Here is a 56,341-nt window from a genome sequence, read left to right as displayed (position 1 = left end):
GTCGTGGTGCAGCACAACGTCAGCGACGAGAACGCCGACCCGGCCGGCACGGCCCGCGCCCTCGCCGGCGCCGGGCCCGACCTCATCGCGCTCCAGGAACTGGTGCCCCCGGCACTCGACGCGTACGAGCGGACGCTCGCGCCCGACTACCCGTACCGGGCGGTCCGGGGCACGGTCGGGCTGTGGTCGAGGCATCCGCTCGCCGACGCCCGGACGCTGGACATCAGACCCCGGGGCATCACCGGGGAGTGGAGCCGCGGGCTGCGGGCCGAGGTACGCACCCCGCGCGGTGCGGTCGCCGTGTACGTCGCGCATCTGCCGTCGGTCCGCGTCGGGGCGAGCGGGTTCTCGTCGTCCCGGCGCGACGAGAGCGCCGCTCTGCTGGGGGACGCCGTCGCGGCCGAGCGGCTGAGCCGGGTGATCCTGCTGGGCGACCTCAACGGCACGGTCGACGACCGCGCGCTGGATCCGCTGACCAGCCGCCTGGACGTGGCCGAGCGGGGCGTCGCGCTGAGCTTCCCGGCGGGCTTCCCGCTGGCCCGGATCGACCAGGTCATGGCCCGCTCCGCGACCGTCCGGCACCTCCGCGTCCTGCCCGCCACCGGCAGCGACCACCTCCCGGTCGCCGCCCGGATCGGACTGGGATGAACGGGGCGTACGCCGCGCCGCCGGACGGACCCGGCTCGAGGGAGCCGGAGAGCAAGCCGCTTGCGGGGCTTGCGTTAGCCTTTCGTGTGTGACGCGACGACTTGCTCAGGTGGCGAAGAAGGTTGGGGTCAGCGAGGCCACGGTCAGCCGGGTCCTCAACGGCAAGCCGGGGGTTTCCGAGGCGACCCGCCAGTCCGTCCTGAGCGCGCTGGACGTCCTGGGATACGAGCGGCCGACGCAGTTGCGGGGCGAGCGGGCGCGGCTGGTGGGGCTGGTGCTGCCCGAGCTGCAGAACCCGATCTTCCCGGCGTTCGCCGAGGTCATCGGCGGCGCGCTGGCCCAGCAGGGGCTGACGCCGGTGCTGTGCACCCAGACCAAGGGCGGCGTCTCCGAGGCCGACTACGTCGAGTTGCTGCTCCAGCAGCAGGTGTCGGGGGTGGTGTTCGCCGGCGGGCTGTTCGCCCAGGCGGACGCCCCGCACGACCACTACCGGCTGCTGGCGGAGCGCAACATCCCGGTCGTGCTGATCAACGCGTCCATCGAGAACCTGGACTTCCCGTGCATCGCCTGCGACGACGCGGTGGCCGTCGAGCAGTCCTGGCGCCACCTGGTCTCCCTGGGGCACGAGCGGATCGGCCTGGTGCTCGGCCCCTCCGACCACATCCCCTCCCGCCGGAAGCTGGCCGCCGCCCGGGACGCGGCGAAGGCCATGGGCGTCGAGCTGTCCGGCGACTTCGTCGAGCGGTCGATGTTCTCCCTTGAGGGCGGCCAGGCGGCGGCGTCCCGTCTGCTGGAGCGCGGGGTCACCGGCATCATCTGCGCCAGCGACCCCCTCGCCCTCGGCGCCGTACGCGCCGCCCGCAGGCGAGGACTCGCCGTACCCCGGGACGTCTCCGTCGTCGGCTACGACGACTCCGCCTTCATGACCTGCACCGAACCCCCGCTCACCACCGTCCGCCAGCCCATCGAGGCCATGGGACGCGCCGCCGTCGACCTCCTCTGCGCCCAGATCCAGGGCACCGAAGTCCCCCACGGCGAGCTGCTCTTCGAACCGGAACTCGTCGTCCGCGGCTCCACCGCCCAGGCGTCCGCCGGCTGACAGGACGTGCGCGCCCGGGACGCCGGGCGCCCGGGGACCGCACATTTCTTGCGGGAAATGACCGCGTTTTGCGGCTCCCCGACACAGCTCATGAAAGCCCCTGGTCCGGGGCGCCCTTTAGGACTCCCCCCGTCCTCAGCGGCACCACCCGCGTCCGGCCGCGGGCATGCCGTGCTGCCTTCTCTGTGGACGACTGAACAATTCTCTGCAACTCTCTGATCGCTCAGCGTAAATGACGGAGAAATTCGAGCGTCCACCTGATGAGCACATCCGGATGAGCCGTGTCTCGTGGCCACGCGGCACGAGGCGGAGATCGGGGACAGATCAGATGAGAAACCGGAACTGGAGATCACGTGCCGTGTGCACCGTGGTCGCGACCAGTCTCCTGGCGTGGGGAGGACCGCTGCTGTCGGCCACGGCGGCCGGTGGTGCCAACCTCGCCGTCGGGGACCCCGCGGCGGCGAGCAGCTCGCACGGCGAGTACGGCGCCGCCCACATCACCGACGGCAACCAGGGTTCGTACTGGCAGAGCGGCGGTGGCAGCCTGCCCCAGTGGGTGCAGACCGACCTCGGTGCCACCGAACGGATCGACGAGGTGGTCCTGCGGCTGCCCGCCGGCTGGGAGAGCCGCGACCAGACCCTCTCCGTGCAGGGCAGCGCCGACGGCACGAGCTTCAGCACGCTGAAGAGTTCGGCCACGTACCGCTTCTCGCCGGGGTCGGGCAACACGGTCACCGTGGGCTTCCCCGCCACGCAGACGCGGTACGTGCGGGTGCACATCACCGCGAACACCGGCTGGCAGGCGGCCCAACTCTCGGAACTGGAGGTGCATGCGGCCGGGGAGTCGTCCACGAACCTCGCCGCCGGGCGCAGCCTGACCGCGAGCAGTTCCACGGGACCGTACACGCCCGCGAACGGCAACGACGGGAACAAGGCCACCTACTGGGAGAGCGCCGGCAACGCCCTGCCGCAGTGGCTCCAGGCCGACCTCGGCTCCTCGCGCCGCGTCGACCGCGTCGTGCTGCGGCTGCCGGACGGCTGGCCGTCCCGGAGCCAGACCCTGAAGGTGCAGGCCAGTGACAACGGCTCGGACTTCACCGACCTGACCGCCGCCAAGGCGTACACCTTCGGCGCAGCGGGCGGCCAGTCGGCCACGATCACCTTCGACGCGACCACCACCCGCCACGTGCGCGTCCTGGTGTCGGCGAACACCGGTCAGCCGGCCGCCCAGGTCTCCGAACTGGAGGTCTACGGCCCGGCGTCCGGCGACACGCAGGCGCCGACCGCGCCCGCGAACCTCGCCTACACCGAACCGGCGACCGGGCAGATCAGGCTGACCTGGAACGCGTCCACCGACGACACGGCCGTCACCGGTTACGACGTCTACGCCGACGGCAGCCTCCTGACGTCCGTGGCGGGTGACGTCACCACGTACACCGACACCCGGCCCGCCGACGCCACCGTCACCTATCACGTGCGGGCCAGGGACGCGGCCGGCAACCGGTCGGCCGACAGCAACCAGGTCACCCGCCGCGCCGGCACCGGTGACACCCAGGCGCCGACCGCGCCCGCGAACCTCGCCCTCACCGAACCGGCCGCCGGGCAGATCAAGCTGACCTGGAACGCCGCCACGGACGACAAGGGCGTCACCGGCTACGACATCTACGCCGACAACAAGCTCCGCCGGAGCGTCGCCGGCGACGTGACCACCTACACCGACACGCAGCCGGCGTCCGCGACCGTGACCTACTTCGTGCGGGCCAAGGACGCGGCCGGCAACGTGTCGGGCGAGAGCAACTCCGTGACCCGCACCGGCAGCGGGAGCGGCGGCTCGAACCTCGCCGTCGGGAAGCCGATCAGCGCCTCCTCCGTCATCCACACCTACGTCGCCGGGAACGCCAACGACAACAACACGGCGACGTACTGGGAAGGGGCGGCGGGCAGCTACCCGAACACCCTCACCCTCGAACTCGGCGCCGACGCGGACGTCGACCACCTCGTCCTCAAGCTCAACCCCGACCCCGGCTGGTCCAGGCGCACCCAGAACATCCAGGTGCTCGGACGCGGGCAGGACACGACGGAGTTCAGCAGCCTGGTGGCCGCGAAGGACTACGTCTTCGACCCGGCGAGCGGCGGCAACAGCGTGACCGTACCCGTGGGGAAGCGGGTCGCCGACGTCCAGCTCCGGTTCACCGCCAACAGCGGGGCGACGGCCGGGCAGCTCGCCGAGTTCCAGGTCGTCGGTACCCCCGCGCCCAACCCCGACCTGGAGGTGACGCGGCTGACCACCTCGCCCGCCTCGCCCGTCGAGTCGGACGAGATCACCGTGTCCGCCACCGTCCGCAACAGCGGCCCGGCCGCCGCCCCGGCCGGCGAGGTCGCCCTGCGCCTCGGTGGCACCAGGGTCGCCACCGCCGAGGTCGGCGCCCTGGCGGCGGGCGCGCAGAGCACCGTCAGCGCGTCGGTCGGGGCACGCGGCGCCGGTTCCTACGAGCTGAGCGCGGTCGCCGACGAGGGGAACGAGATCACCGAGCAGAACGAGACCAACAACACCTACACGCGGCCCGAGCCGCTGGTCGTCAAGCCGGTCCAGAGCTCCGACCTGGTCGCCGCGACGGTCACCACCTCGCCCTCCAGCCCGGCCGCCGGTGACGACGTGACCTTCAAGGTGGCGCTGAGGAACCAGGGCACCCAGGACTCCGCGGGCGGCGGTCACGGCGTGACGCTCGCCCTCGTCGATTCCAAGGGCGCCACCGTCAAGACCCTGACCGGCGCGCACTCCGGTGTCATCGCCGCCGGCACCACCGCCCCGGCCGTGAGCCTCGGCACCTGGCAGGCGGCCGACGGCTCGTACACCCTGCGGGTCACCGTCGCCGACGACGCCAACGAGCTGCCGGTCAAGCGGGAGAACAACACCTCCACGCAGCCGCTGTTCGTCGGGCGCGGTGCCAACATGCCGTACGACATGTACGAGGCGGAGGACGGCACGGCCGGCGGCGGGGCGAAGGTGGCCGGCCCCAACCGCACCATCGGCGACATCGCCGGCGAGGCGTCCGGCCGCAGGGCCGTGCACCTCGACGCGACCGGCGAGTACGTCGAGTTCACCACGCGGGCCGCCACCAACACCCTGGTCACCCGCTTCTCGATCCCAGACGCGCCGGGCGGCGGCGGCATCGACTCCACGCTGAACGTCTACGTGAACGGCGTCATGAAGAAGGCGCTGCCGCTCACCTCGAAGTACGCCTGGCTGTACGGCAACGAGGCCGCGCCCGGCAACTCCCCCGGCGCGGGCGCCCCACGCCACATCTACGACGAGGCGCACCTCATGCTGGGCGAGACCGTCCCGGCGGGCAGCAGGATCCGGCTCCAGAAGGACGCCGCGAACACCACCGACTACGCGATCGACTTCGTGAACCTGGAGCAGGTCGCCGCGGTGCCCAACCCCGACCCGGCGGCGTACGTGGTGCCGACCGGGTTCACGCACCAGGATGTGCAGAACGCGCTCGACCGAGTCCGCATGGACACCGGCGGCAAGCTGGTCGGGGTGTACCTGCCGCCCGGTGACTACCAGACGTCGAGCAAGTTCCAGGTGTACGGCAAGGCCGTGAAGGTGGTCGGCGCCGGCCCCTGGTTCACCAGGTTCCACGCGCCCACGGCCCAGGACAACACCGACATCGGCTTCCGGGCCGACGCCACTGCGAAGGGCTCGTCGTTCGCGAACTTCGCCTACTTCGGCAACTACACCAGCCGCATCGACGGGCCGGGCAAGGTGTTCGACTTCTCCAACGTGTCGGACATCGTGATCGACAACATCTGGAACGAGCACATGGTCTGCCTCTACTGGGGCGCCAACACCGACCGGATCACCGTCAAGAACTCCCGGATCCGCAACATGTTCGCCGACGGCGTCAACATGACCAACGGCTCGACCGACAACCTGGTGTCCAACAACGACGCCCGGGCGACCGGTGACGACAGCTTCGCGCTGTTCTCGGCGATCGACGCGGGCGGCGCCGACATGAAGAACAACCTCTACGAGAACCTGACGACGACGCTGACCTGGCGCGCCGCCGGCCTGGCCGTCTACGGCGGCTACCACAACACCTTCCGCAACATCCACATCGCGGACACCCTGGTCTACTCGGGCATCACCATCAGCTCGCTGGACTTCGGTTACCCGATGAACGGCTTCGGCACCGATCCGACGACCTTCGAGAACATCTCGATCGTCCGGGCCGGGGGGCACTTCTGGGGCGGCCAGACCTTCCCGGGCATCTGGGTGTTCTCGGCCTCGAAGGTGTTCCAGGGCATCCGGGTCACCGACGTCGACATCGTCGATCCGACCTACAGCGGCATCATGTTCCAGACGAACTACGTGGGAGGGCAGCCCCAGTACCCGATCAAGGACACGGTCTTCACGGACGTCTCGGTCTCGGGTGCGCGCAAGAGCGGTGACGCCTTCGACGCCAAGTCCGGCTTCGGCGTCTGGGCCAACGAGATGCCCGAGCCGGGACAGGGCCCGGCGGTCGGCGAGGTCACCTTCAACGGGCTGAGGCTGAACGACAACGCCGTGGACGTACGGAACACGACGTCCACCTTCAAGATCACCCGAAACCCGTAGGCCGCTCCGGCCCGCCGGACAGCTTGACGACTGGCGCAAGTCTCTTGCGGAGGCTTGCGCTAGTCTTGCGTGTGTGACGCGACGACTTGCTCAAGTAGCGAAGAAGGTTGGGGTCAGCGAGGCCACGGTCAGCCGGGTGCTCAACGACAAACCCGGAGTCTCGGAAGCGACCCGGCAGTCCGTGCTGAGCGCGCTGGACGTCCTCGGCTACGAGCGGCCGACGCAGCTGCGGGGCGAGCGGGCGCGGCTGGTGGGGCTGGTGCTGCCCGAGCTGCAGAACCCGATCTTCCCGGCGTTCGCCGAGGTCATCGGCGGGGCGCTGGCCCAGCAGGGGCTGACGCCGGTGCTGTGCACCCAGACCAAGGGCGGCGTCTCCGAGGCCGACTACGTCGAGCTGCTGCTCCAGCAGCAGGTCTCCGGTGTGGTGTTCGCCGGCGGTGGGCTGTTCGCCCAGGCGGACGCCCCGCACGACCACTACCGGCTGCTGGCGGAACGCAACATCCCGGTGGTCCTGATCAACGCCTCGATCGCGGACCTCGACTTCCCCTGCATCGCCTGCGACGACGCGGTGGCCGTCGAGCAGTCCTGGCGCCACCTGGTCTCGCTCGGCCACGAGCGGATCGGCCTGGTGCTCGGCCCCTCCGACCACATCCCCTCCCGCCGGAAGCTGGCCGCCGCCCGGGACGCGGCGAAGGCCATGGGCGTCGAGCTGTCCGGCGACTTCGTCGAGCGGTCGATGTTCTCCCTTGAGGGCGGCCAGGCGGCGGCGTCCCGTCTGCTGGAGCGCGGGGTCACCGGCATCATCTGCGCCAGCGACCCCCTCGCCCTCGGCGCCGTACGCGCCGCCCGGCGCCGCGGACTCCACGTACCCCGGGACGTCTCCGTCGTCGGCTACGACGACTCCGCCTTCATGACCTGCACCGAACCCCCGCTCACCACCGTCCGCCAGCCCATCGAGGCCATGGGACGCGCCGCCGTCGACCTCCTCTGCGCCCAGATCCAGGGCACCGAAGTCCCCCACAGGGAACTGCTCTTCGAACCGGAACTCGTCGTCCGCGGCTCCACCGCCCAGGCGTCCGCCACGTAATCGAACCTCGACTTCTTCGGTTGACTGTCGAGCAATTACGAAATCAGCGCGAGATATTGCGTTCACTTGTTCGCGGTGGTTGAGTGAGCGGCGCCCCACAACGCATCGGCGGTGGGGCGCCTTCCTCGTTCATGCCCGAAGGGGACCACCCATGAGAAGTGCTCGGTTCCGCCGTACCCGTCGCGCCGGCGCCATCACGCTCGTCTCCGCCCTCACCCTGACCGCTCTCGCCGCGTGCGGCACGAGCAGCAGCGACGACGGCGGCGGTTCCGAAGGCGGCACCGGGTCTTCCGACCCGGCCGCTCCGCTGGACCCGAAGACCAAGGTGACCATCACCATCGACTGCATGCCCCCGGCGGCGAAGGCCGCCGAGCTGAAGGAGTGGAAGGAGGACGTAAAGGAGTTCAACAAGACGTACCCCAACGTCACCATCGAGGGCCGCTCCACCCCGGGCCAGTGCCTGGAGCCGCCGCGCTTCACCGCGATGCTCAAGGCCAAGTCGCAGCCCGACGTCTTCTACACGTACTTCACCGACCTGCCCCAGGTGCTGGACAACGACGGCGCCGAGGACATCACCGCGTACGTCAACGACAGGACCGTGCCGGCCCTGAAGGACATCGACCCGAACGTCCTCGGCTCGCTCAAGCACGAGAACAAGCTCTACGGCCTGCCCACGAGCAACTACACGATGGGCCTGCTGATCAACCGGAAGCTCTTCGAGAAGGCCGGACTCGACCCGGACAGCCCGCCGCGCACCTGGGCCGAGGTCCGCACCGCCGCCAAGAAGATCGCCGCTCTGGGCGACGGCATCGCCGGCTTCGGCGAGTACAGCGCGGGCAACACCGGCGGCTGGCACTTCACCGCCCAGATGTACAGCCTCGGCGGCGAGGTCGTGGACGCGAGCGGCAAGAAGGCGGCGTTCAACGACGAGCTGGGCAAGCAGGTCGCCGAGAACCTCCACGCCATGCGGTGGGAGGACGAGAGCATGGGCAAGACCCAGCTGCTCAAGTGGGGCGACCTCCAGAAGCAGATCGCCACCGACAAGCTCGGCATGTTCCTCGCCGCGCCCGACGACATCACGTACATGGTCCAGCAACTCGGCGCGGACTACGAGAACTTCGGCATGGGCCCCATCCCGGGCGAGAAGAGCACCCTGGCCGGCGGCAACAATTACATGATCAAGAAGGGGATCTCCGCCGACAAGATCAAGGCCGGCATCGCCTGGCTGAACTTCCAGAACCTCACCGTCGGGGAAGGCCAGTTCAACTGGGCCCGCAAGAAGACCGACAAGCTGCCGGTCGGCCTCCCGCAGCCCAACTTCTGGCTGAACGAGTCGAAGGCGAAGGACGACGCGGCGCGCATCGAGCACGCGACCATGCCGGTCGAGAACTTCAAGACGTTCATGGACAACCCGGTCCCGGGCAAGGCCGAGCCGCCGAAGGCGCAGGAGGTCTACAAGGTCCTGGACAACGTGATGTCCGGCATCCTCACCAACGAGGACGCCGACATCGACAAGCTGCTCTCCACCGCCGAGCAGCAGGTCGACCAGGTTCTGGCCACGCAGTGACCGGCTCCCTCGGGGGGCGGGCCGCACCGCCCCCCGGGGCCCATGAGATCAGTTCCGAGGAGCGACGATGTCGGCCCCCAGCATGACCCCGAGCAAGGCGGCGAGAGCCCGCCACTCCCAGCCGCCGCCGGACGGCCCGCCCCCGCCCGGCGGATCGTTCGGCAGGAGCCTGAAGCGCCATCTCACCGCGCACGGCTTCCTGATCGGCGCGGTCCTCTGCTTCGCGTTCTTCTCCTGGTACCCGATGGTCCGGGAGTTCTTCCTCGCCTTCCAGAAGACGGACCAGGGCGAGGTCTCCTGGGTGGGCCTGGACAACCTGCGCACGGTCGTCGACGACCCGGCCTTCTGGCAGGCGTGGCGCAACACCCTGCTGTTCACCGTGCTGGCCCTGGTGTTCGGCTTCGCCGTGCCGTTCGTCGTCGCGCTCGTCATCAACGAACTGCGGCACGGCAAGGGCTACCTGCGGCTGCTGGTCTACCTGCCGGTGATGCTGCCCCCGGTCGCCGCCGTGCTGCTCTTCAAGTACCTGTACGACCCCGGCTACGGCCTGCTCAATGAGGTGTTCGGCGCCGTGGGGCTGCCCGAGCAGCAGTGGCTGCAGGACCCCGGCCTGTCCATGCTCTCCGTGGTCATCGCCTCGACCTGGATGAACATGGGCGGCGCGGCCCTCATCTACCTCGCCGCGCTCCAGGGCATCCCCGGGGAGCTGTACGAGGCGGCGGAGCTGGACGGCGCCGGGCTGCTGCGCAAGATCTGGCACGTGACGATCCCGCAGACCCGGCTCATCCTCTCGCTGATGCTGCTCATGCAGATCATCGCCACCATGCAGGTCTTCGTCGAACCCTTCCTGCTCACCGGAGGGGCCGGCCCCGAGGGCTCGACCACCACCGTCGTCTACCTGATCTACCAGTACGCCTTCAACTTCAACAACTACGGCGCCGCGGCGGCCCTCGGCCTGCTGCTCCTCGTACTGCTGGCCGGTTTCTCGGCGGCGTACGTGAAGCTCAGCCGCGCCGAGGACGAGTAGCCGGGGGAAGCCACAGATGTCCACACGCACGCTCATCTCGCCGGCCCAGCTCGCCCGGCCCCGCGGCAAGGTCCTCTACTGGGTGACGTTCGGCGGTGTCGTCACGCTGTTCACCGTGGTCTTCCTCGGCCCGATGTACTGGATGGTGTCCAGCGGCTTCAAGGACACCCAGGAAGTCGTCCGGACCCCGCCGACCCTGGTACCCGACTCCTTCGAACCCGGCAACTACACGCAGGCCTGGAACGTCATGGACCTGGCCGGCCTGCTCGGGAACACCCTGTACTACGCGTTCGGCGCGCTGGCCTTCCAGCTGGTCCTCGACGTGGCGGCGGCCTACTCCCTGTCCAAGCTCCGCCCGCTGTTCGGCAAGGCGATCCTCGGCATGATGCTGGCGACACTGATGATTCCGGCGACCGTGCTGGTCGTGCCGCAGTACCTGACGGTGCTGGACGTGCCGCTCTTCGAACGCAACCTGCTCAACACGCCGTGGGCGATCTGGCTGCCCTCGGTGACCAACGCCTTCAACATCTTCCTGCTCAAGCGGTTCTTCGACTCGATCCCGAGGGAGCTGCTGGACGCCGCGTCCATGGACGGCGCCTCGCCGACGCGCACCCTGTGGTCGATCGTCCTGCCCATCTCGCGGCCGATCCTCGGCGTGGTGTCGATCTTCGCGATCGTGGGCGTCTGGAAGGACTTCCTCTGGCCCATGCTGACCCTGCCCGACCCGGCCAAGCAGACGCTGAACGTCGGCATCTACTCGCTGTCCAACGGTGTGCCCGTCAACGTACTGATCGCCGCGCTCACCATGGCCTCGCTGCCGACGTTGATCATCTTCCTGGTCTTCCAGCGCAACATCATGAGCGGACTCACCGCCGGCGGACTCAAGGGCTGAGACCCGCCCCGACCGCCCCGCCCCGGCCCGTCCCGTCAGCCTTCGCCGTCGGCCCGTCCGACGCCCCGCCCTGTCCGGGCCGGCGGCGGAGATCCACCCTGCCCGAAAGGACCGTCAGTGGCAGCCCCCACCTCGCACCGCACCGAAGACTGGTGGCGCGACGCCGTCATCTACCAGGTGTACCCCCGCAGTTTCGCCGACGGCGACGGCGACGGCACCGGTGACCTCGCGGGCGTCCGGGCGCGACTGCCGTACCTGGCCGAACTCGGCGTCGACGCCGTCTGGTTCACCCCCTGGTACGTCTCGCCGCTCGTCGACGGCGGCTACGACGTCGCCGACTACCGCACCATCGACCCGGCGTTCGGGACCCTCGGCGAGGCCGAGAAGCTGATCGCCGAGGCGCGGGAGCTGGGCATCCGCACCCTCGTCGACATCGTCCCCAACCACGTCTCCGACCAGCACGCCTGGTTCCGGGCGGCGCTGGCCGCCGGGCCGGGCAGCGCGGAGCGGGAGCGCTTCCACTTCCGCCCCGGCCGGGGGGAGCACGGGGAACTGCCGCCCAACAACTGGCCCTCCCAGTTCTCCGGCCGCACCTGGACCCGCGTCCCCGACGGCGAGTGGTACCTGCACCTGTTCACCCCGGAACAGCCCGACCTCAACTGGGCCCACCCGGAGGTGCGCCGGGAGCACGAGGACGTGCTGCGCTTCTGGTTCGAGCGCGGGGTCGCGGGCGTGCGCATCGACTCCGCCGCCCTGCTCGCGAAGGATCCGGCGCTCGCCGACTTCGAGGAGGGCGTCGACCCGCACCCGTACATCGACCAGGACGAGCTGCACGACATCTACCGCTCCTGGCGGGCCATCGCCGACGAGTACGGGGCCGTCTTCGTGGGCGAGGTGTGGCTGCCGGACGCGGAGCGCTTCGCCCGCTACCTGCGGCCCGACGAACTGCACACCGCGTTCAACTTCAACTTCCTGGCCTGCCCCTGGGACGCGGACCGGCTGCGCCGCACCATCGACGACACCCTGGCCGAACACGCCCCGGTCGGCGCCCCCGCCACCTGGGTCCTCTGCAATCACGACGTGACCCGCACCGTCACCCGGTACGGCCGCGAGGACACCGGCTTCGACTTCGCGAAGAAGGCCTTCGGCACCCCCACCGACCTGGCCCTGGGCACCCGCCGCGCCCGGGCCGCCGCCCTGCTGACGCTGGCCCTGCCCGGGTCGGTCTACCTGTACCAGGGCGAGGAACTCGGGCTGCCCGAGGCCGAGGTCCCCCGCGAGCGGATCCAGGACCCGATGCACTTCCGCTCCGGCGGCACCGATCCAGGGCGGGACGGCTGCCGGGTGCCGCTGCCCTGGTCGGCCGACGCCCCGTACTGCGGATTCGGTTCCGAGACGGAGCCCTGGCTGCCGCAGCCGGACGGCTGGCCCGCGTACGCGGCGGACCGCCAGAGCGGTGACCCGGAGTCGATGCTCACCCTCTACCGCGAGGCACTGCTCCTGCGGCGCACCACCGGCGGTCTCGGTGACGGCACCCTGCGCTGGCTGTCCGCGCCGGACGGTGTCCTCGCGTTCCGGCGCGAGGACGGCACGACGTGTGTCGTCAACCTGTCCGACGGTCCGGTCGGGCTGCCCGCGCACAGCGCGCTGCTGCTGAGCAGCGGACCGCTCGACGCGGCCGGCCGGCTGCCGCGGGACACGGCCGTGTGGCTGCGCTCCTGAGGTGACACCGGCGGCGGTCCCGGCTGCCGGGGCCGCCGCCGTCGCCGGTCGCCCCGAGGCGAGGCAGAATCGGTGCAGGAGGCCCTGGGAGGAGGCGACGCGTGCGGGAACGACCGTGGCTGCGCGGGATCCGGCGGCCTCCCGAGCCCCTCCTCGGCGACCGTCGGCGGGCCCTCAAGGCCGCCCTGCACCCGGTGACCGACGCGGTGCGCGCCCGGCGCCGGCTGGCCTGGCTGAACGAGGCCGGCATGCGCATCGGGACCACGCTGGACCTGCGCCGCACGGCCGAGGAGCTGGCCGGTTTCACCGTGCCCGAGCTGGCCGACGGGTGCGCGGTGGACCTGCTGGAATCGGTCCTCAGGTTCCAGGAGGGCGTCCACGCGGACGACGGCACGGACACCCCCGAGCTGCGGGCCATGGCGGTGTCGGAGATCCCCGGTCTCGATCTCGCCCCGGACCCGGTGGGCGAGGTGTCCGTGTACACCGCCGACCGGCTGGTCCGCACCTGCCTGAGCACCCGCAGGCCCGTGCTGGTCTCCCGGATGGCCCGGTCCGACTTCGACGCCGTGGCGCCGACGCCCGAGGCGGCCGTGCTGATGCGCCGCGCCGGGGTGCACTCGTACCTGGCGGTGCCGCTGATCGCCCGGGGGGTGCTGCTGGGCCTGGCCGACTTCGTCCGGGCCGGCAGCCGCACGCCGTTCACCCGGGCCGACGTGGCGCTGGTCATGCAGCTGGCGTCCAGGGCGGCGGTGTACCTCGACAACGCCCGGCTCTACGGGCGCGAGCGCGAGCACGTGGTCACCCTCCAGCGGGCCCTGCTCCCCCGGTCCAGTCCGAGCACGCCGGGCCTCGACGTGTCCTCGCGCTACGACCCGGCCAGTGATCCCGCTGCCGTGGGCGGCGACTGGTTCGACGTCGTGGCGCTGCCCACGGGCCGCACCGCGCTGATGGTGGGCGACGTGATGGGGCGCGGTCTGGCCGCCGCCGCGACGATGGGCCGGCTGCGCACGGTGGCGCGGACGCTGATGGCGCTCGACATCGCGCCCGAGCGGCTGCTGGCCCGGCTGGACCTGGCCGCCCGCGACCTGGAGGAGGACCAGGTCGCCACCTGCCTGTGCGCGGTCTACGACCCGTACGGCGGCACCTTCCGCATCGCCAGCGCCGGTCACCCGCCGCCGCTGCTGACCGGGCCGGACGGCACCGCGTCGTTCCTGGACGTGCCCACCGGGGCGCCGCTGGGCGCCGGCGTGATCCCGTACGACCCGGTCGAGTACCCCGTGCCCGAGCGGGGCCGGCTGACGATGTACACGGACGGTCTGATCCGGTCGCGCACCGCGGGCCTCGCCGCCCGGATGGAGCGGCTGCGCGAGGCGGTCGGCTCCTGGGGGCCCGACGACGGCCCGGTGTGCCGGTCGGTCGGCGAGCGGGTCGGCGGTGACCGGTCCGACGACGCGATCGTGCTGGTCGCCGGCGCCCGGCCGCTCGGTCCGCGGGGCGAGGTGTACGTACGTCCGCTGCCACCGGACGGCAAGGCCGCCGGGCAGGCCCGGACCGCGGTGCGCGAGCAGTTGGTGAAGTGGGGCCTTCAGGATCTGGTCGACACGACGGAGCTGGTGGTCAGCGAGCTGGTCGGCAACGCCCTGCGGTACGGCGGCGCGCCCGGTGAGCTGCGGCTGCTGCGCGACGAGCGGCTGTCGGTGGAGGTGTCGGACTCCGGGCCGGACCTGCCGCAGATCCAGCACGCGGACGTGAGCGACGAGAGCGGACGCGGCCTTCAGCTGATCAACATGCTGTGCCGCCGCTGGGGCTCGTGCCGCACGCCCGAGGGGAAGGTCGTCTGGGCCGAACAGGACCTGCCGGCCCGCCCCGGGCCGGCGGGTCCCTAGAGACCTGCCGGTCCGGTACGGGCCGGATCGCCTACGCCGCCTGTTCGGCCCTCTCCGGGGTCCGGCGGCCGAAGCGGGTGCGGTCGAGCTGGGCGTAGCGTCCGCCGGCCGCGAGGAGTTCGTCGTGGGTGCCGCGTTCGACGATGCGGCCGGCCTCGACCACCAGGATCTGGTCGGCCGCCCGGATCGTGGAGAGCCGGTGCGCGATCACCACGGCGGTCCGGCCCGCCAGTGCCTCCGTGAGCGCCTCCTGGACGGCCGCCTCGGAGGTGTTGTCGAGGTGGGCGGTGGCCTCGTCGAGGATGACGACGCGCTGGCGGGCCAGCAGCAGCCGGGCGATGGTCATCCGCTGGCGTTCCCCGCCGGAGAGCCGGTAGCCGCGCTCGCCGACCACGGTGTCGAGGCCGTCGGGCAGGGACCGTACGAGGTCGGTGAGGCGGGCCCGGTCCAGCGCGTCCCACAGGTCGGCCTCGGGGGCTTCGGGCCGGGCCAGCAGCAGGTTGGCGCGGACCGTGTCGTGGAAGAGGTGGCCGTCCTGGGTGACCATGCCGACGGTGTCGCGCAGGGACCGCGCGCTGAGGTCGCGGACGTCGACGCCGCCGACGCGCACGGTGCCGCCGTCGGCGTCGTACAGGCGCGGCAGCAGCTGGGCGATGGTGGACTTGCCGGCGCCGGAGGAGCCGACGAGGGCGACGGTCTGGCCGGGTTCGGCGCGGAAGGAGAGGCCGTGCAGGACCTCCTCGCCGCCCCGGGTGTCCAGGGAGGCCACCTCTTCGAGGGAGGCCAGGGAGACCTTGTCGGCGGACGGGTAGCCGAAGCGGACGTCGTCGAACTCGACGGCGACCGGGCCGTCGGGGACCGGGCGGGCGTCGGGCTTCTCGTCGATGAGCGGGGTCAGGTCGAGCACCTCGAAGACCCGCTCGAAGCTGACGAGGGCGCTCATCACCTCCACGCGCGCCCCGGCCAGCGCCGTGAGCGGCGCGTACAGCCGGGTCAGCAGCAGCGCCAGCGCCACGACGGCGCCCGGGTCGAGGGAGCCGCGCAGGGCGAGGAAGCCGCCGAGTCCGTAGACCAGGGCGAGGGCCAGCGCGGAGACCAGGGTGAGCGCGGTGATGAAGGCGGCCTGGGCGGTGGCGGTGCGTACGCCGATGTCGGCGACGCGGCGGGCGCGGTCGGCGAACTCGGCGGACTCCTCCTCGGGGCGGCCGAACAGCTTGATCAGCGTGGCGCCGGGCGCCGAGAACCGCTCGGTCATCCGGGTGCCCATCGCGGCGTTCAGGGTGGCCGCCTCGCGCTGCATGACGGCCATGCGGCGGCCCATGCGCCGGGCCGGGAGCACGAACACGGGCAGCAGCACCAGCGCGAGCAGGGTGATCTGCCAGGACAGGGTGAGCATGACGGCGAGGGTGAGGACCAGGGTGACCAGGTTGCTCACCACGCCGGAGAGGGTGTTGCTGAAGGCGCGCTGGGCGCCGATGACGTCGTTGTTGAGACGGGAGACCAGCGCTCCCGTACGGGTACGTGTGAAGAACGCGACCGGCATGCGCTGCACATGATCGAACACAGCCGTGCGCAGATCGAGGATGAGTCCCTCCCCGAGCCTCGCCGACAGCCTCCGGGAGAGGATGCCGAGGCCCGCCTCCGCGACCGCGATCAGTGCGATCAGCAGGGCGAGCCGGACGACCGTGCCCTCGTCGTCCCCCGACACGATCGCGTTCACGACCCGTCCGGCCAGGACGGGGGTGGCGACGGCCAGCAGCGCGGTCGCCACCCCGAGCAGGACGAAACGGACGATGCGGCGGCGGTGCGGGCGGGCGAACGCGCCGATGCGGCGCAGCGTCGCGCGGGCCAGGGGCCGGCGCTCCCGCTCGGCGTTCATGACGCTGTGCAGCTGGGTCCAGGCTGTGGTCTCCATGCTCATGCGAGTGACGGTAGAACCTCAATCTTCCTTGAGGTCAAGCGTGCGGGTGCGGACGCGCGGCACCCGCCGCCCGCGGTCCGTAAGCCCTCGTCCGCGCGTCGGCCATCCGTAGTTGGCGCGGCTCGGGGAATCTCTTGTGGTGTGACAGCGGTAGAACTCCCCGAGCAGCCCGTGTCCGGCCGCTTGCGCGGCCCCCTCCCCGTCCGCCGCGACGGCCGTGCCCGGCTGGTCCGGCGGATCTTCTGCGTGCTCCCGCTGCTGCTGGTCACCGTGGTCGCGGTGCGGCACCGGTCCGTGCTGGCCGAGGGGTTCGGCCATCTCGCCACGGCCCGGTGGCCCTGGTTGCTGGCCGCCGCCTGCGCGACCTGTCTGACCTGGGTCGCCGCGGCCTGCACCCGGCAGGGCGCGGTGGTGGAGCGGCTGCCCCGGCGGCGGCTGCTCGCCACGCAGTTCGCGGCGGGCGCGGCCAACCACCTGCTGCCGACGGGGCTGGGCGCGAGCGCGGTCAACCTGCGGTTCATGGCGGTGTGCGGGCTGCCGCTGGCCCGTTCGTCGGCCGCGCTCGCCCTGTACCTGCTGGCGGAGAGCGTCGGCCGCCTCGCGCTCCTGGGTGCCCTGCTCGTGGCGTTCCCCGGCGCGCTGCGGCTGGGCACGCTGCTGCCCGACGGGGCCGTGGGACCGCTGCTGGCCGTCGCGGGGGCGGTGCCGGTGGTGGCGGCGGGCGTACTGGTGCTGGCGCCGCGGCTGCGCGGGGCGGTGGAGTCGTTCCTGCGGACGGCGCTCGGCGAGGCCCGCTCGGTGCACGCCCGTCCGGCGCGGGCGCTGGCACTGTGGGGCGGCGCGCTCGCCTTCCCCGCGCTCCAGACGGCGGCGCTGGTCCTGGTGGGACACGCGCTGGCGCTGCCGGTGCCGACCATGCACATGGCGGTGGCGTATCTGGCGGCGACCGTCGCGGTGGCGCTGGTGCCCACGCCGGGCGGTATCGGTTCGGTCGAGGCGGCCCTGGTGGTGGCGCTGGTGGCGGCGGGCGGCCCGGCGGCGGTCGCCACGGCGGTGGTCCTCGCGTTCCGGCTCCTCACGGTCTGGCTGCCGTTGCTGCCGGGTGCGCTGACGCTGGCGGCGCTGGTCCGGATGAAGGTGATCTGAGGGGACGGTGCGCGGGTTGGACGGCGGTGGCGCGGGTGGCGTTCGTCACCGTGCCGGGCCGCCTCCGCCGGCCGGCGCCGGCGGCGGTCGGCCCGGCGCGGCACGCGGCGGTCGCGCTGATCGTCGTACGGGCAGGGGGCACGGCGTGGTGGTTCCTCGCCCGCCGCCGGTACGGGACGCCCCCGGCCGGGGCGTACGGCGACGACCGCGAGTGGGCTCGGCCGGCCTGGCGCGGCGTCCGGGAGCCGGCCCGGTCCCCCGGCGCGGTACGGAACACCGCGCGGCATGCGGCAGGATGAACGCTCGCACCGGTCGAACTGCCTTGCGGGCCGGTGCGAGCGCGCATCCCGTAACCCCGCAGGTATCGAGCAGGTGACGACGTGACGAGACTTCACATCCGGCCGTCGGCGAGGGACTTCGCCGCGACCGCGCCCTCGGGAGGTGCCCGGTGACGGACGACCTGACCATGGACCACCTGGTGCCCGCCGGCATCGCACTGGCGGCGGGCCTCCTGGGAGCGTTCCTGCTGCGGGTGCTGCTGCGCTGGCTGGCGGGACACGCCGGCCGCACCCGCTGGAGCGGCGACGACGTGATCGTGGCCGCGCTGCGCACGGTGGCGCCCTGGGTGGCGGCCGCGGCCGGTGCGGCGGGCGCGGCGGCGGCGCTGCCGCTGACCCGGACCGTGCAGCACAACGTCAACCAGGGCCTGACGGTCCTGTTGATCTTCGTGGCGACGGTGTCCGCGGCGCGGGTGATCGCCGGGCTGGTGCGGACGGTGACCGTGTCCCGCTCCGGTGTCGCCGGGTCGGCCACGATCTTCGTGAACATCACCCGGGTCCTGGTGCTGGCCATCGGCTTCCTGGTGATGCTCCAGACGCTGGGCGTGTCCATAGCGCCGATGCTCACCGCCCTGGGCGTCGGCGGTCTGGCGGTCGCGCTGGCCCTCCAGGACACGCTGGCCAACCTCTTCGCGGGCATCCACATCCTGGCCTCGAAGACCGTGCAGCCGGGTGACTACATCCAGCTCAGCAGCGGCGAGGACGGCTATGTGGAGGACATCAACTGGCGGCAGACCACCGTCCGCGACCTGTCCAACAACCTGGTCGTGATCCCGAACGGCAAGCTCGCTCAGTCGAACATGACCAACTTCATGCGGCCCGAGCAGCAGCTGACCATCATGGTCCAGGCCGGCGTCTCCTACGACAGCGACCTGGAGCACGTGGAGCGGGTGACGACCGAGGTGGTCGCCGAGGTGATGACCGAGATCGCCGGCGCGGTGCCGGAGCACGAGCCGGCGGTGCGGTTCCACACCTTCGGCGACTCGCGGATCGGCTTCACGGTGATCCTGGGGGTCGGCGAGTTCAGCGACCAGTACCGGATCAAGCACGAGTTCATCAAGCGCCTGCACCGGCGCTACCGCGAGGAGGGCATCCGCATTCCGGCGCCCGCCCGGACGGTGGCGCTCCAGCAGGGGGCCGTGGTGTTCCCGCAGCAGCGCACGGGCGACGAGGACGCCGTCCCCCTGAGCTGATCGGCCATGTGTTCGACAGGGGTCGCGCGGCCGGTTGTCCGGAATCTCCGCGCGACCCCTGTCGAGTCCCGGTCGATCACGAGATATCTTGATGTCGAGCAATGTTGCAGACGTGGAGCGGAGCACCCGGTGACTGACTCGACCATCATCTATACGCACACTGACGAGGCCCCGGCCCTGGCGACGTATTCGTTCCTGCCGGTGATCCGGGCGTACGCCTCGCAGGCGGGTGTCGCCGTCGAGACCCGCGACATCTCGCTGGCCGGCCGCATCATCGCCCTGTTCCCGGAGTACCTGACCGAGGACCAGCGCATCCCGGACGCCCTCGCCGAGCTCGGCGAGCTGGCCAAGACGCCCGCCGCCAACATCATCAAGCTGCCGAACATCTCGGCCTCCATCCCGCAGCTCAAGGCCGCGATCGCCGAGCTGCAGGAGCAGGGCTACGCGCTGCCGGCCTACCCGGACGACCCGAAGACCGACGAGGAGCGCGACATCCGCGCCCGCTACGACAAGGTCAAGGGCTCCGCGGTCAACCCGGTCCTGCGCGAGGGCAACTCCGACCGTCGCGCCCCGGCCTCGGTGAAGAACTACGCCAAGAACCACCCGCACCGCATGGGCGCCTGGACCGGCGAGTCGAAGACGAACGTCGCGACCATGGGCGAGAACGACTTCCGCTCCACCGAGAAGTCCGTGGTGATCGCCGAGGACGGCGCGCTGCGGATCGAGCTGGTCGGCGACGACGGCACCACCACGGTGCTGCGCGAGTCGGTACCGGTGAAGAAGGACGAGGTCGTGGACGCCTCCGTGCTGCGCGTCGCCGCGCTGCGCGAGTTCCTCACGGCCCAGGTCGCCCGCGCCAAGGCCGAGGGCATCCTGTACTCGGTGCACCTGAAGGCCACGATGATGAAGGTCTCCGACCCGATCATCTTCGGCCACGTGGTCCGCGCCTTCTTCCCGAAGACCTTCGCGCGGTACGGCGAGGCGCTCGCCAAGGCCGGCCTCACCCCGAACGACGGCCTCGGCGGCATCTACAAGGGCCTGGAGTCCCTGCCCGAGGGCGCCGAGATCAAGGCGTCCTTCGACGCCGAGCTGGCCGAGGGCCCGGAGCTGGCCATGGTCGACTCCGACAAGGGCATCACCAACCTGCACGTGCCCTCGGACGTCATCATCGACGCCTCCATGCCGGCCATGATCCGCACCTCCGGCCACATGTGGGGCGCGGACGGCCAGGAGCACGACGCCCTCGCCGTGATCCCGGACTCCTCCTACGCCGGCGTGTACCAGGCCGTCATCGACGACTGCCGCGCCAACGGCGCCTACGACCCCTCCACCATGGGCTCGGTGCCGAACGTCGGCCTCATGGCGCAGAAGGCCGAGGAGTACGGCAGCCACGACAAGACCTTCGAGATCCCCACCACGGGCACGGTCCGCCTGGTCGACCAGAACGGCACCGCCCTCATCGAGCAGGCCGTGTCCGCCGGTGACATCTTCCGCGCCTGCCAGACCAAGGACGCCCCGATCCGCGACTGGGTGAAGCTGGCCGTCACCCGCGCCCGCGCCACCGGCGACCCGGCGGTCTTCTGGCTGGACGAGGGCCGCGCCCACGACGCCAACCTGATCGCCAAGGTCAAGGCGTACCTGCCGGAGCACGACACCGAGGGCCTGGACATCAAGATCCTTTCCCCGGTCGAGGCGACCAAGCTGTCGGTCGAGCGCATCCGCCGCGGCGAGAACACCATCTCCGTCACCGGCAACGTGCTGCGCGACTACCTGACCGACCTCTTCCCGATCCTGGAGCTGGGCACCAGCGCCAAGATGCTGTCGGTCGTCCCGCTGATGGCGGGCGGCGGCCTCTTCGAGACCGGCGCCGGCGGCTCCGCGCCCAAGCACGTGCAGCAGCTGGTCAAGGAGAACTACCTGCGCTGGGACTCCCTCGGCGAGTTCTTCGCCCTGGTGCCGTCCCTGGAGCAGTACGCCGAGGTCACCGGCAACGCCCGGGCCAAGGTCCTGGCCGACGCCCTCGACCGCGCCACGGCGACCTTCCTCAACGAGGACAAGTCCCCGACCCGGCGCGTCGGCGGCATCGACAACCGCGGCAGCCACTTCTACCTGTCCCTGTACTGGGCGCAGGAGCTGGCCGGGCAGACCGACGACGCGGACCTGGCCAAGGCCTTCGCCGCGTTCGCCGAGACGCTCGCGGCCGACGAGCAGAAGATCGTCGACGAGCTGAACGCCGTCCAGGGCAAGCCCGCCGAGATCGGCGGCTACTACCAGCCCGACCCGGCCAAGGCCGCCGAGGTCATGCGCCCGTCGGCCACGTGGAACGAGGCGCTGGCGTCCCTCGCCTGATCCTCACCCGGCCCCACGGCACACGGCACCCCGTCCCCGCCCCCGGCGGAGGCGGGGTGCCCGTCTGTCCCGGCTTCCGGCCACGGGGTCGGAGCCCTCCGAGCGCCCCGTCCTCGTCCCTCGTCCCCGCGGAGCAGCCCCATGCCCTCCTTCGAGCTCGTCCCCGGCGACCCCGCGTCGCCCGTGATCCTCCATGTGCCGCACTCCTCACGGCGCGTACCCGCCGACGTCCGTCCCGGCATCGTCCTGGACGACGCGGCGCTGGAACGCGAGCTGGACCACATCACCGACGCGTACACGGACGAGATCGCCGAGGCCGCGGCCGCGCTGGCCGGTCTGCTGCCCTGGCGGTTCGTCAACCGCGCCTCGCGACTGGTCGTCGACCCGGAGCGGTTCCCCGACGAGCGGGAGGAGATGACGGCCGTCGGCATGGGCGCCGTGTACACCCGGACCAGCCACCGTGAGGTGCTGCGGCCCGACGGCACCGACCCGGAACCGCTGATCGAGCGGTACTTCTGGCCGTACGCGCGGGCGATGACGCGGGCGGTCGCCGACCGGCTCGCGGCCACCGGGCGGGCCGTGGTCGTCGACGTGCACTCCTACCCGGCCGAGCCCCTGCCGTACGAGCTGCACGGCGAGGGCCCGCGCCCGCCGGTGTGCCTGGGGACCGACGCGTTCCACACGTCCGACGAGCTGCTGGCCGCCGCGCGGGAGGCGTTCGCCCCGTGCGGGGAGACGGGGCTGGACAGCCCGTTCAGCGGGACGTACGTACCGCTGGACTTCTACGGGAAGCGGCGTGAGGTCGGCGCGCTGATGGTGGAGATCCGCCGGGACACCTACATGACCGAGCCGGGCGGCCCGGCCGGCCCCGGACTGTCCCGCCTCGCGGCATCACTGGCGTCCCTCGTCGACGCCGTGTCCGGCTGACCCGCGGACCGGCCGGCCACGGCGATCCGGCGGACCCACCGCTCAGGCGCGCAGCCACTGGGTGACGACCACATCCCCGCCGGTCCGCAGCCGCAGCGCGAACGGGCCGGTGGGCGGGGCCTCGCCGGTGAACCGGCCCATGTCGTCCGCCGTCAGCCGGGCGTGGGCCAGCGGGCCGCTCAGCACCTCGATCCGGGCCGGCCCCGGCGGCAGCACCTGGCCGATCAGTCCGTCCGCCGTCACCTCGACGTCGAGGATGACGTCGTCCGCGCGGAAGGTCAGCATCCGCGGCGGGTCCGTCTCTCCTCTGACCGGGATGGCGTCGACCAGCGAGTCGAAGGTCAGCTCGGCGACGCGCGCGTCCAGGTCGTGCAGCGCGAAGGCGTCGACGGCGATCCGGCGCAGCTCGGCCGGGACCGGGTCCAGGATCGCCGCGGCCTGCCGCAGCTCCTCCTCCAGCAGACCGGTGTCGAGTTCGTCGTCCGCGAAGGCGTCCTCGGACCGTTCGTCCCCGAAGTCGTCGTGCAGGTCGCTCATGTCGTCGTCCCCCGTGCCTCCAGCCGGGCCCGCAGCCGGCGCAGACAGCGCTGGCGCATCGGCCCGATGCTGCCCACCGCGATTCCCAGCGCGGCGGACACCTCCTGATAACTGGGCGGTGGCGAGGAGATCAGCACCCGCAGCAACTGGCGGCACCGCTCGCCCAGTTCCTCGAACTCCTGCCACAGCCGCCGTACGCGCTCGGTCTGCGCGGCGGCTTCCTCGGAGTCGAGCACCGACTCCTCCGGCGTACGGTCCTCGCTCGGCCGGTCGAGCAGCTGCGGGTCGTCGGTCGGCGTCCACCGCTTCGACGCCCTCAGCAGCTTCAGGCACTCGTGCCGTGCCGTGCTCGCCAGCCAGGAACCGGTCTTCTCCGGCTCACGGATCCGGCCCAGGTTCTGGGCGAACCGGAACCAGGCGGTCTGGTACACCTCGTGCGCGTCGGCGTCGGACAGCCCGTGGGCCCGCACGACGGACCACACCAGCGGGCCGAGCCCGTCCACCAGCGACTTCCAGGCCGCCGCGTCCCCGTCGGCGGCCAACTGGACGAGCACCCCGACATCTGCACGGTCCACGGTCCCACCCCTCGTGTACGACACGCCATCGTACGCCGTGGAGCACGTCGTTCCGCCCGGCATCGCCCCCTCACGCCCCGTCCGCCGGCGGGTCGACGGAGACCGGGCGCCAGGTGGGCGGCAGCAGCGCCGGCACGTGCGCGCCGCGCACCTCCGCGAACTCGGTGTTGGCCGCGAGCAGTTGCTTGCGGGCCGCGCGCGGGTCCCGCTCCTTGTGCGCCGTCATGTAGGAGGCGACCAGACCCGCGACCACCGGGGTGGCGAAGGAGGTGCCGCTCCACTGCGCGTGCCCCTCGAACATCACCTGGTCCGGCTTGGCGGGCGCCTGCCCCGGCTCGCTCAGCACCCCGCTGTGCCGGGGGTACTGGCAGGTGCAGGCGTAGCCGAAGCCGTACCGGCAGGCGTCGTAGGTGGAGTGCTGGTAGACGTACGGCACCGGCGTCGCGAAGCCGGTGAGGGCGCTGGTGAGGCGCTCGCCGGGGGCGTAGACCTTGACCCAGCCGCCGTGGTTGCTGAAGCAGGCGCCGTACTCGCCGTCGCCGCGCAGCGCGCCGACCGACAGCACGGAGCGCTCCCAGCCAGGCAGGTCGGCGTAGGCGGCGGGCCAGAAGGGGGTGGCGCTGCCGTTGTTGCCGGCTGCGGCGACCAGCAGGGTGCGCTGGTCGCGCAGTTCCTCCATGAAGGCGTGGACGCCGAGCAGGCCGTCGGTGCGGCCGTTGGGGGTGCCGGCGGACAGGCTCAGCACCTCGGGCCAGCCGCTGCGGTCGACGGCCTCGAAGAGCTTCTCGCCCAGCTCGGACTCCAGGATGGCGCCGGCGTCGTTGAGGGTGCCCAGGACGGTCACGTCGGTGTTCGGGGCGACGGCGGCGACGAGTCCGGCGATGAAGGTGCCGTGGCCGACGTACTGCAGCAGGACGCCGGCGTCGTCGCACTCCCGGATCTGGGCGTCGCCCTCGGTGTGGGCCAGCAGCGGGCTGGAGCGGTAGTCGTGCATGAGGCCGGTGTCGATGACCAGGACGCCGACGGCGGTCCCCGCGTCGTACGGCGTGTCGGCGGGGAACGGGTTGGGCGGCTCGCTCACCGGGACGGGCACCGGCTCGTCGCCGGGGCAGGCGTTGACGGCGATGGAGACGACGTGGTTGCGGCTGATCAACCGGCGGCCCGCGCGTCCCTCCATCGTCCGCAGGGAGCGCAGGGCGTGGGCGACGGTGGGGTCGCCGCCGCCGTCGCCCTCGCCGGGGTCGGCGACCCGGATGCGGGTGATGCCGGTGCGGTTGGTCTCCGGGCTCGCCCGGCGCACGTGGTCCGGGGTGAGGCCGGCCATGGTGGTGAAGTGGTCGCGCACGGTGTCCTCGACGAGGCGGGCCTCCTCGCCGTCGCGGGCGAGGACGACGCCCTTCTCGTAGAGGAACTCGGCGGAGTCGTCCGGCCCCATGGCCAGCGGCACGTCCGGCATCGAGCGCTGGATCTGGTCGAACTGCTCGCGGAATCGCTGTGGTGCCATGGCATGTCCTCCACTGAGGCGGTGGTGGTGGCGACGGTCGTGACGGCGGTCGTGCCCGCGGTCGGGACGCCGGCCGGTACGACGGTCGTCAATCAGAGTCCCGGGGCGGCTGATTGATACAGACTCGAACCTGTGGGGCGTGGTTCCGGAGCACTACCATCCGTGGGGTGACGGCGGGAAACGACTCGGTCCTCGAACTGCTGCCGATGGTGTTCGCCGCCCCGGGCGAGGCACTCGAACGGGCCCAGGAGCTGCTCGGGGCCGATCCCTCACCGCTGCACGCCTCGGTCGCCCATCAGGTCATCGGCATCTGGCAGCGGGACTTCGGGGACACCAGGCGGGCGCTGGCGCATCTGCGGCGCGCCCGCGAGCTGGCGGCCCGCGCGGACTCGGCCGAGCGGGAGGCGGACGTGCTGGCCACGCTCGGGGTGGCGCTGGTGCACGCCGGCCGCACCCGGGAGGGGCTGGCCGCGTTCGAGCGGGGCGTGGCGCGCGGCACCGGGCACACCAGAGCGCGGGTGCTGTACCGCAGGGCGTACGTGTGGTGGGTGCTGGGCCGCCACGGGGAGGCGCTGGTGGACGTGCGCCGGGCCATTCCGGTGCTGCGGCAGGCGGACGACGTGATCTGGACGGCGCGGGCGCTGACCCTGCGGGCCACCGTGCACCTGGCGCTCGGCTCGGTGGAGCGGGCGGACGCCGACTTCACGGCGGCGGAGGCACTGTGGGACACCACCGGCCAGGAGCACGACAAGGCCGACGCGGTGGAGAGCCGGGGGCTCGCGGCGTTCCGCTCGGGCGACGTGCCGGCGGCGCTCAGGCTGCTGGACGAGGCGGAGGAGCGGTACGCGAAGCTCGGCACGCCGACGTTCATGCTCACCATCCGGCGCTGCGAGGTGCTCATGGCGGCGGGGCTCGCCACGGAGGCGCTGGCGGAGGCGGACGGGGCGATCGCGGCGCTGGACGGGATCGGCGGGCAGTCCACCCGCAAGGCGGAACTGCTGCTGGTCGCCGCGCGGGCGGCCCGGCTGGCCGGCGAGCCGCGGACCGCGCTGGCCCGCGCGGCCGTCGCGGTGCGGCTGTTCGCCGGGCAGCGGCGCACCTGGTACGAGACGCACGCCCGGCTGGTGCTGATCGAGGCGCGGGTCGCCACGGGCCGCGCCTCGGGACGGCTGGTCGCGGACGCGGCGGCGGTGGCGGAGCGGCTGGCCGCCTTCGGCGCCCCGGCCGCGCCCGAGGCGTCGCTGCTCGCGGGCCGGATCGCCCTCGGGCTGGGCTGGACGGCCGACGCGGAACGGCACCTGGCGGTGGCCGCGCGCAGCCGGCACATCGGGCCGCCGCTGGCGCGGATGACGGGCTGGGCGGCGCAGGCGCTGCGCGCGCGGGCGGCCGGTTCGACGCGGGGCGTGCTGGAGGCCTGCCGGCGCGGACTGGACGTCCTCGACGACCACCGGATGACGCTGGGCGCCTCGGAGCTGCGGGCCAGGGCCACCGCGCAGGGCACGGAGCTGGCGGCACTGGCGCAGCGGGCGAGCCTCGCCTCGGGCGGACCGCGGCGGCTGCTGGTGTGGAGCGAGCGGTGGCGGGCCACGGTGCTGTCCGCCCCGCCGACCCGGCCGCCGGCCGATCCGGTGCTGCTGAGCGCCATGACGGCGTTCCGGGAACTGGCCGCCCGCGCGGAGGAGGCCCGCACGGGCGGCGGCCGGCCCGTGGCCGCGCTGGAGCGCGAACAGCGCCGCCTGGAGCGGGAGATCCGTTCCCGCACCCTGCACATGAGGGGTGAGGCCCCGGACGACGACGCCCGCTTCGACGTGGGGCGGCTGCTGGACCGGCTCGGTGACGACGTGCGTCTGGTGGAGCTGGCCGTGCTCGACGGGCGCGTGCACGTGCTGCTGTGCGGGCAGGGCCGGGTGCGGCGGTTCGAGGCGGGGATGCTGGCCGAGGCGGAACGGGAGGCCGAGCACGTGCAGGCGGGGCTGCGGCGGCTGGCCCACCCGGGCGCGGAGGCCCGGCTGCCGCTGGTGGAGGCGGCGGGCGCCCGCCTCCAGGAGCTGCTGCTCGGCCCGGCCGCCGCCCACCTCGGCGCCGGTCCCGTGGTCGTGGTCCCGCCGGGCCGCCTGCACCGCGTGCCCTGGGCCCTGCTGCCCGCGCTGCGCGAACGGGTGCTGAGCGTCTCCCCGTCGGCGGGCAGCTGGCTGCGCGCGCGGGACACCGCTCCCCCGCCGGGCGGCGGCCAGGTGCTGGTGCGCGGTCCGGGGCTGGCGAGCGGCGGCGCGGAGGTACCGGTCCTCGCCGACCGCTACGGCGGACCGCCGGGCCGGGCCCACGAGCCGGGCGGCCCCGACCGGCGTGCGGCGCTCACCGTGCTGGGGGAGGACGAGGCGCGGGTGCCACGGGTGCTGCGGGAGCTGGACGGGGCGGCGCTGGCGCACATCGCTGCGCACGGCACCTTCCGCGCGGACAGCCCCCTGTTCTCGTCGCTGCGGATGGCGGACGGGCCACTCATCGTGCACGACTTCGAGCGGCTGGACCGCAGCCCGTACCGGATCATCCTGTCCTGCTGCGACACCGCCCGGTTCGCGTCGGTCGGCGCGGACGAACTGCTGGGGCTGGTCACCGCGCTGCTGCCGCTGGGCACCGCCGGCGTGGTGGCGTGCAGCGCGCCGGTCAACGACGCCGCGGTGGTGCCGCTGATGCTCGCGCTGCACAAGGGGCTGGACGCGGGGCTGTCCCTGGCGGAGGCGTTGCGCGACGCGCGGGCCGCGCTGCCCGACGACGCGGTGCACCAGGCGACCGGGTGGGCGTTCTCCGCGTTCGGGGCGGCCTGAGCGGCGACGGGCGCTCCCGCGCCGTCAGGCCGGCTGGGACTCGGGCAGCTCCATCAGCCAGGGCAGCGCGCCGCGGTCACCGGCGCCGAGGCGGGTGTAGGCGCCGTAGAGGTGGTTGCCGACAGTGCGCACGGACAGGGTGAGTCGCTCCGCGATCTGACGGTTGCTCAGGCCCGCGGCGGCGAGCGTGACGATCTGGCGCTGGCGTGCGGTGAGTTCGCCGAGCACCAGCCCGGACAGGGCCGGGGTGCGGGCGCCCTCGCAGCGCCGGGCGAGGGCGACGGCGCGGGTGCGGGACCCGCGGGCGGCGGCGGGGTCGCGGTGGGCGCGTACCGCCTGGGCGCGCGCCTCGGCCGCGTACAGGAGGAATCCGCGCCGTTCCAGTTCCCCGGCCGCCTCGTCGAGCGCCGGCCCGTCGCCCCGGGCGAGCGCGTCGGCGTGGGCGGCGAAGACGCCGGTCAGGCGGCCGGCCGCCCGCTCGGGCGCGCCGAGCCGGACGGCGTCGTACGGGTCTGAGGCGGCGGCCAGCCGGACCGCCTCGTCTAGGTCGCCGCGCGCGGCGGCCTCCCAGGCCCCGGCCGGGCCGCCGCCGGCCTGCGTGGCGTCGCCCGACTGGGCTGCGGCCAGGGCGAGTTCGGCGCGGCAGGCCGCGTCACCGGGGGTCGACCGCAGGCCCTCCCGGGCCCAGGCCGCCGCCTCCCGCAGCCGGCCGCGCAGCCGCGCGAACCGGGCGCGCAGGGCCGCGTACCCGGCCGGGAGCGGCACTCCCTCGGCCGCCAGCCACTCCCCCACGGGTGCCGCCGGATCCCGTACGTCGTCCCGCGCGAGGGCACGGGCGAGGGCGTCCCGCTCCGCCGCGAGGGCGGGGCCGTACCGGTCCGGCGTTCCGGCCAGGCGCCGGGCGCGCAGCCGGCCCGCGACCGCGCGCAGCACCGGGCCGTGCAGGGGGTGGGCGAGGCGGGTGGCGCCGTGGTCGTCGACGGTGACCAGCCCGTCGGCCTCCAGCTGCTCCAGGACCCGTACGTCGAGGTCGTCCAGGCCGAGGGCCGACGGCTCGGCGAAGGCGAGGCGTTCGAGGGTCTCGCGCTGGCGCGGGCAGGCGCGGTCGAGGACCTGGGCGGCGCGCTCCCGGACGGCCGCGGTGACCGGCACCGGTCCTCGCCACGCGCGCTGGCCGGTGCCCGGGACGGGGGTGAGCACGCCCCGCTCGCGCACCGCGGCCAGCAGGTCGCGCAGCAGCCGCAGGTCGCCCTGGGACAGGCGGTGCAGCCGGTCGACGGTGAGCGGCTCCAGGGCGCCCTCCGCGCCCGCGGCGAGCAGTTCGGCGGTCTCCTCGCGGGGCAGCGGTTCCAGGGCGAGGCGCGGCAGCAGTTCCCCCGACCACAGCCTGGACACCGCGCCCGGCACGGGGACGCCCTCCGCGGCGACCACCAGGAGGCGGGTGCGTCCGTGCACGGCGAGCTGGTGAACCAGGGCGGCGGAGGCGTCGTCCAGCAGGTGCGCGTCGTCGACCAGCAGCAGCCGTACGCCGGACAGTAGGCGCACCGCGCGGTGCAGGGTGACGGTCTCGGGCAGCAGGTGCGCGAAGGCGGCGAAGGGGACCTGCTGGGCGCGGGGTGTTCCGGCGGCCCTGGCGTACTCCGTGCCGCGGACGGCCTCCGTCACGAGCCTGGTCTTGCCGCGTCCCGCCGGTCCCGTCACCACGATGCCGTGGTGTCCGGCGGTCACGGACCGGCGCACCAGCTCGAGTTCGTCCGCGCGCCCGGTGAACGGCCAGGGCGTCCGCAGCGTCGTCTTCGCGTCCCGCAGAGAAGTCGTCACGGGAACATGAGCCGGCATACTCAGCCCTGATACAGGGGGACTTGAGTAGCCCTCGACTCAAGTGCCCGCGCCCGGCCGGACGGCAGGCTGGGGGCCATGACCGCACGCTACTGCTCGCTCGCGCAGCAGCCTGCCCCCGCGTTCGCGCCGGGGCTGGCCGCCGAGCGCCTCGCCGCGCTCGTGGGCGGGCAGCGGATGTGGGTCAACGGGACGGTGCTGCACTACTGCTTCCTCGGCGGCGACACCGACTCCTCGGTCGTTCCCATGCGGGGCACCGGCCGGCCGCGGCGCGGGTCGTGGGCCGGTACCGAGGAGCAGCGGGACGTGGTGCGCGACTGCTTCCGGGAGTGGCAGGACCTCGGCATCGGACTCGTCCTCACCGAGGTCGGCGACCGCTCGGAGGCCGAGCTGCGCATCGGCTTCGAGCCCGGCGACGGATCCTGGTCGGCGGTGGGCAAGGACGCGCTCCGGGTCGGTCTGAACGACCGGACGATGAACTTCGGCTGGGACCTCACCGCCCCCGGTGAGCGGGCGACGGCCCTGCACCAGATCGGGCACGCGCTCGGCATGCTGCACGAGCACCAGAGCCCGTACGCCGGGATCCTCTGGGACGACGAGGCCGTCTACGCCGAGCTGGCGGGCCCGCCGAACCACTGGAGCCGGGAGCGGACGTTCCACAACATCCTGCGCAAGCTCGACGGCGACGAGGCCAACGGCCCGGTCTGGGACCCCCAGTCGATCATGGAGTATCCCTTCCCGTCGGGGCTGATACTGGAGCCGGAGCACTACCGCTCGGGCCTGCAGCCGCCCGGCACCCTCTCGGCCGCCGACAAGGAGTTCGCCCTGCGCTGGTACCCGCCCGTGAGCCGGCCGGGACCGCTGGTGCCGTTCCGCTCGGTGCCGCTCGGTCTCGGACCGGGCGAGCAGGCCGACTTCCGTCTCGACCCGCCGGAGACCCGCGCGTACACCGTGGGCACCTTCGGCGACAGCGACGCCGTCGTCGTGGTCTTCGAGGTGCGGGACGGCAGGCCCCGCTACCTCGCCGGTCAGGACGACGGCGGGAGCCCCCGCAACGCCACGGTCCGGGCCCGTTTCGTCCAGGGCCGCCGCTATGTCGTCCGGGTGCGCCTGTACTCCTCGTGGGGTGCGGGCGAGACCGCGGTCATGTGCTGGTGACCGCACGGTCCGCGAACACCCGGGCGCCGCGGCCACAGTCCGGCGCCGGGGGCCGATGAGGGCACGTCACCTTGGGGGAGCGTGACGTGCCCTCGCCCCGCCGTGTCCGTCGTACGGGGGTCGACGGACACGGCGGGGCAGCGAACCGGACGATGGCCGACGCGAGGCGCCGGAGCCCTCGGACAGCGAGGAGGGGCCGTCCGATGTTCTCGAACGACCCCTCGACCCGCTGTCTCGCGAGTCGGGACGACAGGATTTGAACCTGCGACCCCTTGACCCCCAGTCAAGTGCGCTACCAAGCTGCGCCACGTCCCGGTGCGCGGCCCACGTCGTGGGTGATCGCGCTGGTCAAGCCTACCCCATCCACCCGGGAGGGCCGTCCCGCGCGGGAGCCGTCCGATGATCACATCGCGAGACGGCTTTGCGTCACGCCCGTCGGCGGGCGTTACCTCGCACGGTGCGAAAGGAACGACCGGTGCGAACAGAACGACCCGAACACCTCGGCAACGCCCCCGACACCACCGGCGACCGCTCCGCGCGGCGCGCCGTGACCGTCTTCCCGGTTCTCGTCCTCCTGGCCGGCGCCCTCGGCCTGCTGCTCCCCGGCGGCTTCACCGGGTGGAGCGAGTCGGTGCCGTACCTGCTGGGCGTGGTGATGTTCTGCATGGGCATCACCATGACCCCCGAGGACTTCCGGGGGGTCGCCAGGCGCCCCTGGGCGGTGGCCCTCGGCCTGGTCGCGCACTACGTCATCATGCCGGGGCTCGGCTGGGCCATCGCCCACCTGCTCGACCTGCCCCCGCAGCTCGCCGCGGGCGTGATCCTCGTCGGCTGCGCGCCCAGCGGCACCGCCTCCAACGTGGTGACGTACCTGGCGCGCGGTGACGTGGCCCTGTCCGTGTCGGTCGCGACCGTCTCGACGCTCGTCGCCCCGCTGGTCACGCCGCCGCTGACGCTCCTGCTGGCCGGCGAGTACCTCCCGGTGGACGCCGGGTCCATGGTCACCGACATCCTCAAGACGGTGCTGCTGCCGGTCCTCGCGGGCCTGGCCGTGCGGCTGCTGGCCGGACGGTACGTGGAGCGGGCGCTGCCCGCGCTGCCCTGGCTGTCCGCCCTGACGATCTCGGTAATCGTGGCGGTGGTGGTGGCGGGCAGCGCCGACGCCATCAAGTCGGCCGCGGGGCTGGTGTTCGTCGCCGTGGTGCTGCACAACGGCCTCGGGCTGGCGCTCGGTTACGGGGCGGGACGCGTCGCACGGCTCGGCGAACCGGCGAGCCGTGCCATGGCCTTCGAGGTCGGCATGCAGAACTCCGGCCTCGCGGCCTCCCTAGCCACCGCCCACTTCAGCCCCCTGGCGGCCCTGCCGGCCGCCGTCTTCTCCGTCTGGCACAACGTCTCCGGCGCGGTGACCGCCGCGTGGCTCTCACGCCGGGGGCGGTGAGCCGGGGGCCGGTGTGCCGCCGGCGGCCGGGGGCGGCACGGGCGGGTGCTCCGCGGGCCCGACGGCACGGGCCCGACGGCACGGACCTGACGGCGCGCGGCGGACGGCGCACGCGTCGGGGTGCGCGCCGGAGGGCGGTCAGGCCGGGACCGCCGGCCGGCGCACCATGAACACGTCCACCGAGTCCTCGGACTCCACGGTGAACCCGTGCCGCTCGTACAGCCGGCGGGCCGCGCTGCCCCGCAGCACGTTCAGGCGGACGAGGTCGCCGGCGCGGTCGCACCGCGCCAGCAGCGCGCGGAGCACGGCCGAGCCGATGCCCGCCCCCTGGAGGCGCGGCGCGAGGTAGAAGTGCTCCAGCCACCGGACGCCCTCGGCCGGCCGCAGCGCCACGCAGCCGGCGAACGCGCCGTCCACCTCGATCACCCAGCTGTGCTCGCTGTCGAAACCGTCCCGCAGCCGCTGCCGCACCCGCCGCTCGTCGTACCGGCCGAGCCGCTCCAGATCCGCCCGCAGCACCACGGCCCGCAGCTCGGCGACGGCCTCCACGTCCGACACCGACGCCGGCCGGATCTCCCACTCCACCATGATCGCCACGCTACCGGCCCGTCGTCGGCGTTCTCGTCCGGCCAAGGCCCGCGGAGTGCGACGAAGTGTCCGCGGATCCGGCCGGATACCCCACACCCTGTCGCCCCCGGCCCGCCGTCCGCCACGGCTAGCGTCACGGCATGACCCACAGCTTCGTTGTCCACGTCCCCGACGCCGAGCTCGAACCCGAGCCCCTCTCCCCCGAGCAGATCGTGTCCGGCACCCCCGAGGTGACCGGCAAGGTGGTCTGGGAGTCGGAGGACGGCCGCCAGGCGCGCGGCGTCTGGCAGATCACCCCGGGCGTCGTCACCGACACCGAGGCGGACGAGATGTTCGTCGTGCTCAGCGGCTCGGCCACCGTCGAGGTGGCGGGCGGCCCGACGCTGACGGTGGGGCCGGGCGACCTGGCCGTGCTGCGCGAGGGCGACCGTACGACGTGGACGGTGCACGAGACGCTGCGCAAGGCGTACGCGATCAACCTCCGGTAGGCGCGCGGCGACCGACCTCCGGCAGGCGCGCGACACCCGGCTTTGTCCTGTCAAAAGGTTGACATGATGCCGACCCTGCGCCCAGGGTGGGCGGGACAGAGCTGGGACCGGTCCGCGGAAGGGCTCACATGGTGGAAGCGCTCGGTGTCGCCGTCGTCGGGTTCGGCTGGATGGGCCGGGTGCACACGCGGGCGTACGCGCGGGTCCGGCACCACTACCCGCTGCTCCCCCTGCGCCCCGAGCTGGTGACGGTCGCCGAGGAGGTGCCGGGGCGGGCGGAGGAGGCGGCGGCGCAGTTCGGCTTCGTCTCGGCGACCCGCGACTGGCGCGAGGTGGCCGCCGACCCGCGGATCGGGGCGGTCAGCATCACCGCCCCGAACTTCCTGCACCGCGAGATCGCCGTCGCGATGGCCGAGGCGGGCAAGCACGTCTGGATCGAGAAGCCGGTGGGCCTGTCCTCGGACGACGCCCGGGCGGTGGCCGACGCGGTCGCCAAGGCCGGTGTGCAGGGCGCCGTCGGCTTCAACTACCGCAACGCGCCGGCCGTGGAGGCCGCCCGCGACCTGATCGCCGGCGGGGAGATCGGCACCGTCACGCACGCCCGCATCCGCCTCTTCAGCGACTACGCGGCCCATCCCGAATCCGCTTTGACCTGGCGCTACGAACGGGAGCGCGGCGGCAGCGGGGTGCTCGGGGACCTGGCCTCGCACGGCGCGGACCTGGCCCGGTTCCTGCTCGGCGACATCGCGTCGCTGACCGCCGACACGGCCGTCTTCCTGCCCGAGCGGGCCCGGCCGACCGCCGCCACGGCCGGTCACTCCCGGGCCGTGGGCGGTGAGCTGGGCCCGGTCGAGAACGAGGACTACGTCAGCTGTCTGCTGCGCTTCGCCTCCGGCGCCCGTGGCGTCCTGGAGGCCTGCCGGGTCTCGGTCGGCGAGCAGAACAACTACGGCTTCGAGGTGCACGGCACCACCGGCGCGGTGTTCTGGGACTTCCGCCGCATGAACGAACTGGGCGTCAGCCGCGGCACCGCGTACCAGGACCAGCCGGTCAGCACGGTCCACGTCGGTCCGGGGCACGGCGAGTTCGCCGCCTTCCAGCCGGGCGCCGCGAACGCCATGGGCTACGACGACCTGAAGGTGGTGGAGGCGTACCGCTTCCTGCGCTCGATCGCCGAGGGCACCCCGTACGGCGCCACGCCCGCGGACGCGGTGCACAGCGCGGCCGTACTGGACGCCATGGCGCGGTCGGCCGAGCGCGGCGCCCGGGTCGAGGTGCGACCGCGGGGGTGAGGCCCGGTGGCCGCGGCGCGGCCACTCGCCCACCGGTCGGCCCACCACGTTCCGCGCGCTCTTCGAGCGACTCGACTCATCAAGGAGCACACGTATGCGTATGGGAATCCTCGGCCTCGGCCGCATCGGGGCCTTCCACGCCGAGACCCTCAGCGGGCTCGGCGCCGTCGGCTCACTCGTCGTCGCCGACCCGTTCGCGGACGCCGCGAGGGCCGCCGCCGAGCGGTACGGCGCCGAGGTGGCCAACTCGCCCGAGGCGGTGCTGGCCGCCGGCGTGGACGGGGTGGTGATCGCGGCGGCGACCGACGCGCACCCGGGTCTGATCCTGGCCGCCGTTCAGGCCGGCGTCCCCGTCTTCTGCGAGAAGCCCGTCGCCCGCACCATGGCGGAGGGCGTCGAGGTGCTCAAGGCGGTGGCTGGGCACGACGTGCCGGTCCAGATCGGTTACAACCGCCGCTTCGACGCCGGGTTCGTGGCCGCGCGGGCGGCCGTGCGCGGCGGTGAGCTGGGCGCGCTGCACACCGTGCGGTCGACCACGCTGGACCCGGCGCCGCCGCCCGCCCCGTACATCGCCGCTTCCGGCGGCATCTTCCGCGACTGCTCCGTGCACGACTTCGACATGATCCGCTGGGTCACCGGCCGCGAGGTGACCGAGGTGTACGCCGTCGGCGGCAACCGCGGCGCGGACTTCATCAAGGACGCGGGCGACGCGGACACCACCGGCGCGGTCCTCACCCTGGACGACGGCACGATCGCCGTGGTCTCCAACAGCCGCCACAACGCGCGCGGTCACGACGTCCGCATGGAGATCCACGGTTTCGCGGACTCCATCGCCGTCGGTCTGGAGGACAGGCTGCCGCTGCGGTCGGTGGAGCCCGGCACGACCTTCCCGGCGGGCACGCCGCACGACTTCTTCATGGACCGCTTCGCCGCCGCCTACCGTGCCGAGCTCACCGCGTTCACCGAGGTCGTCGCCGGCACCCGCCCCTCGCCGTGCACGATCGAGGACGCCCTGGAGGCGGGCTGGATCGCGGAGGCGTGCACGCTGTCCCTGCGCGAGCACCGCCCCGTGACGGTGGCGGAGGTACGCCGGGGGTGAGGCGAGGGCGGAGCGGCGGGCCGTGCGGTCAGCTCTCCGGCTCGCTGATGTTCACCATCCAGGGCACGCCGAACCGGTCCGTGCACATGCCGAAGACGTCGCCCCACATCTGCTTCTCCAGGGGGACCACGACGGTGCCGCCGGCGCTCAGCTTCTCCCAGTAGCCGCGCAGCTCGGACGCGTCGTCGCCGCTGAGACTCACCGAGAAGGTGTTCCCGGGGCTGTGCTCCTCCCCGGGCGGCATGTCGGCGCCCATCAGGGTGAAGCCGCTCGGCGTCTCCAGCATGGCGTGCATGATCTTGTCGGTGTAGGCGGCGTCGGGCAGGCCGGCCGCGCCGAAGGTGTTCAGCGCCAGCGTGCCGCCGAACACCTGCTCGTAGAACTCCATCGCCTGTCGGGCGTCGCCGTCGAAGCTGAGATAGGGATTGAGACGCGAGGTCATGACTGCCTCCCGGAACGGGACGAAGTGCCAGTGGTGTGCACGCTAGCGCGCACCACCGACTACGGCCCGCCGAGTGGCGCGCCGGCGGGACCGGGCGTCTCAGGCAGGCGTACCGGACGTCTCAGGCGCCGCAGGAGCGCAGGAACCTGCGGGTGCGGTCGGCGATGGGCAGGGGCCGGTCCGGCTCGCAGGGGTACATGTCCTGCTCGACGATGGCGAACAGGTCCACGCCCAGCTTCTGCGCCGCGGTAAGCACCGGTCCCAGCTCGGGCACGCCGGAGGGCGGTTCGCACATCACCCCGCGCCGCACCGCCGGCCCGAAGGGCACCCCGTTCGCGCGCACGTCGGCGAGGATCTCTGGGTCGACCTGCTTGAGGTGGAGGTAGCCGACGCGCTCGCCGTAGGTCTCGATGAGCTTGACGCTGTCCCCGCCGCAGTAGGCGTAGTGGCCGGTGTCCAGGCAGAGGTTGACCAGGCCGGAGTCGGTGGCGTCGAGGAAGCGCTCGACGTGCTCCTCGGTGTCGATGTGGGTGTCGGCGTGCGGGTGGACGACGATGTCGAGGCCGTACGTCTCCCTGACCTCGCGGCCGAGGCGTTCCATGCCCTCGGTCAGGTGGGCCCACTGCTCGCCGGTCAGCTCCGGCGGCTCCAGGATCTCGGCGGTCTTGTCGTCGCGCCAGAAGGACGGGATGACGACGAGGTGCTTGGCGTCCATCGCCCGGGTGAGGGCGGCGACGCGGCTGACCTGCTCCCAGGTGCCGTCCCACTCCGAGGGGCCGCGGTGCAGCCCGCAGAAGATGGTGCCCGCCGAGACCTTGAGCCCGCGCCGGGCCACCTCGTCGGCGAGCCGGGCCGGGTCGGTGGGGAGGTAGCCGTAGGGGCCCAGCTCGATCCACTCGTAGCCGGCCTCGGCGACCTCGTCCAGGAAGCGCTCCCAGGGCACCTGGCGCGGGTCGTCGGGGAACCAGACGCCCCAGGAGTCGGGGGCCGAGCCGACGCGGATGCGGTCGAGGGCAGCGGGCATGTCAGGGCTTCCCTTCGGCGGGGTCGGAGGCGACCGGGTCGGAGGCGGCGGGGCCGGAATCGGCGGTGCGGGACGCGGGGACCGCCGGACCGGGGTCGGCCCCGGGGGCTTCCGGCGCGGCCCGTTCCGGCTGGTCCGGGTCCGGGAGTGCCTCCACGTCGACCCCGTCGGCCTGCGCCAGTTCGTGCTTGAGGGCGGCGAGTTCGGCGCCGCCCGCCATGTGGTGGGTGAGTGCCTCGAGGGTGATGTCGGCGCGGGCGGCGCCGAGTTCCAGGGTGCCCAGGCGCAGCACGCTGAAGTGGTCGCCGACCAGGTAGGCGTGGTGGGGGTTGTGGGTGACGAAGACGACGCCGAGACCGCGTTCGCGGGCGGCGGCGATGTACTTGAGGACCACGCCGGACTGCTTGACGCCGAGGGCGGCGGTGGGCTCGTCGAGGATGAGGACGCGGGCCCCGAAGTGGACGGCGCGGGCGATGGCGACGCACTGGCGCTGGCCGCCGGAGAGGGTGCCGACGGGCTGCTCCAGGTCGTCCAGGACGATGCCCATGGTGCGCAGTTCCCGGTCGGCGGTCTCCTTCATCCGGGCGATGTCGAGGCGGCGCACGGGCCAGGGGCCCTTGGTCAGCTCGGAGCCGAGGAAGAAGTTGCGCCACACCGGCATCAGGGGCACGGTGGCGAGGTCCTGGTAGACGGTGGCGATGCCCCGGGCGAGCGCGTCGCGGGGGGTGGTGAAGCGCACGGCCTCGCCGTCGACGAGGAACTCTCCCTCGGTGTGCTGGTGCAGCCCGGAGATGATCTTGATGAGGGTGGACTTGCCGGCGCCGTTGTCGCCGAGCACGCAGGTCACCCGTCCGGGGTAGACGGCGAGGTCGACGCCGTGCAGGGCGCGGATGTTGCCGTAGGCCTTGCCGGCGCCGCGCAGTTCCACGACCGGCCGGCCGGACTCGGGGGCGGGGCCGGGTCCGGGGCCGGCGAGGACGGCTCCGCGCGTACCCGGGCTCTTGCTGGTCATTCCGGTCACCTCCGGGTCGCCGCGCGGCGGACGTACAGGTTGATGAGCACCGCTCCGAGCAGCATCACGCCGAGGAACGCCTTGAACCAGTCGGGGTTCCAGCCGGCGTAGACGATGCCCTGGTTCACCATGCCGAACATGAAGGCGCCGAAGACCGGGCCGATGGCGGAGCCGTAGCCGCCGGTGAGCAGGCAGCCGCCGATGACGGCCGCGGCGATGTAGATCAGCTCCTGGCCGACGCCCTCGCCGGACTGCACGGTGTTGAAGGAGAAGAGCTGGTGCATGCCGACGAACCAGGCGCCGAAGCCGACCAGCATGAACAGGGTGATCTTGGTGAAGGTGACGGGGACGCCGACCGCGCGGGCGGATTCCCGGCTGCCGCCCACCGCGAAGACCCAGTTGCCGTACTTGGTGCGCAGCAGCACCCAGGTGGCGAGGGCGGCGAAGACCAGCCACCACACGACCGTGATCTTCACCTGGACGCCGCCGACGTCGAAGGACGAGGCGAACAGGGCCTTGGCCTGGTCGAAGCCGTCCATGTCGCTGATGTCGTCGGTGGCGACGTTGCCGGTGACCAGCTTGGTGAACGCGAGGTTCACGCCCTGGAGGATCAGGAACGTGCCGAGCGTCACCAGGAAGCTCGGCAGGCCGGTCCTCATCAGGACCCAGCCGTTGAAGGCCCCGACCGCGAGGGAGACCACGAGGGCGGCGAGCACGCCCATCCAGACGTTCATGGTCAGCTGGTAGCTGAGCATGCTCGCGGTGAGCGCGGAGGTGACGACGGCGACACCGGCCGACAGGTCGAACTCGCCGCCGATCATCAGCAGGGCCACCGGCAGCGCCATGATGCCGATGGTGGACGACTGGTACAGGACCGTCGCCATGGAGCCGCCCTCGCGGACGGAGGGGGCGGCGATCAGGAAGAAGACGGCCACGGCGACGGCGCCCAGGAAGACGCCGACCTCGGGCCGGGCGAGCAGCCGCAGCGCCACCGGGCGCCGCCGGGTCCGCCCGTCGGCCTGCCCGTCGGCCTGCCCTGCGTTCCGCCCGTCGGTCCGCCCGGGGCCGGGGTCCGGCGGAGTGGTCACCGCCGGCCCGGTCGGTGGGGCGGCGCCCATCACCGGGTGCCCTTCGACGCGAACTCGGCGACGGCCTTCACGTTGCTGCTGTCCACGAAGGCGGGGCCGGTCAGCACCGGCTGCTCGCCGCCGCCGCTGTAGTTGCCGTTGTTCTGGTAGAGCCACAGGCCGTCGACGGCCAGGTAGCCCTGGAGGTAGGGCTGCTGGTCGACGGCGAACTCGATGTCGCCCTTCTCGATGGCGCCGGTCAGCTCCTTGTTGAGGTCGAAGGTGGCGACCTTCGCCTCGCCGCCGCCCTCGTCCACGGACTGCACCGCGGTCATGGCGAACGGGGCGCCGAGGGTGACCAGGTGGTCGATGTCGCCGTCCTGCTTGAGCTTGGCGGTGATGGTCGACTTCACCGAGGGCATGTCGGTGCCGTTGACGTAGAGGTTCTCGATCGAACCCTCGAAGGTCTTCTTCACGCCGTCGCAGCGCTGGGTCAGGCCGACGTTGCCCTGCTCGTGGATCACGCAGACGGCCTTCTTCGCGCCGTCCTCGTTCAGCCGCTTGCCGAGCGCCTCGCCTGCCACGGTCTCGTCCTGGCCGAAGAACGACATCAGGCCGAGCTTCTTCCAGTCCGCGAGGCCGGAGTTGAGGCCGACGACGGGTATGCCGGCCTGCTCCGCCTTGCCGATGACACTTCTGAGGGCGTCCGGCTTGGCGAGGGTGACCGCGATGCCGTCGACCTTCTGGTCGATCGCGTTCTGCACCAGGTTGGCCTGGTTGCCGGCGTTGGGGTCGGCGGAGTAGACGAGCTTGATGTTGTCCTTGGCGGCGGCCGCCTCCGCGCCCTTGCGGACGATGTCCCAGAAGGTGTCGCCCGGTGCCTGGTGGGTGACCAGGGCGACGGTCATCCGGGGCGTGTCCGCCTTGCCCGCGGAGCCGCCCGAGTCCCCCTCCTCGTCGGCCTTCTTCCCCCCGGAACCGCTGGAGCAGCCGGCGAGGGTCAGGGCAGCGGCGGCGGCGAGGGCCACGGCGGAGGCGAATCCACGGGAGCGGGCGTGCGAAGAGCGGTCCATCTTTCCTGCACCTCACTGTGCGAACTGAGCGAACTGAGCGACGGAGAAGCCGTGTGCCGAGCCGGAGAAGAGGGGCTGTGTGCGCTGGGACCGGATACAAGTCCTTGGGACGCCCGCTGTCAATACTTTGTCAAGACATCATTTCACGAGCAGGTCCGAATGTAAGTACAAACTATTGACACGGTCGCCGCGGAGTCATACACCTGAGAGGCGGCAGGCCCCCCGCCCAGCCCGAGGAGCGTCGCACATGGCCGAGTCAGTCCCGCGTTTCGATCTGATCACGATGGGCCGCATCGGGGTCGATCTCTATCCCCTGCAGACGGGCGTACCGCTGGCGGACGTCGAGACCTTCGGGAAGTTCCTCGGCGGTTCGGCCGCCAACGTGGCCGTCGCCGCGGCGCGCCTGGGCCACGCCACGGCCGTCGTCACCCGCACGGGAGACGACCCGTTCGGCGGCTACCTGCACCGGGCGCTGAAGGAGTTCGGCGTCGACGACCGCTGGGTGACCCCGGTCGCCGCGTACCCGACCCCCGTCACGTTCTGCGAGGTCTTCCCGCCGGACGACTTCCCGCTGTACTTCTACCGTCGTCCCAAGGCCCCCGACCTGGAGATCCGTCCGGAGGAGCTGGACCTCGACGCGATCCGCGCGGCCCGCGTCTTCTGGATCACCGGCACCGGACTGAGCGAGGAGCCGAGCCGTACGGCGACCCTGGCCGCCCTCGCCCACCGCGCCCGGTCCGGCACCACGGTCTTCGACCTGGACTGGCGGCCGATGTTCTGGGCCGACCCCGACCAGGCCCGCCCGTACTACGCCGAGGCGCTGCGGCACGCGACCGTCGCGGTCGGCAACCTCGACGAGTGCGAGGTCGCGACGGGCGTGCGCGAACCGCGCGCCTGTGCCGAGGCGCTGCTGGCCGCCGGTGTGGAACTGGCCGTCGTCAAGCAGGGCCCGAAGGGCGTCCTCGCCGTGCACCGCGACGGCCGCAGGGCCGAGGTGGAGCCGGTGCGGGTCGAGGTGGTCAACGGCCTGGGCGCGGGTGACGCGTTCGGCGGATCGCTCTGCCACGGCCTGCTCTCGGGCTGGGAACTGGAGCGGACCATGCGGTACGCCAACGCCGCCGGCGCCCTCGTCGCCTCCCGTCTCGCCTGCTCCTCCGCGATGCCCACCGGGGCGGAGGTCGACGACCTCCTCGCGCGAGCCACTCCCTGAACGGAGCAACGCCTTGTCCCTCAGCATCCCCGACCTCACCGCGGTCAGAGCCCGGCACCCCGAGGCCATCGCCGAGGCGGCGGCCCGCCGGACACGCCGTCCGCTGATCGGCGACTCCGGCCGCCTGCTGATCGTGGCCGCCGACCATCCGGCGCGGGGCGCGCTCGCCGTCGGTGACCGCCGGCTCGCCATGGCCAACCGGTCCGACCTGCTGGAACGCGTGTGCACCGCGCTGTCCCGGCCCGGCGTGGACGGGGTGCTCGCCACCGCCGACGTGCTGGAGGACCTGCTGCTGCTCGGGGCACTGGAGAACAAGGTCGTCATGGGCTCGATGAACCGCGGGGGTCTCGCGGGCGCCGCCTTCGAGATGGACGACCGCTTCACCGGCCACCGCGCCGAGGACATCGCGCGCCTGCGCTTCGACGCGGGGAAGCTGCTGCTGCGCCTCGACTACGACGACCCCGGCTCGCTGGCCACGCTGGAGTCCACCGCCCGCGCGGTCGACGCCATGGCCGCGCGGGAACTGCCCGTCTTCGTCGAGCCGTTCATCTCCCGCCGGGTCGGGGGCCGGGTCCGCAACGACCTGTCCGCCGAGGCCGTCACCCGGTCCGTCGCCATCGCCTCGGGCCTCGGCGGCACCTCCGCCTACACCTGGCTGAAGCTGCCCGTCACCGACGACCCGGACGACATGGGCGAAGTCCTGGAGACCTCCACGCTCCCCGCCGTCCTGCTCGGCGGTGACATAGGGGGCTCCCCCGCGGACCAGGCCCTGGCCTACGAGCGCTGGCGCAAGGCGCTGAGGCTGCCCACCGTGCAGGGCATGGTCGTCGGCAGGTCGCTGCTCTACCCGGCCGAGGGCAGTGTGGAACAGGCGGTGGACACGGCCGTCGGACTGCTGTGACCCACGCGGGGGCGACGCGCGTGCCCCACGTGGGAACGAGGAGTACGACCCGGGCGGGACGACGAGAGGGGACGAGGAGATGACGTACCACCTTCCGGCGGGCGAGGCGGCGAGCGGCGCGTACGCCGTGGACGTGACGCCCGAGAAGGCCGGCTGGGGGCACTCGGGTCTGCGCGTGCTGAACCTGCCGCCCGGCGGCAGCCACACCTTCGACAGTGGTGACAGCGAGTGGATCGTCCTCCCGCTCGGCGGCGGCTGCGCGGTCGCCACGGCCGACGACTTCGGACAGAACACCTTCGAACTCGCCGGCCGGACGAGCGTGTTCGACGGCGTCAGCGACTTCGCGTACGTGCCGCGCGACGCCCGCACCACCGTGACCTCCCACGGCGGCGGCCGCTTCGCCCTCACCGGCGCCCGCTGCACCCGCCGCCTGCCGGCCCGCTACGGCCCGGCGTCGTCGGTGCCCGTGGAACTGCGGGGCACGGGGAACTGCTCGCGGCAGGTCAACAACTTCGGCGCGGCGGGCGTCTTCGAGTGCGACAGGCTCATCGCGGTCGAGGTCGTCACCCCCGGCGGCAACTGGTCCTCCTTCCCGCCGCACAAGCACGACGAGCACCGCCCCGGCGAGGAGTCGGTGCTGGAGGAGATCTACTACTTCGAGTTCACCGGCCACGACGGCACCCCCGGCCTCGGCTACCAGCGCGTCTCCCCCTCCGGGCAGGGGCAGGGCACGGACGTGCTGGCCGAGGTGCGCGACGGCGACGTGGTCCTCATCCCCGACGGCTGGCACGGGCCGTCCATGGCCGTCCCCGGCCACCACATGTACTACCTCAACGTGATGGCGGGACCGGAGGCCGAACGCGCCTGGCTGATCCGCGACCATCCCGCGCACGCCTGGATCCGCGACACCTGGCCCGAGCAGCCGGTCGATCCCCGGCTCCCCCTCTACACCGCACCGGAGAGGTCCGCATGAGTGCCGCCGCCACCCGCCGACTGACCACCGCCCAGGCCCTGGTGCGCTTCCTGGCCGCCCAGTACACCGAACGCGACGGCGTACGGCGCCGCCTGATCAGCGGCACCTGGGGCGTCTTCGGCCACGGCAACGTGGCCGGCCTCGGCCAGGCGCTCGTCGAGTACGCGGACGTCATGCCGTACCACCAGGGCCGCAACGAACAGGCCATGGTGCACGCGGCCGTGGGCCACGCCCGGCACCTGAACCGCCTGTCCGCGCAGGCGGTGACGACGTCCATCGGCCCCGGCGCCACCAACCTCGTCACGGGCGCCGCGCTCGCCACGATCAACCGCCTGCCGGTCCTGCTCCTGCCCGGTGACTACTTCGCCTCGCACGCCGCCGACCCGCTCCTCCAGCAGCTGGAGCACCCCATCGAGGCGGACGTGTCGGTCAACGACACCCTGCGCCCCGTCTCCCGCTACTTCGACCGGATCACCCGGCCCGAGGCCCTGATCCCCTCCGCGCTCCACGCGATGCGCGTCCTCGCCGACCCGGCCGACACCGGCGCGGTCACCCTCGCGCTCCCGCAGGACGTGCAGGCGGAGGCGTACGACTGGCCCGAGGCGTTCTTCGCCGACCGCGTGTGGCGCGTACGGCGCCCCGCCCCCGACCCGGTGGAACTGGCCGAGGCGGTACGGGCGATCCGGGCCGCCGGGCGACCGCTGATCGTCGCGGGCGGCGGAGTCCACCACAGCGAGGCCGAACAGGCGCTGAAGGCGCTGGTGGACGCCACCGGCATCCCCGTCGCCGCCACCCAGGCCGGCAAGGGCGCGCTGCGCCACGACCACCCGGCCGACCTCGGCGGCATCGGCCACACCGGCACCGCCGTCGCCGACTCCCTCGCCCGCACCGCGGACCTGGTGATCGGCGTCGGCACCCGCTACTCGGACTTCACCACGGCCTCCGGCACCCTCTTCCAGCACCCGGGGGTGCGCTTCCTCAACCTCAACATCACCGCCTTCGACGCCCACAAGCTCGCCGCCCGCACCCTGGTCTGCGACGCCCGCGCCGGGCTCACGGCGCTGACGGAGGCGCTGTCCGGCCACCGGGTGGACGCGTCGTACGAGTCCGACTACCGCGCCGGCAAGGCCCGCTGGGACGAGACGGTGGCGGCGGCCCTCCGCGCCGACGACGACAGCGCCGTGCCGACCCAGACGCAGGTGCTGGGCGCGCTGGACGCGGTCGTCGGCGACGAGGACGTGGTGATCAACGCGGCCGGTTCGCTCCCCGGGGACCTGCACAAGCTGTGGCGGGCCCGCTCCCCGCGCCAGTACCACCTGGAGTACGGCTACTCCTGCATGGGCTACGAGATCCCGGCCGCGCTCGGTGTCCAGCAGGCCGCGCCGGGCACGCCCGTGTGGGCCCTGGTGGGCGACGGCACGTACCTGATGAACCCGACGGAGATCGTCACCGCGGTGCAGGAGAACCTGCCGGTGAAACTGGTCCTGGTCCAGAACCACGGCTACGCCTCCATCGGCGGCCTGTCCGAGTCGGTGGGCGCCGAGCGGTTCGGCACCGCCTACCGCCATCGCGCCGCCGACGGCGCCTTCACCGGCGCCCCGCTCCCCGTCGACCTCGCCGCCAACGCGGCCAGCCTCGGCATGGACGTCCGGCGCGCCAAGACGGTGGGCGAACTGCGCGAGGCCCTGGTCGCGGCGCGCGCGGCGACCCGCCCGACCTGCGTCTACGTCGAGACCGACCCCACGCCGACCGCTCCGCCGGCCGAGGCCTGGTGGGACGTGCCGGTGGCCGAGGTGTCCGGCCGCGAGGCCGCCACCGACGCCCGCGCGCGGTACGAACGCGCGGTCGCCGACCGTCGCCGCCACCTCTGACGGCTCGTCGCCCACGCCAGGAAGGTCATCGGCGGTCGTCCTGAGGTGCGGGGCGGGGCGAGTCGGTCATGCCCGTTTCTGTCCTCGCGTCCGGTCGCGTCCGGTCGCGCACGAAGTCGAGGGAGGCGGAGAAGCACTCGGCCACCTGCCGCTCCGACGCCCCGATCCAGAGGTGGTCGGCGCCCGGGACGGCCCGGAAGTCCGCCTCCGTGCCCACCGCGCGCAGCGCCGAGGCGAGGGCCTCCCCCTGGGCGACGGGGACGACCGTGTCCCCGTCGCCGTGCAGGATCAGGAACGGTGGGGCGCCCGGGGCGGCCCTGGCGCACGGGCTCGCGGCGTGGGCGAGGTCCGGGACCTCGGCGGCGGGGGCGCCGAGGAGGGCCGCCTCGGGGGTGTGCGGCGGGGCGGCGGTGAGGTCGGTGGGGGCGTACCAGACGACGCAGCCGCGCGGGGCCGCCGGGCCGGCCGTGAGGGCGAGGAGCGCGGCGAGGTGACCGCCCGCGGACTCTCCCCAGGCGACCGTCCGTCCGGCGTCGACGCCGAGGTCGGCGGCCCGGGTGCGCAGCCAGGCCAGCGCCTCGGTCAGGTCGTCCAGCGCGGCCGGGAAGGGTGCTTCTCCGCTGAGCCGGTAGTCGGGGCAGGCGACGGCGAGTCCGGCGCGGGCGAGGCGGGCGAAGGGGCCGGGCCGCCAGGCGCCGAAGCGCGGGCCGAGGTCGTCGCGCAGCCCGGTGCGCCAGGCGCCGCCGTGCACGAAGACGACCACGGGCGGCGGGCCGGCGGCCGGCTCCTCGGGGAGCCAGAGGTCGAGTTCCAGGGGGCGGCTGCCGTCACGGGCGGCGTACGGGACGGCGCGCAGGAGCCGTACGCCGTCGGCGGGGTGCGCGGCGGGCGGCAGGGGCAGGGTCGCGGGGTCGGGCGGGGCGAGGAACGGGGCGAGTTCGGGGTTCACGCCTCACTCCTCGGGCGTACGGGACCTGCGGGGGCGAGGCGGGGCAGCAGCCGGCGGGCGTTGGCCGTCGTCAGGGACCGCCAGTCGGCCGCCCCCGACGGCGCCGGAGCCGCGTCCACGGAGGCGACGTGGGCGTCCACGCCGTGCGCCGGGGTCCAGCAGTAGTCGCTGCCGTAGAGCAGCCGGTCGGGTTCGGCGAGGCCGAGCAGTGCGGGGACCTGGCGCGGGAAGGCGGGGCCGGCCATGTCGTAGTGCAGGCGGCGGAGCTGGTCCACGGCGTCGGGGGTGCCGGTCTCGGCGGGCGGCAGGAAGAGCTTCATGAAGCCGTTGATCCGGTCGGCGAGGACGGGCAGCGCGCCGCCGCAGTGCGGGACGATCACCTCCAGGCCGGGGTGGCGTTCCAGGGTGCCGGCCATGAGCAGGTCGGTGACGGTGCGGGCGGTGTCGAAGACGAACTCGACCATGGGGCGCGGCCGTCCGAGCGCCGACCGCTCCCAGCACACGGGTGAGGTCGGGTGCAGGAAGACGACCGCGCGTCGGCGGCCGAGTTCGGCGAAGAGGGGCTCCAGGCGCGGGTCGCCCAGGTAGACGCCGTGGGTGTTGGTCTCCAGTACGACGCCGTCCGCGCCGAGTTCGTCGAAGGCGTACGCGGTCTCCGCGAGGGCGCCGTCCACGTCGGGCAGCGGGAGGGAGGCGAAGAGGCCGAAGCGGCCGGGGTGTTCGGCGGCGACGCGGGCGGCGTCCTCGTTCATCTCGCGGGCGAGGCGGCGGGCGGCCGTGTCGTCACCGAAGTGGACGCCGGGGGACGACACGGACAGGAACGAGGTGCGGATGCCGTTGCGGTCCATCAGCTCCAGATGGGCGGCGGCGGACCAGGCCGGCCAGGCGGGCACGCCGTCGGGCAGTTCGTGGCCCGCGGCCCTGGCCTGCCGCACGTAGGAGTCGGTGACGAAGTGGGCGTGGACGTCGACGAGTCCGGTCCGGTCAGCGGGGTCGGTCATGGGTGTCTTCCCTCGGGATGTTCGGAGCGTTCGGCTCGTTCGGCTCGTTCGGCTCGTTCGGCTCGTTCGGCGCGCTCGGGGTGTGGTTTCTCGACGCCGCGACGCGGTCGCGCGCCCAGGTGACGGTGCGCTCGCCGAGCACGATGCCGAGCAGCCCGGTCAGGCCGATCAGGGGCGGGGCGGGCGAGGTGAGGTCGAGGGCCCAGTAGACGGCCCCCATCAGGAGTCCGGCCGCGAGGCTGACGCCGGCGCCGCGCGCACGGCCGAGGGCGGCCCTCGCACCGGTCCTCACAGCGCCTCCAGCAGGGCCTGGCCGGCGAGCATGCCCAGCAGGCCGAACAGGGCCACCGGCGGAGGCGCCGGGGACCTGACCCTCAGGACGGCGTACAGCCCGCCGACGAAGGCCCCGGCGAGCAGCGCCTGGAGGTACGCCATCGCGGTTCAGCTCCCCGTGCGCCACTCGTGGTCGGGCAGGAAGGTCACGTCGTACCGCCGCGGCACGGTGCCGAACCTGTGCGGCTCGGGCACGTACGGGCGTCGCGGCAGGCCCAGTTCGTCGGTGTCGGTGCCGAGGGTCTCGAAGAACCGCTCGAAGGTGCCGCCGGGACCGGCGGCGACGCCGACGATCTGGCTGTGGTGGCGCTCGATGCGGTAGGCGTGCGGGCAGTTCTTCGGGACGAAGCCGAAGTCGCCGACGGTGAGCAGTTTCTCGTGCTGCTCGCCCTCCAGGTCCTCCACGAACAGGCGGACGGCGCCCTGCGTGACGAAGAAGACCTCGTAGGTGTCGGGGTGGGAGTGCGCCGGGATGATGTCGCCCTTGGGGCCGTCGCAGGTGAAGAAGTTGAAGGTGTTCTCGGTCTGCGGGCCGCCGGCGTAGATCGTGAACACGTCGTTGAACAGGTGGGCGCGGTCGCCCATGCCCTTCTCGATGAAGTACGGCTTGCCCGGCTCGGCGGGGATGAGGGAGTGGGAGCGCCTGGCGAATTCGATGGTCACGGAAGCCTCCGGCTTGGTACAGGACCTGATGTCAGGCAGCCTGACATCCATTCGATGCGTCAGGCTACCTGACATGCATCTCGGGCGACACCCCCGTCCCGTCGGCGGCCGCAGCCGTCCGCCTCCCCGCCTGTATGCTCATGGCCGAGGAGCCCGAGGAGTCATGACACAAGCCGAGAACGCCGAGAACGCCGCGTCAGGTGAGACCGCGCAGAACCTGCCCCTGCTGCTGGCCGGGGCCAAGCGCTGGTTCGACGACGCGCTGACGGCGAGCATGCGGGCGGCCGGCGAGCAGCCGCTGAGCAGCGCCCAGGGCCAGGTCTTCGCCCTGCTGGACCCGGAGGGCACCACGGTCGCCGAGCTGGCCCGCCGCCTCGGCGTCACCCGCCAGACCGCCCACCAGGCCGTGCACGCACTGGTGGGACTGGACCTGCTGGAGCAGGTCCCGGACCCCTCCTCGGCGCGCAACCGCCTGATCCGCATCACCCCGGAGGGCGCCCGCGTCCACCGGCGCGCCCAGGCCACCCTCGCCGTCATCGAGGGCGTCCTGGCCGAACGCATCGGCGTCGCGGAGGCCGCCGCGCTGCGCGCCGCCCTGACCGCGGCGCGCGGCGAGCCACCGGTCGTGGCGGCGCCGTGAACCGGCGACGGCACAAGAAGCTGTCCCGGCGTCTCGTCGACGCCGCGCTGGTCGGCGACATCGCGCGGGTGAGAGCGGCACTGCGCGCCGGTGCGCCGGCCGAGACGGCCGACACCGCGGGCTCCACGCCGCTGTACCAGGCCGCCGTGCACGGGGCCGCCGGCATCGTCCGCCTGCTGCTGGCGGCCGGCGCCTCGCCCGACACGGAGAGCGGGATCGGCTCGGAGGGCACGCCGCTGTGCGGAGCGGCCTGCTGGGGTCACACCGACGCGGTGCGCGCGCTCCTGGAGCACGGCGCCGACCCGAACCTCCGCGAGGACCACGGCACGGGCCTGGCACCGCTGGACTGGGCGGCCAGGGGCCCGCACCCCGAGACCATGGAGCTGCTCGCCGCCGCGGGCGCACGCCCTGGGCGATGACTTCGGACCGCCCACCTCACCTGCCCCGGGCATCCGGCGAGAGCCTCCGGAAACACCTGCTTCACACGGGATGTGCGCGGGGTTAACGGCTCCTCCTTAGCGTCACTGGTCATGGACACGACGTTCATGGACACGACGTTCACGCGTATCCGTCGCGCCGTCCGGGCACGCCCGGGCCGCCGTGCGCGCTGAACCGCGGCGCCGGCCCGTGCCCGGCGGGGCGCCCCGCGGCCGGATCCCCGCCGCGTCGGTCCCCGAACCGCAGCAAGGAGGCGTGGCATGAGCACCGAGCAACGACTGAGGGACCCGGAACCCGGGCGGAAGGCGGCGCCGGCCCCGGAAGACCAGGCCGCGCGGGAGACGCTGGAGGACTACACCCTGCGCTTCGCGCCCCGCAGTTACCGGCGCTGGTCCCCGATGGTGGTGGCGACGACCGCGCTCGGCGGCATCGCCTACATGGCCGACTTCTCCATCGGCGCCGGGATCGGCCTGGCCCACGGCACCGGGAACGCCCTGCTCGCGATCGCCGTCGCCGCGGTCGTCATCTTCGTCACCGGCTTCCCGCTGGCGTACTACGCGGCCCGCTACAACATCGACCTGGACCTGATCACCCGCGGCTCGGGCTTCGGCTACTTCGGTTCGGTCCTCACCAGCGTCATCTTCGCCAGCTTCACCTTCATCTTCTTCGCCCTAGAGGGCTCGATCATGGCGCAGGGCCTGGAGCTGGGCTTCGGGCTGCCGCTGTGGCTCGGCTACCTGGTCTCCACGCTCATGGTGATCCCGCTGGTGATCTACGGGATGAAGGCGCTGAGCAAGCTCCAGGTGTGGACGACGCCGATCTGGCTGCTGCTGATGGTCGGCCCGCTGGTCTACCTGGTCGCCGCCGACCCCGGCAGCGTGGACCGGTTCCTGGCGTACGCGGGCACCGACGGGGACGGCGGTCTGAGCACCGCGTCCGTGCTGCTCGGCGCTGGCGTGTGCCTGTCGCTGATCGCACAGATCGGCGAGCAGATCGACTACCTGCGCTTCATGCCGCCCAAGACCGAGGCCAACAAGCGCGCCTGGTGGGCCGCGGTGGTCATGGCCGGACCCGGCTGGGTGGTCCTGGGCGCGCTGAAGCAGGCCATCGGCGTCTTCCTCGCGGTCTACATCCTGGCCGAGGTCGGCCCGGACGCGGCGCCGGAGCCGATCCAGCAGTTCAAGAGCGCCTTCGACGCCATGCTGCCGTCCTGGCTCGTGATCCCGCTGGCCGTGGTCCTCGTCGTCATCAGCCAGATCAAGATCAACGTGACGAACGCGTACTCCGGCTCCCTCGCCTGGACCAACTCCTTCACCCGCGTCACCGGGCGCTACCCGGGACGCATGGTGTTCGTCCTGGTCAACCTGGGCTTCGCGCTGGCCCTGATGGAGGCCGACATGTTCAGCTTCCTCAACAGCATCCTGGGCTTCTACGCGAACTGCGCGATCGCCTGGGTGGTCACCGTGGCCACCGACATCATGGTCAACAAGTACCTGCTCAAACTCTCCCCGCACGCCCCCGAGTTCCGCCGGGGCATGCTCTACGCCGTCAACCCGGTCGGCGTCGTGGCCTTCGTCGCCGCCTCCGCCCTGTCCATCGCCATGTACTTCCACGCCCTGGGCGACACGCTCCAGCCGTACTCCCCGGTGGCCGCCGTCGTCCTCGCCTTCGTCCTGACGCCGCTGATGGCCTTGGCGACCAAGGGCAGGTACTACCTGCGGCGGACCGACGACGGCATCGACGAGCCGCTGCTGGACGCGGACGGCAATCCGAGCGCCGTGGTGTACACGTGCCACGTGTGCCGGCAGGAGTTCGAGCGCCCGGACGTGGCCGCCTGCCTGACGCACGACGCGGTGGTCTGCTCCCTGTGCCTGAGCACCGACCAGGTCGGCGACCACGTCCTGCCGGCGGCACCCGCGGTGAGGTGACCGGGGACCGGCGACCGGGGAAACACCGGAGGCCGTTTCGGAATCTCTTCCGAAACGGCCTCCGGCCTGCGACTCTCTCGAGTCGGGACGACAGGATTTGAACCTGCGACCCCTTGACCCCCAGTCAAGTGCGCTACCAAGCTGCGCCACGTCCCGCTGTTCTCGCACACGGCGAACCGCGCGATCACGCGACAGCACTTTACCGCACACTCCGGGCCGCGCCTAAGCGGGCACCGGCGAGGGACAATCGGTCCATGGACAGCCCTGCCGAGAGCACCGAGGACAGCACTGCGGACGGCACCGAGGACGGCACCCTCACCGACCGGCCGGTGGACGACGCGCGGGACCGGGATGAGGAGGGCCGGGCGCGCAACGCCCGGCCCCGGGACGGACTCGGCCGCCCGCTGCCGTACGGCTCCCCGGGCGTCCCACGCCAGCCGGAGGGCGTCGTACGGGCGCCCGAGGAGACGGTCGCCGAGGCGCAGCGGCTGCTGGACGCGGGCCGGCCGTTCCACGCGCACGAGGTCTTCGAGGACGCCTGGAAGTCGGGCCCCGGTCAGGAGCGCGAGCTGTGGCGGGGCCTGGCCCAGCTGGCCGTGGGGCTCACCCACGCGGCCCGGGGCAACGCCACCGGCGGGGCCAGGCTGCTGCGGCGCGGGGCCGGGGCGGTGACGGAGTGGGCGGCCTCGGCGCCGGGGCGGGGGCGGCCGTACGGGATGGACCTGGCCCGGGTCGCCGGGTGGGCGCGGGAGCTGGCGTCCGACGTGGCGGACGGCGTGTCCGTGGACGCGGGGGCGCGGGCGCCCCGGCTGCGGGGCTGAGGCCCCGTCCCGCCGCCGGAGTGCGGACGGGGCGGCCCGGCCGGGGCCTTGTCAGTGGGGTACGGCAGACTCGTGGCGTGCGGAAGATTCATGTGATCGGTATCGGCGCGGGCGACCCGGACCAGCTGACCCTGCAAGCGGTCAGGGCGCTGCGGAGCACGGACGTGTTCTTCGTCCTGGACAAGGGCGAGGTGAAGTCCGACCTGGTGCGGCTGCGCCGGGACATGCTGGAGACGCACATACCCGAGGGCGCGTACCGGATCGTCGAGGCGCGCGACCCCGAGCGGGACCGGAGCGCGGGCGGCGCGGCGTACTCCCCCGCCGTCGGCGACTGGCGCAGCGCCCGCGCCGGTATCTACGAGCGGCTGATCGCCGAGGAGCTGGGCGAGGACGAGAGCGGTGCCTTCCTGGTGTGGGGCGACCCGGCGCTGTACGACAGCACGCTGGGCATCCTGGAGGAGATCCTCGAGCGCGGCGGGGTGGCGTTCGAGTACGACGTGGTGCCGGGCATCAGCAGCGTCTCCTCGCTGGTGGCCAGGCACCGGACCGGGCTGAACCGGGTGGCGCGGCCGGTGCAGATCACCACCGGGCGGCGGCTCGCGGAGGGCTTTCCCGACGGCGTGGACGACGTCGTGGTGATGCTGGACGCCCACCAGGCCTTCCGGCGGTACGCGGACCAGGACATCCACATCTACTGGGGCGCCTACCTGGGCACCCCGGACGAGATCCTCGCCTCCGGCCCGATAGCCGAGGCCGCGCCCCGCATCGAGCGGCTGCGCGCCGAGGCCCGGGAGCGCAAGGGCTGGATCATGGACACGTACCTGCTGCGGCGCAACCCCGGCGACGGCTGACCGGGACGGGGCGCCGCTCGGCCGGTGACCGCACCCGGGCGGACCGTCCCCGCATGCGTGGCCGGTGCACGGGTGTGATCGTGACCGTGTGACAGTCGCCGAGGGAACGCCACGGACCGCAGCCGCCCAGCCGCCGGTGCTGGACCGGCGCCGCCGCAACGTCGTCTTCGTCACGATCATGCTGGGCATGCTGCTCGCGGCCCTGGACCAGACGATCGTCGGCACCGCGCTGCCCACGATCGTGTCGGACCTCGGCGGCGGCGAGCACATGTCGTGGGTGGTGACCTCCTACCTGCTCGCGGAGACCGTGGCGACGGTCCTGGTCGGCAAGTTCGGCGACATGTTCGGCCGCAAGGTCGTCTTCCAGGTCTCGGCGGTCGTGTTCATCACGGGCTCGTTCCTGTGCGGGCTGGCCACGAGCATGCCCCTGCTGATCGTCTGGCGGGCGATGCAGGGCGTCGGCGCGGGCGGTCTGATGGTCACGTCGATGGCGCTGATCGCCGACGTCATCCCGCTGCGGGAACGCGGCAAGTACCAGGGCGCGATCGGCGCGGTGTTCGGCGTGGCGACGGTCATCGGGCCGCTGCTGGGCGGGCTGTTCACCGACCACCTGTCCTGGCGCTGGGCGTTCTACGTCAACGTGCCCATCGCGGTCGTCGTCGTCATCGCCGCCGCCCGCACCATCCCGGTGGTGAAGTCGGCCGTCCGGCCCGTCATCGACTACCTGGGCATCGCACTGGTGGCGGTGGGGGCGAGCGCGCTCATCCTCGCGACGAGCTGGGGAGGCAACGAGTACGCGTGGGGCTCGGGGGTCATCCTCGGCCTGTTCGCGGGCGGGCTGGTCGCGCTGGCCCTGTTCTGCCGGGTGGAGAGCCGGGCGGCGCAGCCGATGCTGCCGATGCGGCTGTTCTCCAACCCGGTGTTCACGGTCTGCTCGATCCTCAGCTTCATCGTCGGCTTCGCGATGCTCGGCGCCCTGACGTACCTGCCGACCTACCTCCAGTACGTCGACGGCGACTCGGCCACCGTCTCGGGCGTGCGGACGCTGCCGATGGTGGCGGGGCTGCTGGTCTTCTCCGTCTTCAGCGGCAGCGTGGTCAGCAGGACGGGGCGGTACCGGCTGTTCCCGATCGTGGGCACGCTGGTGATGGGCGTCGGCCTGTATCTGATGTCCCTGATGGACACGTCCACGGGAGCCTGGCTGGAGTCGCTGTACATGTTCGTGCTGGGCGCCGGCATCGGCCTGTCCATGCAGGTGCTGACCATCGCCGTGCAGAACACCGTCGACTACTCCGACCTCGGCACCGCGACCTCCGGCGTCACCTTCTTCCGTACGCTGGGCAGTTCCTTCGGCACCGCCGTGTTCGGCACCATCTACGCCAACGCCCTCGGACCCAACCTGCGCGACGGTGTCTCCGAAGCCGCGCGGACCGGCGCCGCCGACCCGGACACCCTCGGCACGGCGGCGACCAGTCCGGAAGGCGTCCACCGGCTGCCCCCGGACGCCTCGGCGCCGATCGTGGGCGCGTACGCCGACACCATCCAGACCGTGTTCCTGTGGACGGTGCCGGTCGCGGCGCTCGGTTTCCTGGTCGCCCTGTTCCTCAAGCAGGTCCAACTGCGTGACAGCGCCCGCGCGGGCTCCACGGACATGGGCGAGGGCTTCGCCTCACCGCACGACGCGGACAGCAGGCGCGTGCTGGAGGCCACCGTGGGGAAGATCATCGGCGGTACGGAGCTGGACACCGCCCGCCGGATCATCGCGGACAGCGACACCCGGCTCGATGTCGCCGGTGCCTGGGCCGTGATGCAGGTCGAGCTGTTCACACGGCTGGTCGGGCACGCCAGCCTCGGGCTGATCGCCGCCCGCCGCCGGCTGCCGCCGGAGGTGCTGCTCCCGGTCTTCGACCGCATGGTCGAGGAGGGGTTCCTGACCCGCCACGGCTCGCTGCTCTCGCACACCGACGCGGGTGCCCGGGAGGCGCTGGTGATCGGGCGGGCCTGGTCCACGTGGCTGGAGGACCGGGTGGAGCAGGACATCGGGCGCCCCTCGGACACGGACCTGCGCGCCGCGGTCGACGCCATCGCCAAGCGACTGCTGGTCGAGGACCTGAACAGCGGTCTGCCGGACCGCGCGCGTCAGCCGGTCACCGCCCGCTGAGCCTCGGCCGCTCCCGCCGGCCCAGCCACTCCAGCACCGCCGGCACGTCGGCCACCACGTGGGCCACGGCGTCCGCGTCCTCGGGCAGCGGGGGCCTGCGGACGACCACCACCGGGAGGGCCAGCTGCCGCGCCGCCGTGAGCTTGGCGGCGGTGGCCGCTCCCCCGCTGTCCTTGGTCACCAGTACGTCGACGCGGTGCGCGCGCAGGAGGTCCCGCTCGCCGGCCGGCGTGAACGGTCCGCGGGCCAGCAGGACGCGGGTGTCCGGCGGAAGCGGCGGTTCGGGAGGTTCCACGGAGCGGGCGACGAAGTGCAGGCCGGAGAGGTGGGCGAAGGCGGCCAGGCCCAGGCGGCCGGTGGTCAGGAACACGCGGCGGCCGAGGGCCGGGAGCGCGTCGGCCGCCTCGGCGAGGGAGGCGACCGGATGCCACAGGTCGCCGGGCCCGGCCTGCCAGCCCGGGCGGCGCAGGATCACCGCGGGCGTGCCGGTGGCCGCCGCGGCGCGGACCGCGTTCGCCGTGATCGTCCCCGCGAAGGGGTGGGTCGCGTCGACGAGGGCGTCCACGTGCCGCCCGCGCAGCCAGGCGGCCAGCCCCTCGGCTCCGCCGAAGCCACCGGTCCGCACCTCCCCGGCGAGGGAGCCCGGCCGGGTCACGCGTCCGGCGAGGGAGGTGGTGACGCGGACGCAGGGCCGCTCGGCCAGCTCGGCGGCCAGGCGGCGGGCCTCGGTGGTGCCGCCGAGGATCAGCACGTGCCGGGGCGCGGGCTCGCCGGCCGGGTGGGGGCGGGACATGGCGTCGAGCGTACGGGCCGTCAGTGGACCAGCAGCTGGAGGCCCCCCACCACCGTCGCCGCGATCACCAGTTGCTCGAACAGGCGCTGGTCGATGTGGTGCACGGCCCACTTGCCGAGCAGCGCGCCGGGCACCACGAACACCACGAGCGCGGCGTCGAGCAGCAGCGAGCGGCCGTCGATCAGCCCGAGCCCGGCGCTGAAGGGCACCTTGGAGACGTTGACGATCAGGAAGAAGAAGGCCGACGTCCCCAGGAAACCGAGCTTGCGGAAGCCCGCGGAGAGCAGGTACATCGACATCACCGGGCCGCCCGCGTTGGCGACCATCGTGGTGAAACCGCCGAGGACGCCGTACGAGCGGGCCTTCACGCGTCCGGCCCGGGAGGCGATCTCCTCGGGCCGCCCGTCCGTGTCGGCCTGCC

The 56,341-nt window shown here is 73.0% G+C and carries 48 protein-coding genes and 2 tRNA genes (2 of these 50 running past the window's edge); 30 read left to right on the top strand and 20 right to left on the bottom strand.

Features of this window, described 5'->3' with window-relative positions:
- The 9 genes from ACFIF2_RS28050 to ACFIF2_RS28010 all read left to right on the top strand — a co-directional run.
- Positions 1 to 648, top strand: the 3' portion of a protein-coding gene (locus tag ACFIF2_RS28050) for an endonuclease/exonuclease/phosphatase family protein (protein ID WP_395576022.1). The gene continues 318 nt to the left of window position 1, outside the view; only the last 648 of its 966 coding nucleotides appear in the window; its start codon lies off the left edge, out of view; its stop codon occupies positions 646 to 648.
- Positions 649 to 736: 88 nt separating this feature from the next.
- Positions 737 to 1,747, top strand: coding sequence for a LacI family DNA-binding transcriptional regulator (locus ACFIF2_RS28045; RefSeq protein ID WP_395576021.1), 1,011 nt, complete (start codon positions 737 to 739; stop codon positions 1,745 to 1,747).
- A 328-nt stretch (positions 1,748 to 2,075) separates the two neighbouring features.
- Positions 2,076 to 6,368: a discoidin domain-containing protein gene (locus ACFIF2_RS28040; protein WP_395576020.1), complete on the top strand. Its 4,293-nt coding sequence runs from the start codon at positions 2,076 to 2,078 to the stop codon at positions 6,366 to 6,368.
- 73 nt (positions 6,369 to 6,441) lie between these two features.
- Complete coding sequence (locus tag ACFIF2_RS28035) at positions 6,442 to 7,455, top strand: LacI family DNA-binding transcriptional regulator (protein ID WP_395576019.1); 1,014 nt, start codon at positions 6,442 to 6,444, stop codon at positions 7,453 to 7,455.
- A 151-nt stretch (positions 7,456 to 7,606) separates the two neighbouring features.
- On the top strand, positions 7,607 to 9,022 hold the full coding sequence (locus ACFIF2_RS28030) for an extracellular solute-binding protein (RefSeq protein WP_395576018.1): 1,416 nt from the start codon (positions 7,607 to 7,609) through the stop codon (positions 9,020 to 9,022).
- Positions 9,023 to 9,089: 67 nt separating this feature from the next.
- The gene (locus ACFIF2_RS28025; RefSeq protein WP_395576017.1) at positions 9,090 to 10,049 is read left to right on the top strand and encodes a carbohydrate ABC transporter permease; all 960 of its coding nucleotides are present in this window, start codon (positions 9,090 to 9,092) and stop codon (positions 10,047 to 10,049) included.
- A 16-nt stretch (positions 10,050 to 10,065) separates the two neighbouring features.
- Positions 10,066 to 10,941, top strand: a complete 876-nt coding sequence (locus tag ACFIF2_RS28020) for a carbohydrate ABC transporter permease (RefSeq protein ID WP_395576016.1) — start codon at positions 10,066 to 10,068, stop codon at positions 10,939 to 10,941.
- A gap of 117 nt (positions 10,942 to 11,058) precedes the next feature.
- A complete protein-coding gene (locus tag ACFIF2_RS28015) occupies positions 11,059 to 12,663 on the top strand; it encodes a glycoside hydrolase family 13 protein (protein ID WP_395576015.1) in 1,605 nt (534 codons plus the stop codon).
- Between the two features lie 101 nt (positions 12,664 to 12,764).
- On the top strand, positions 12,765 to 14,549 hold the full coding sequence (locus ACFIF2_RS28010) for a SpoIIE family protein phosphatase (protein WP_395576014.1): 1,785 nt from the start codon (positions 12,765 to 12,767) through the stop codon (positions 14,547 to 14,549).
- Between the two features lie 31 nt (positions 14,550 to 14,580).
- Here ACFIF2_RS28010 and ACFIF2_RS28005 read toward each other — a convergent pair whose 3' ends face one another.
- Positions 14,581 to 16,470 (bottom strand): ABC transporter ATP-binding protein, encoded by a 1,890-nt coding sequence (locus tag ACFIF2_RS28005; RefSeq protein ID WP_395576013.1) that lies wholly within the window; start codon positions 16,468 to 16,470, stop codon positions 14,581 to 14,583.
- Between the two features lie 246 nt (positions 16,471 to 16,716).
- Between ACFIF2_RS28005 and ACFIF2_RS28000 the strand changes: the two genes are divergently transcribed.
- The 5 genes from ACFIF2_RS28000 (at position 16,717) to ACFIF2_RS27980 (ending at position 22,423) form a co-directional block, all read left to right on the top strand.
- Positions 16,717 to 17,616 carry a YbhN family protein gene (locus ACFIF2_RS28000; protein WP_395576034.1) on the top strand — a complete coding sequence of 300 codons (900 nt, stop codon included), beginning with the start codon at positions 16,717 to 16,719 and terminating at the stop codon, positions 17,614 to 17,616.
- A 35-nt stretch (positions 17,617 to 17,651) separates the two neighbouring features.
- The gene (locus ACFIF2_RS27995) at positions 17,652 to 17,915 is read left to right on the top strand and encodes a hypothetical protein (RefSeq protein ID WP_395576012.1); all 264 of its coding nucleotides are present in this window, start codon (positions 17,652 to 17,654) and stop codon (positions 17,913 to 17,915) included.
- Between the two features lie 167 nt (positions 17,916 to 18,082).
- Complete coding sequence (locus ACFIF2_RS27990) at positions 18,083 to 19,147, top strand: mechanosensitive ion channel family protein (protein WP_395576033.1); 1,065 nt, start codon at positions 18,083 to 18,085, stop codon at positions 19,145 to 19,147.
- 129 nt (positions 19,148 to 19,276) lie between these two features.
- Positions 19,277 to 21,496: an NADP-dependent isocitrate dehydrogenase gene (locus tag ACFIF2_RS27985; RefSeq protein ID WP_395576011.1), complete on the top strand. Its 2,220-nt coding sequence runs from the start codon at positions 19,277 to 19,279 to the stop codon at positions 21,494 to 21,496.
- A gap of 141 nt (positions 21,497 to 21,637) precedes the next feature.
- Complete coding sequence (locus ACFIF2_RS27980; protein ID WP_395576010.1) at positions 21,638 to 22,423, top strand: N-formylglutamate amidohydrolase; 786 nt, start codon at positions 21,638 to 21,640, stop codon at positions 22,421 to 22,423.
- A 42-nt stretch (positions 22,424 to 22,465) separates the two neighbouring features.
- On the opposite strand, the gene ACFIF2_RS27975 is transcribed toward ACFIF2_RS27980, so the two are convergent.
- From ACFIF2_RS27975 to ACFIF2_RS27965, 3 genes are read right to left on the bottom strand one after another with little or no spacing between them, the layout of a single operon-like run.
- A complete protein-coding gene (locus ACFIF2_RS27975) occupies positions 22,466 to 22,960 on the bottom strand; it encodes a hypothetical protein (protein ID WP_395576009.1) in 495 nt (164 codons plus the stop codon).
- Entirely contained in the window at positions 22,957 to 23,598 is a 642-nt protein-coding gene (locus ACFIF2_RS27970; RefSeq protein WP_395576008.1) for an RNA polymerase sigma factor, read from the bottom strand. The genes ACFIF2_RS27975 and ACFIF2_RS27970 overlap by 4 nt, the downstream gene beginning before the upstream one ends.
- Before the next feature lie 7 nt (positions 23,599 to 23,605).
- Complete coding sequence (locus ACFIF2_RS27965; protein ID WP_395576007.1) at positions 23,606 to 25,039, bottom strand: S8/S53 family peptidase; 1,434 nt, start codon at positions 25,037 to 25,039, stop codon at positions 23,606 to 23,608.
- 167 nt (positions 25,040 to 25,206) lie between these two features.
- Here ACFIF2_RS27965 and ACFIF2_RS27960 point away from each other — a divergent pair, with 167 nt between their 5' ends.
- Positions 25,207 to 27,864: a CHAT domain-containing protein gene (locus tag ACFIF2_RS27960; RefSeq protein ID WP_395576006.1), complete on the top strand. Its 2,658-nt coding sequence runs from the start codon at positions 25,207 to 25,209 to the stop codon at positions 27,862 to 27,864.
- A 24-nt stretch (positions 27,865 to 27,888) separates the two neighbouring features.
- Here ACFIF2_RS27960 and ACFIF2_RS27955 read toward each other — a convergent pair whose 3' ends face one another.
- On the bottom strand, positions 27,889 to 29,703 hold the full coding sequence (locus ACFIF2_RS27955) for a LuxR C-terminal-related transcriptional regulator (RefSeq protein ID WP_395576005.1): 1,815 nt from the start codon (positions 29,701 to 29,703) through the stop codon (positions 27,889 to 27,891).
- Between the two features lie 78 nt (positions 29,704 to 29,781).
- On the opposite strand from ACFIF2_RS27955, the gene ACFIF2_RS27950 reads away from it, so the two are divergent.
- On the top strand, positions 29,782 to 30,861 hold the full coding sequence (locus ACFIF2_RS27950; RefSeq protein ID WP_395576004.1) for a hypothetical protein: 1,080 nt from the start codon (positions 29,782 to 29,784) through the stop codon (positions 30,859 to 30,861).
- A 241-nt stretch (positions 30,862 to 31,102) separates the two neighbouring features.
- Here ACFIF2_RS27950 and ACFIF2_RS27945 read toward each other — a convergent pair.
- Positions 31,103 to 31,176: transfer RNA gene (locus tag ACFIF2_RS27945), tRNA-Pro, on the bottom strand.
- Between the two features lie 160 nt (positions 31,177 to 31,336).
- Between ACFIF2_RS27945 and ACFIF2_RS27940 the strand changes: the two genes are divergently transcribed.
- The gene (locus ACFIF2_RS27940) at positions 31,337 to 32,302 is read left to right on the top strand and encodes a bile acid:sodium symporter family protein (RefSeq protein ID WP_395576003.1); all 966 of its coding nucleotides are present in this window, start codon (positions 31,337 to 31,339) and stop codon (positions 32,300 to 32,302) included.
- A gap of 138 nt (positions 32,303 to 32,440) precedes the next feature.
- On the opposite strand, the gene ACFIF2_RS27935 is transcribed toward ACFIF2_RS27940, so the two are convergent.
- Entirely contained in the window at positions 32,441 to 32,890 is a 450-nt protein-coding gene (locus ACFIF2_RS27935) for a GNAT family N-acetyltransferase (RefSeq protein ID WP_395576002.1), read from the bottom strand.
- A 140-nt stretch (positions 32,891 to 33,030) separates the two neighbouring features.
- Between ACFIF2_RS27935 and ACFIF2_RS27930 the strand changes: the two genes are divergently transcribed.
- The 3 genes from ACFIF2_RS27930 to ACFIF2_RS27920 all read left to right on the top strand — a co-directional run bounded on the left by ACFIF2_RS27930 (position 33,031) and on the right by ACFIF2_RS27920 (position 35,769).
- Positions 33,031 to 33,378, top strand: a complete 348-nt coding sequence (locus ACFIF2_RS27930; protein WP_395576001.1) for a cupin domain-containing protein — start codon at positions 33,031 to 33,033, stop codon at positions 33,376 to 33,378.
- 128 nt (positions 33,379 to 33,506) lie between these two features.
- Positions 33,507 to 34,670, top strand: coding sequence for a Gfo/Idh/MocA family protein (locus tag ACFIF2_RS27925; RefSeq protein WP_395576000.1), 1,164 nt, complete (start codon positions 33,507 to 33,509; stop codon positions 34,668 to 34,670).
- Between the two features lie 94 nt (positions 34,671 to 34,764).
- Positions 34,765 to 35,769 (top strand): Gfo/Idh/MocA family oxidoreductase, encoded by a 1,005-nt coding sequence (locus tag ACFIF2_RS27920; protein ID WP_395575999.1) that lies wholly within the window; start codon positions 34,765 to 34,767, stop codon positions 35,767 to 35,769.
- A 28-nt stretch (positions 35,770 to 35,797) separates the two neighbouring features.
- On the opposite strand, the gene ACFIF2_RS27915 is transcribed toward ACFIF2_RS27920, so the two are convergent.
- The 5 genes from ACFIF2_RS27915 to ACFIF2_RS27895 all read right to left on the bottom strand — a co-directional run bounded on the left by ACFIF2_RS27915 (position 35,798) and on the right by ACFIF2_RS27895 (position 40,387).
- Entirely contained in the window at positions 35,798 to 36,211 is a 414-nt protein-coding gene (locus ACFIF2_RS27915; RefSeq protein WP_395575998.1) for a VOC family protein, read from the bottom strand.
- 121 nt (positions 36,212 to 36,332) lie between these two features.
- Positions 36,333 to 37,235 carry a sugar phosphate isomerase/epimerase family protein gene (locus ACFIF2_RS27910; RefSeq protein ID WP_395575997.1) on the bottom strand — a complete coding sequence of 301 codons (903 nt, stop codon included), beginning with the start codon at positions 37,233 to 37,235 and terminating at the stop codon, positions 36,333 to 36,335.
- A gap of 1 nt (position 37,236) precedes the next feature.
- On the bottom strand, positions 37,237 to 38,247 hold the full coding sequence (locus ACFIF2_RS27905) for an ATP-binding cassette domain-containing protein (protein ID WP_395575996.1): 1,011 nt from the start codon (positions 38,245 to 38,247) through the stop codon (positions 37,237 to 37,239).
- A 5-nt stretch (positions 38,248 to 38,252) separates the two neighbouring features.
- Entirely contained in the window at positions 38,253 to 39,365 is a 1,113-nt protein-coding gene (locus tag ACFIF2_RS27900) for an ABC transporter permease (RefSeq protein WP_395575995.1), read from the bottom strand.
- Complete coding sequence (locus ACFIF2_RS27895; RefSeq protein ID WP_395575994.1) at positions 39,365 to 40,387, bottom strand: sugar ABC transporter substrate-binding protein; 1,023 nt, start codon at positions 40,385 to 40,387, stop codon at positions 39,365 to 39,367. The genes ACFIF2_RS27900 and ACFIF2_RS27895 overlap by 1 nt, the downstream gene beginning before the upstream one ends.
- A gap of 247 nt (positions 40,388 to 40,634) precedes the next feature.
- Here ACFIF2_RS27895 and iolC point away from each other — a divergent pair, with 247 nt between their 5' ends.
- From iolC to iolD, 4 genes are all read left to right on the top strand, one after another.
- Complete coding sequence (gene iolC, locus ACFIF2_RS27890; protein WP_395575993.1) at positions 40,635 to 41,597, top strand: 5-dehydro-2-deoxygluconokinase; 963 nt, start codon at positions 40,635 to 40,637, stop codon at positions 41,595 to 41,597.
- A gap of 13 nt (positions 41,598 to 41,610) precedes the next feature.
- The gene (locus tag ACFIF2_RS27885) at positions 41,611 to 42,498 is read left to right on the top strand and encodes a deoxyribose-phosphate aldolase (protein WP_395575992.1); all 888 of its coding nucleotides are present in this window, start codon (positions 41,611 to 41,613) and stop codon (positions 42,496 to 42,498) included.
- A 79-nt stretch (positions 42,499 to 42,577) separates the two neighbouring features.
- Complete coding sequence (gene iolB / locus ACFIF2_RS27880; protein ID WP_395575991.1) at positions 42,578 to 43,471, top strand: 5-deoxy-glucuronate isomerase; 894 nt, start codon at positions 42,578 to 42,580, stop codon at positions 43,469 to 43,471.
- On the top strand, positions 43,468 to 45,342 hold the full coding sequence (gene iolD / locus ACFIF2_RS27875; protein WP_395575990.1) for a 3D-(3,5/4)-trihydroxycyclohexane-1,2-dione acylhydrolase (decyclizing): 1,875 nt from the start codon (positions 43,468 to 43,470) through the stop codon (positions 45,340 to 45,342). Before iolB ends, iolD begins: the two co-directional genes overlap by 4 nt.
- Before the next feature lie 25 nt (positions 45,343 to 45,367).
- On the opposite strand, the gene ACFIF2_RS27870 is transcribed toward iolD, so the two are convergent.
- Genes ACFIF2_RS27870 through ACFIF2_RS27850 form a run of 5 tightly spaced genes read right to left on the bottom strand, consistent with a single transcriptional unit; the run spans position 45,368 to position 48,288 of the window.
- Positions 45,368 to 46,291 carry an alpha/beta hydrolase fold domain-containing protein gene (locus ACFIF2_RS27870; protein WP_395575989.1) on the bottom strand — a complete coding sequence of 308 codons (924 nt, stop codon included), beginning with the start codon at positions 46,289 to 46,291 and terminating at the stop codon, positions 45,368 to 45,370.
- Positions 46,288 to 47,292 carry an amidohydrolase family protein gene (locus ACFIF2_RS27865; RefSeq protein WP_395575988.1) on the bottom strand — a complete coding sequence of 335 codons (1,005 nt, stop codon included), beginning with the start codon at positions 47,290 to 47,292 and terminating at the stop codon, positions 46,288 to 46,290. The genes ACFIF2_RS27870 and ACFIF2_RS27865 overlap by 4 nt, the downstream gene beginning before the upstream one ends.
- Entirely contained in the window at positions 47,276 to 47,584 is a 309-nt protein-coding gene (locus ACFIF2_RS27860) for a XapX domain-containing protein (protein WP_395575987.1), read from the bottom strand. Before ACFIF2_RS27860 ends, ACFIF2_RS27865 begins: the two co-directional genes overlap by 17 nt.
- Positions 47,581 to 47,727, bottom strand: a complete 147-nt coding sequence (locus ACFIF2_RS27855; protein ID WP_395575986.1) for a DUF1427 family protein — start codon at positions 47,725 to 47,727, stop codon at positions 47,581 to 47,583. Before ACFIF2_RS27855 ends, ACFIF2_RS27860 begins: the two co-directional genes overlap by 4 nt.
- Before the next feature lie 6 nt (positions 47,728 to 47,733).
- On the bottom strand, positions 47,734 to 48,288 hold the full coding sequence (locus ACFIF2_RS27850) for a quercetin 2,3-dioxygenase (RefSeq protein ID WP_395575985.1): 555 nt from the start codon (positions 48,286 to 48,288) through the stop codon (positions 47,734 to 47,736).
- 163 nt (positions 48,289 to 48,451) lie between these two features.
- On the opposite strand from ACFIF2_RS27850, the gene ACFIF2_RS27845 reads away from it, so the two are divergent.
- From ACFIF2_RS27845 to ACFIF2_RS27835, 3 genes are all read left to right on the top strand, one after another.
- Complete coding sequence (locus ACFIF2_RS27845) at positions 48,452 to 48,928, top strand: MarR family winged helix-turn-helix transcriptional regulator (protein ID WP_395575984.1); 477 nt, start codon at positions 48,452 to 48,454, stop codon at positions 48,926 to 48,928.
- Complete coding sequence (locus ACFIF2_RS27840; RefSeq protein WP_395575983.1) at positions 48,925 to 49,347, top strand: ankyrin repeat domain-containing protein; 423 nt, start codon at positions 48,925 to 48,927, stop codon at positions 49,345 to 49,347. Before ACFIF2_RS27845 ends, ACFIF2_RS27840 begins: the two co-directional genes overlap by 4 nt.
- A gap of 279 nt (positions 49,348 to 49,626) precedes the next feature.
- Complete coding sequence (locus tag ACFIF2_RS27835; protein WP_395575982.1) at positions 49,627 to 51,294, top strand: purine-cytosine permease family protein; 1,668 nt, start codon at positions 49,627 to 49,629, stop codon at positions 51,292 to 51,294.
- An 82-nt stretch (positions 51,295 to 51,376) separates the two neighbouring features.
- On the opposite strand, the gene ACFIF2_RS27830 is transcribed toward ACFIF2_RS27835, so the two are convergent.
- A tRNA-Pro gene (locus ACFIF2_RS27830) sits at positions 51,377 to 51,450 on the bottom strand.
- 98 nt (positions 51,451 to 51,548) lie between these two features.
- On the opposite strand from ACFIF2_RS27830, the gene ACFIF2_RS27825 reads away from it, so the two are divergent.
- From ACFIF2_RS27825 to ACFIF2_RS27815, 3 genes are all read left to right on the top strand, one after another.
- Positions 51,549 to 52,115, top strand: a complete 567-nt coding sequence (locus ACFIF2_RS27825; RefSeq protein ID WP_395575981.1) for a DUF309 domain-containing protein — start codon at positions 51,549 to 51,551, stop codon at positions 52,113 to 52,115.
- 77 nt (positions 52,116 to 52,192) lie between these two features.
- Complete coding sequence (gene cobF, locus ACFIF2_RS27820; RefSeq protein ID WP_395575980.1) at positions 52,193 to 52,966, top strand: precorrin-6A synthase (deacetylating); 774 nt, start codon at positions 52,193 to 52,195, stop codon at positions 52,964 to 52,966.
- Between the two features lie 88 nt (positions 52,967 to 53,054).
- Positions 53,055 to 55,127 (top strand): MDR family MFS transporter, encoded by a 2,073-nt coding sequence (locus ACFIF2_RS27815; protein ID WP_395575979.1) that lies wholly within the window; start codon positions 53,055 to 53,057, stop codon positions 55,125 to 55,127.
- On the opposite strand, the gene ACFIF2_RS27810 is transcribed toward ACFIF2_RS27815, so the two are convergent.
- Positions 55,114 to 55,920, bottom strand: a complete 807-nt coding sequence (locus ACFIF2_RS27810; RefSeq protein ID WP_395575978.1) for a cobalt-precorrin-6A reductase — start codon at positions 55,918 to 55,920, stop codon at positions 55,114 to 55,116. The genes ACFIF2_RS27815 and ACFIF2_RS27810 overlap by 14 nt on opposite strands.
- Positions 55,921 to 55,940: 20 nt before the next feature.
- Positions 55,941 to 56,341 carry the 3' portion of a sulfite exporter TauE/SafE family protein gene (locus ACFIF2_RS27805; RefSeq protein WP_395575977.1) on the bottom strand. The gene runs 373 nt beyond the window's last position, so the window shows 401 of its 774 coding nt (coding positions 374–774); the start codon falls outside the window, past its right edge; it ends in the stop codon at positions 55,941 to 55,943.

Source organism: Streptomyces sp. BK79 (assembly GCF_044142145.1).
GTDB lineage: Bacteria > Actinomycetota > Actinomycetes > Streptomycetales > Streptomycetaceae > Streptomyces.
The sequence above is the reverse complement of the archived record's forward strand: the minus strand, read 5'-3'. Positions and strand labels throughout refer to the sequence as shown.

Excerpts from the sequence above, each read along its gene's own strand:
- ACFIF2_RS27865 (WP_395575988.1), bottom strand. The coding sequence starts at position 47,292 with ATGACCGACCCCGCTGACCGGACCGGACTCGTCGACGTCCACGCCCAC.
- iolB (WP_395575991.1), top strand. The coding sequence starts at position 42,578 with ATGACGTACCACCTTCCGGCGGGCGAGGCGGCGAGCGGCGCGTACGCC.
- ACFIF2_RS28040 (WP_395576020.1), top strand. The coding sequence starts at position 2,076 with ATGAGAAACCGGAACTGGAGATCACGTGCCGTGTGCACCGTGGTCGCG.
- ACFIF2_RS27845 (WP_395575984.1), top strand. The coding sequence starts at position 48,452 with ATGACACAAGCCGAGAACGCCGAGAACGCCGCGTCAGGTGAGACCGCG.
- ACFIF2_RS28005 (WP_395576013.1), bottom strand. The coding sequence starts at position 16,470 with ATGAGCATGGAGACCACAGCCTGGACCCAGCTGCACAGCGTCATGAAC.
- iolC (WP_395575993.1), top strand. The coding sequence starts at position 40,635 with ATGGCCGAGTCAGTCCCGCGTTTCGATCTGATCACGATGGGCCGCATC.
- ACFIF2_RS27930 (WP_395576001.1), top strand. The coding sequence starts at position 33,031 with ATGACCCACAGCTTCGTTGTCCACGTCCCCGACGCCGAGCTCGAACCC.
- ACFIF2_RS28025 (WP_395576017.1), top strand. The coding sequence starts at position 9,090 with ATGTCGGCCCCCAGCATGACCCCGAGCAAGGCGGCGAGAGCCCGCCAC.
- ACFIF2_RS27835 (WP_395575982.1), top strand. The coding sequence starts at position 49,627 with ATGAGCACCGAGCAACGACTGAGGGACCCGGAACCCGGGCGGAAGGCG.
- ACFIF2_RS27990 (WP_395576033.1), top strand. The coding sequence starts at position 18,083 with ATGGACCACCTGGTGCCCGCCGGCATCGCACTGGCGGCGGGCCTCCTG.
- ACFIF2_RS27980 (WP_395576010.1), top strand. The coding sequence starts at position 21,638 with ATGCCCTCCTTCGAGCTCGTCCCCGGCGACCCCGCGTCGCCCGTGATC.
- ACFIF2_RS27935 (WP_395576002.1), bottom strand. The coding sequence starts at position 32,890 with ATGGTGGAGTGGGAGATCCGGCCGGCGTCGGTGTCGGACGTGGAGGCC.
- ACFIF2_RS27955 (WP_395576005.1), bottom strand. The coding sequence starts at position 29,703 with ATGCCGGCTCATGTTCCCGTGACGACTTCTCTGCGGGACGCGAAGACG.
- ACFIF2_RS27895 (WP_395575994.1), bottom strand. The coding sequence starts at position 40,387 with ATGGACCGCTCTTCGCACGCCCGCTCCCGTGGATTCGCCTCCGCCGTG.
- ACFIF2_RS27970 (WP_395576008.1), bottom strand. The coding sequence starts at position 23,598 with ATGCCGGGCGGAACGACGTGCTCCACGGCGTACGATGGCGTGTCGTAC.
- ACFIF2_RS27900 (WP_395575995.1), bottom strand. The coding sequence starts at position 39,365 with ATGGGCGCCGCCCCACCGACCGGGCCGGCGGTGACCACTCCGCCGGAC.
- iolD (WP_395575990.1), top strand. The coding sequence starts at position 43,468 with ATGAGTGCCGCCGCCACCCGCCGACTGACCACCGCCCAGGCCCTGGTG.
- ACFIF2_RS27950 (WP_395576004.1), top strand. The coding sequence starts at position 29,782 with ATGACCGCACGCTACTGCTCGCTCGCGCAGCAGCCTGCCCCCGCGTTC.
- ACFIF2_RS27920 (WP_395575999.1), top strand. The coding sequence starts at position 34,765 with ATGCGTATGGGAATCCTCGGCCTCGGCCGCATCGGGGCCTTCCACGCC.
- ACFIF2_RS27910 (WP_395575997.1), bottom strand. The coding sequence starts at position 37,235 with ATGCCCGCTGCCCTCGACCGCATCCGCGTCGGCTCGGCCCCCGACTCC.
- ACFIF2_RS27825 (WP_395575981.1), top strand. The coding sequence starts at position 51,549 with ATGGACAGCCCTGCCGAGAGCACCGAGGACAGCACTGCGGACGGCACC.
- ACFIF2_RS28020 (WP_395576016.1), top strand. The coding sequence starts at position 10,066 with ATGTCCACACGCACGCTCATCTCGCCGGCCCAGCTCGCCCGGCCCCGC.
- ACFIF2_RS28030 (WP_395576018.1), top strand. The coding sequence starts at position 7,607 with ATGAGAAGTGCTCGGTTCCGCCGTACCCGTCGCGCCGGCGCCATCACG.
- ACFIF2_RS27810 (WP_395575978.1), bottom strand. The coding sequence starts at position 55,920 with ATGTCCCGCCCCCACCCGGCCGGCGAGCCCGCGCCCCGGCACGTGCTG.
- ACFIF2_RS27975 (WP_395576009.1), bottom strand. The coding sequence starts at position 22,960 with ATGAGCGACCTGCACGACGACTTCGGGGACGAACGGTCCGAGGACGCC.
- ACFIF2_RS27915 (WP_395575998.1), bottom strand. The coding sequence starts at position 36,211 with ATGACCTCGCGTCTCAATCCCTATCTCAGCTTCGACGGCGACGCCCGA.
- ACFIF2_RS27855 (WP_395575986.1), bottom strand. The coding sequence starts at position 47,727 with ATGGCGTACCTCCAGGCGCTGCTCGCCGGGGCCTTCGTCGGCGGGCTG.
- ACFIF2_RS27965 (WP_395576007.1), bottom strand. The coding sequence starts at position 25,039 with ATGGCACCACAGCGATTCCGCGAGCAGTTCGACCAGATCCAGCGCTCG.
- ACFIF2_RS27925 (WP_395576000.1), top strand. The coding sequence starts at position 33,507 with ATGGTGGAAGCGCTCGGTGTCGCCGTCGTCGGGTTCGGCTGGATGGGC.
- ACFIF2_RS27905 (WP_395575996.1), bottom strand. The coding sequence starts at position 38,247 with ATGACCAGCAAGAGCCCGGGTACGCGCGGAGCCGTCCTCGCCGGCCCC.